The organism is uncultured Caulobacter sp. (genome assembly GCF_947036865.1).
Classification (GTDB): domain Bacteria; phylum Pseudomonadota; class Alphaproteobacteria; order Caulobacterales; family Caulobacteraceae; genus Caulobacter.
The window spans coordinates 1-55531 of the sequence record NZ_CAMQSF010000022.1; the positions used below are offsets into that span (position 1 = coordinate 1).

Annotated in this window: 51 protein-coding genes, 1 tRNA gene and 2 pseudogenes (1 of these 54 cut by a window edge); 30 read left to right on the forward strand and 24 right to left on the reverse strand. The window is 69.0% G+C overall.

All coding sequences use genetic code 11. From position 1 onward, the window contains the following. The first annotated feature begins 641 nt into the window (after positions 1 to 641). A complete protein-coding gene (locus Q0V34_RS12870) occupies positions 642 to 1073 on the forward strand; it encodes an Rrf2 family transcriptional regulator (RefSeq protein ID WP_297512503.1) in 432 nt (143 codons plus the stop codon). An 11-nt stretch (positions 1074 to 1084) separates the two neighbouring features. Here Q0V34_RS12870 and Q0V34_RS12875 read toward each other — a convergent pair whose 3' ends face one another. Together Q0V34_RS12875 and Q0V34_RS12880 are read right to left on the reverse strand one after the other, a co-directional pair. After that, entirely contained in the window at positions 1085 to 1516 is a 432-nt protein-coding gene (locus Q0V34_RS12875) for a CBS domain-containing protein (protein ID WP_297512505.1), read from the reverse strand. A gap of 54 nt (positions 1517 to 1570) precedes the next feature. Then, positions 1571 to 2215 carry a rhomboid family intramembrane serine protease gene (locus Q0V34_RS12880; RefSeq protein ID WP_297512507.1) on the reverse strand — a complete coding sequence of 215 codons (645 nt, stop codon included), beginning with the start codon at positions 2213 to 2215 and terminating at the stop codon, positions 1571 to 1573. A gap of 148 nt (positions 2216 to 2363) precedes the next feature. On the opposite strand from Q0V34_RS12880, the gene hfaA reads away from it, so the two are divergent. The 13 genes from hfaA to Q0V34_RS12945 all read left to right on the forward strand — a co-directional run bounded on the left by hfaA (position 2364) and on the right by Q0V34_RS12945 (position 19005). Beyond that, positions 2364 to 2807 carry a holdfast anchoring protein HfaA gene (gene hfaA / locus Q0V34_RS12885; protein ID WP_297512509.1) on the forward strand — a complete coding sequence of 148 codons (444 nt, stop codon included), beginning with the start codon at positions 2364 to 2366 and terminating at the stop codon, positions 2805 to 2807. Beyond that, positions 2804 to 3817: a holdfast anchoring protein HfaB gene (gene hfaB / locus Q0V34_RS12890; protein WP_297512511.1), complete on the forward strand. Its 1014-nt coding sequence runs from the start codon at positions 2804 to 2806 to the stop codon at positions 3815 to 3817. Before hfaA ends, hfaB begins: the two co-directional genes overlap by 4 nt. Further along, positions 3735 to 4997, forward strand: a complete 1263-nt coding sequence (gene hfaD / locus Q0V34_RS12895) for a holdfast anchor protein HfaD (protein ID WP_297512512.1) — start codon at positions 3735 to 3737, stop codon at positions 4995 to 4997. The genes hfaB and hfaD overlap by 83 nt, the downstream gene beginning before the upstream one ends. A gap of 99 nt (positions 4998 to 5096) precedes the next feature. Then, a complete protein-coding gene (locus tag Q0V34_RS12900; RefSeq protein ID WP_297512514.1) occupies positions 5097 to 6932 on the forward strand; it encodes an ABC-F family ATP-binding cassette domain-containing protein in 1836 nt (611 codons plus the stop codon). A gap of 87 nt (positions 6933 to 7019) precedes the next feature. Further along, the gene (locus Q0V34_RS12905) at positions 7020 to 9104 is read left to right on the forward strand and encodes an ATP-binding protein (protein WP_297512516.1); all 2085 of its coding nucleotides are present in this window, start codon (positions 7020 to 7022) and stop codon (positions 9102 to 9104) included. A 161-nt stretch (positions 9105 to 9265) separates the two neighbouring features. Then, a complete protein-coding gene (locus Q0V34_RS12910; RefSeq protein WP_297512518.1) occupies positions 9266 to 11347 on the forward strand; it encodes an MASE1 domain-containing protein in 2082 nt (693 codons plus the stop codon). A gap of 85 nt (positions 11348 to 11432) precedes the next feature. Continuing rightward, entirely contained in the window at positions 11433 to 12434 is a 1002-nt protein-coding gene (locus Q0V34_RS12915) for an ABC transporter substrate-binding protein (RefSeq protein WP_297512520.1), read from the forward strand. An 8-nt stretch (positions 12435 to 12442) separates the two neighbouring features. Further along, positions 12443 to 12670: a hypothetical protein gene (locus tag Q0V34_RS12920; protein ID WP_297512521.1), complete on the forward strand. Its 228-nt coding sequence runs from the start codon at positions 12443 to 12445 to the stop codon at positions 12668 to 12670. Continuing rightward, positions 12667 to 13416, forward strand: coding sequence for an ABC transporter ATP-binding protein (locus Q0V34_RS12925; protein ID WP_297512523.1), 750 nt, complete (start codon positions 12667 to 12669; stop codon positions 13414 to 13416). Before Q0V34_RS12920 ends, Q0V34_RS12925 begins: the two co-directional genes overlap by 4 nt. After that, on the forward strand, positions 13413 to 14171 hold the full coding sequence (locus Q0V34_RS12930) for an ABC transporter permease (protein ID WP_297512525.1): 759 nt from the start codon (positions 13413 to 13415) through the stop codon (positions 14169 to 14171). The genes Q0V34_RS12925 and Q0V34_RS12930 overlap by 4 nt, the downstream gene beginning before the upstream one ends. A gap of 59 nt (positions 14172 to 14230) precedes the next feature. Further along, on the forward strand, positions 14231 to 14842 hold the full coding sequence (locus tag Q0V34_RS12935) for a hypothetical protein (protein WP_297512527.1): 612 nt from the start codon (positions 14231 to 14233) through the stop codon (positions 14840 to 14842). Continuing rightward, the gene (locus Q0V34_RS12940) at positions 14842 to 15927 is read left to right on the forward strand and encodes a DUF2336 domain-containing protein (protein ID WP_297512529.1); all 1086 of its coding nucleotides are present in this window, start codon (positions 14842 to 14844) and stop codon (positions 15925 to 15927) included. Before Q0V34_RS12935 ends, Q0V34_RS12940 begins: the two co-directional genes overlap by 1 nt. Before the next feature lie 120 nt (positions 15928 to 16047). Continuing rightward, positions 16048 to 19005 carry a pitrilysin family protein gene (locus Q0V34_RS12945; RefSeq protein ID WP_297512531.1) on the forward strand — a complete coding sequence of 986 codons (2958 nt, stop codon included), beginning with the start codon at positions 16048 to 16050 and terminating at the stop codon, positions 19003 to 19005. Between the two features lie 189 nt (positions 19006 to 19194). Here the strand turns inward: Q0V34_RS12945 and Q0V34_RS12950 are convergent, their stop codons facing one another. Then, complete coding sequence (locus Q0V34_RS12950; RefSeq protein WP_297512534.1) at positions 19195 to 20139, reverse strand: hypothetical protein; 945 nt, start codon at positions 20137 to 20139, stop codon at positions 19195 to 19197. 176 nt (positions 20140 to 20315) lie between these two features. Between Q0V34_RS12950 and Q0V34_RS12955 the strand changes: the two genes are divergently transcribed. Next, positions 20316 to 20861 (forward strand): PAS domain-containing protein, encoded by a 546-nt coding sequence (locus tag Q0V34_RS12955; protein ID WP_297512536.1) that lies wholly within the window; start codon positions 20316 to 20318, stop codon positions 20859 to 20861. 3 nt (positions 20862 to 20864) lie between these two features. Here the strand turns inward: Q0V34_RS12955 and Q0V34_RS12960 are convergent, their stop codons facing one another. After that, on the reverse strand, positions 20865 to 22532 hold the full coding sequence (locus tag Q0V34_RS12960; protein ID WP_297512538.1) for a choline dehydrogenase: 1668 nt from the start codon (positions 22530 to 22532) through the stop codon (positions 20865 to 20867). 323 nt (positions 22533 to 22855) lie between these two features. Next, complete coding sequence (locus Q0V34_RS12965; protein WP_297512540.1) at positions 22856 to 23389, reverse strand: gamma carbonic anhydrase family protein; 534 nt, start codon at positions 23387 to 23389, stop codon at positions 22856 to 22858. Between the two features lie 324 nt (positions 23390 to 23713). Between Q0V34_RS12965 and Q0V34_RS12970 the strand changes: the two genes are divergently transcribed. The 3 genes from Q0V34_RS12970 to Q0V34_RS12980 all read left to right on the forward strand — a co-directional run bounded on the left by Q0V34_RS12970 (position 23714) and on the right by Q0V34_RS12980 (position 27106). After that, positions 23714 to 24502, forward strand: coding sequence for a PhoH family protein (locus Q0V34_RS12970; RefSeq protein ID WP_297512542.1), 789 nt, complete (start codon positions 23714 to 23716; stop codon positions 24500 to 24502). Positions 24503 to 24594: 92 nt separating this feature from the next. Continuing rightward, complete coding sequence (locus tag Q0V34_RS12975) at positions 24595 to 26583, forward strand: OPT family oligopeptide transporter (RefSeq protein ID WP_297512544.1); 1989 nt, start codon at positions 24595 to 24597, stop codon at positions 26581 to 26583. 7 nt (positions 26584 to 26590) lie between these two features. Next, positions 26591 to 27106, forward strand: coding sequence for a hypothetical protein (locus tag Q0V34_RS12980; RefSeq protein ID WP_297512546.1), 516 nt, complete (start codon positions 26591 to 26593; stop codon positions 27104 to 27106). Here the strand turns inward: Q0V34_RS12980 and Q0V34_RS12985 are convergent. From Q0V34_RS12985 to Q0V34_RS12995, 3 genes are read right to left on the reverse strand one after another with little or no spacing between them, the layout of a single operon-like run. After that, positions 27103 to 27789 carry a GNAT family N-acetyltransferase gene (locus Q0V34_RS12985; RefSeq protein WP_297512548.1) on the reverse strand — a complete coding sequence of 229 codons (687 nt, stop codon included), beginning with the start codon at positions 27787 to 27789 and terminating at the stop codon, positions 27103 to 27105. The two genes, Q0V34_RS12980 and Q0V34_RS12985, sit on opposite strands and share 4 nt — an antisense overlap. A gap of 32 nt (positions 27790 to 27821) precedes the next feature. Then, on the reverse strand, positions 27822 to 28028 hold the full coding sequence (locus tag Q0V34_RS12990) for a DUF3126 family protein (RefSeq protein ID WP_168076258.1): 207 nt from the start codon (positions 28026 to 28028) through the stop codon (positions 27822 to 27824). A gap of 50 nt (positions 28029 to 28078) precedes the next feature. After that, positions 28079 to 29011 carry a LysR substrate-binding domain-containing protein gene (locus Q0V34_RS12995; RefSeq protein WP_297512552.1) on the reverse strand — a complete coding sequence of 311 codons (933 nt, stop codon included), beginning with the start codon at positions 29009 to 29011 and terminating at the stop codon, positions 28079 to 28081. Between the two features lie 72 nt (positions 29012 to 29083). Here Q0V34_RS12995 and Q0V34_RS13000 point away from each other — a divergent pair, with 72 nt between their 5' ends. Beyond that, positions 29084 to 29257 carry a hypothetical protein gene (locus Q0V34_RS13000; RefSeq protein WP_297512553.1) on the forward strand — a complete coding sequence of 58 codons (174 nt, stop codon included), beginning with the start codon at positions 29084 to 29086 and terminating at the stop codon, positions 29255 to 29257. Positions 29258 to 29381: 124 nt separating this feature from the next. Here the strand turns inward: Q0V34_RS13000 and Q0V34_RS13005 are convergent, their stop codons facing one another. The 3 genes and pseudogenes from Q0V34_RS13005 to Q0V34_RS13015 form a co-directional block, all read right to left on the reverse strand. After that, a complete protein-coding gene (locus Q0V34_RS13005) occupies positions 29382 to 30164 on the reverse strand; it encodes a glutaminyl-peptide cyclotransferase (RefSeq protein ID WP_297512554.1) in 783 nt (260 codons plus the stop codon). Then, the gene (cysE, locus tag Q0V34_RS13010) at positions 30165 to 30995 is read right to left on the reverse strand and encodes a serine O-acetyltransferase (RefSeq protein ID WP_297512555.1); all 831 of its coding nucleotides are present in this window, start codon (positions 30993 to 30995) and stop codon (positions 30165 to 30167) included. It abuts the gene before it with no gap. Between the two features lie 78 nt (positions 30996 to 31073). Next, positions 31074 to 31797 (reverse strand): annotated as a pseudogene (locus Q0V34_RS13015) (NUDIX domain-containing protein). Between Q0V34_RS13015 and Q0V34_RS13020 the strand changes: the two are divergent. Next, positions 31757 to 32374 (forward strand): nitroreductase, encoded by a 618-nt coding sequence (locus Q0V34_RS13020; RefSeq protein ID WP_297512557.1) that lies wholly within the window; start codon positions 31757 to 31759, stop codon positions 32372 to 32374. The pseudogene Q0V34_RS13015 and the gene Q0V34_RS13020 overlap by 41 nt on opposite strands. 35 nt (positions 32375 to 32409) lie before the next feature. After that, positions 32410 to 32700: a hypothetical protein gene (locus Q0V34_RS13025; protein ID WP_297512559.1), complete on the forward strand. Its 291-nt coding sequence runs from the start codon at positions 32410 to 32412 to the stop codon at positions 32698 to 32700. Between the two features lie 108 nt (positions 32701 to 32808). Here Q0V34_RS13025 and queF read toward each other — a convergent pair whose 3' ends face one another. After that, a complete protein-coding gene (queF, locus tag Q0V34_RS13030) occupies positions 32809 to 33264 on the reverse strand; it encodes a preQ(1) synthase (protein ID WP_297512561.1) in 456 nt (151 codons plus the stop codon). A gap of 87 nt (positions 33265 to 33351) precedes the next feature. On the opposite strand from queF, the gene Q0V34_RS13035 reads away from it, so the two are divergent. Together Q0V34_RS13035 and Q0V34_RS13040 are read left to right on the forward strand one after the other, a co-directional pair. Beyond that, a complete protein-coding gene (locus Q0V34_RS13035; protein WP_297512563.1) occupies positions 33352 to 34152 on the forward strand; it encodes an SDR family NAD(P)-dependent oxidoreductase in 801 nt (266 codons plus the stop codon). A 257-nt stretch (positions 34153 to 34409) separates the two neighbouring features. After that, positions 34410 to 35102, forward strand: coding sequence for a TorF family putative porin (locus Q0V34_RS13040; RefSeq protein WP_297512565.1), 693 nt, complete (start codon positions 34410 to 34412; stop codon positions 35100 to 35102). A gap of 96 nt (positions 35103 to 35198) precedes the next feature. Here the strand turns inward: Q0V34_RS13040 and Q0V34_RS13045 are convergent, their stop codons facing one another. Further along, entirely contained in the window at positions 35199 to 36464 is a 1266-nt protein-coding gene (locus Q0V34_RS13045; RefSeq protein WP_297512567.1) for a CynX/NimT family MFS transporter, read from the reverse strand. Positions 36465 to 36507: 43 nt separating this feature from the next. Next, on the reverse strand, positions 36508 to 38910 hold the full coding sequence (locus tag Q0V34_RS13050; RefSeq protein ID WP_297512569.1) for a TonB-dependent siderophore receptor: 2403 nt from the start codon (positions 38908 to 38910) through the stop codon (positions 36508 to 36510). Between the two features lie 227 nt (positions 38911 to 39137). Here Q0V34_RS13050 and Q0V34_RS13055 point away from each other — a divergent pair, with 227 nt between their 5' ends. Then, positions 39138 to 41540: a membrane-bound PQQ-dependent dehydrogenase, glucose/quinate/shikimate family gene (locus tag Q0V34_RS13055; RefSeq protein WP_297512571.1), complete on the forward strand. Its 2403-nt coding sequence runs from the start codon at positions 39138 to 39140 to the stop codon at positions 41538 to 41540. Between the two features lie 203 nt (positions 41541 to 41743). Here Q0V34_RS13055 and Q0V34_RS13060 read toward each other — a convergent pair whose 3' ends face one another. The 3 genes and pseudogenes from Q0V34_RS13060 to Q0V34_RS13070 form a co-directional block, all read right to left on the reverse strand. Then, positions 41744 to 42454 carry a GntR family transcriptional regulator gene (locus Q0V34_RS13060; protein WP_297512573.1) on the reverse strand — a complete coding sequence of 237 codons (711 nt, stop codon included), beginning with the start codon at positions 42452 to 42454 and terminating at the stop codon, positions 41744 to 41746. 57 nt (positions 42455 to 42511) lie between these two features. Further along, positions 42512 to 43327: a MetQ/NlpA family ABC transporter substrate-binding protein gene (locus Q0V34_RS13065; protein WP_297512575.1), complete on the reverse strand. Its 816-nt coding sequence runs from the start codon at positions 43325 to 43327 to the stop codon at positions 42512 to 42514. A 76-nt stretch (positions 43328 to 43403) separates the two neighbouring features. Continuing rightward, positions 43404 to 43551 (reverse strand): annotated as a pseudogene (locus tag Q0V34_RS13070) (hypothetical protein); the annotation flags it as partial. Positions 43552 to 43659: 108 nt separating this feature from the next. Here Q0V34_RS13070 and Q0V34_RS13075 point away from each other — a divergent pair. Next, entirely contained in the window at positions 43660 to 43854 is a 195-nt protein-coding gene (locus Q0V34_RS13075) for a hypothetical protein (protein WP_297512577.1), read from the forward strand. On the opposite strand, the gene Q0V34_RS13080 is transcribed toward Q0V34_RS13075, so the two are convergent. The 6 genes from Q0V34_RS13080 to Q0V34_RS13105 all read right to left on the reverse strand — a co-directional run bounded on the left by Q0V34_RS13080 (position 43845) and on the right by Q0V34_RS13105 (position 52220). Beyond that, positions 43845 to 44498 (reverse strand): methionine ABC transporter permease, encoded by a 654-nt coding sequence (locus Q0V34_RS13080; RefSeq protein ID WP_297512579.1) that lies wholly within the window; start codon positions 44496 to 44498, stop codon positions 43845 to 43847. The genes Q0V34_RS13075 and Q0V34_RS13080 overlap by 10 nt on opposite strands. After that, a complete protein-coding gene (locus Q0V34_RS13085) occupies positions 44498 to 45502 on the reverse strand; it encodes a methionine ABC transporter ATP-binding protein (protein WP_297512580.1) in 1005 nt (334 codons plus the stop codon). Before Q0V34_RS13085 ends, Q0V34_RS13080 begins: the two co-directional genes overlap by 1 nt. A 93-nt stretch (positions 45503 to 45595) precedes the next feature. Next, positions 45596 to 47689, reverse strand: a complete 2094-nt coding sequence (locus Q0V34_RS13090) for an ATP-binding protein (RefSeq protein WP_297512582.1) — start codon at positions 47687 to 47689, stop codon at positions 45596 to 45598. Positions 47690 to 47858: 169 nt separating this feature from the next. Continuing rightward, positions 47859 to 50309 carry a prolyl oligopeptidase family serine peptidase gene (locus Q0V34_RS13095; protein ID WP_297512584.1) on the reverse strand — a complete coding sequence of 817 codons (2451 nt, stop codon included), beginning with the start codon at positions 50307 to 50309 and terminating at the stop codon, positions 47859 to 47861. Positions 50310 to 50556: 247 nt separating this feature from the next. After that, positions 50557 to 51810 carry a hypothetical protein gene (locus tag Q0V34_RS13100; protein ID WP_297512586.1) on the reverse strand — a complete coding sequence of 418 codons (1254 nt, stop codon included), beginning with the start codon at positions 51808 to 51810 and terminating at the stop codon, positions 50557 to 50559. A gap of 104 nt (positions 51811 to 51914) precedes the next feature. Continuing rightward, the gene (locus Q0V34_RS13105; RefSeq protein WP_297512587.1) at positions 51915 to 52220 is read right to left on the reverse strand and encodes a hypothetical protein; all 306 of its coding nucleotides are present in this window, start codon (positions 52218 to 52220) and stop codon (positions 51915 to 51917) included. A gap of 163 nt (positions 52221 to 52383) precedes the next feature. Between Q0V34_RS13105 and Q0V34_RS13110 the strand changes: the two genes are divergently transcribed. Then, positions 52384 to 52468, forward strand: a tRNA-Leu gene (locus Q0V34_RS13110). Positions 52469 to 52751: 283 nt separating this feature from the next. After that, the gene (locus tag Q0V34_RS13115) at positions 52752 to 53150 is read left to right on the forward strand and encodes a helix-turn-helix domain-containing protein (RefSeq protein ID WP_297512589.1); all 399 of its coding nucleotides are present in this window, start codon (positions 52752 to 52754) and stop codon (positions 53148 to 53150) included. Positions 53151 to 53156: 6 nt separating this feature from the next. Here Q0V34_RS13115 and Q0V34_RS13120 read toward each other — a convergent pair whose 3' ends face one another. Further along, positions 53157 to 53921, reverse strand: a complete 765-nt coding sequence (locus tag Q0V34_RS13120; RefSeq protein WP_297512591.1) for a competence/damage-inducible protein A — start codon at positions 53919 to 53921, stop codon at positions 53157 to 53159. 99 nt (positions 53922 to 54020) lie between these two features. On the opposite strand from Q0V34_RS13120, the gene Q0V34_RS13125 reads away from it, so the two are divergent. The 3 genes in view from Q0V34_RS13125 to Q0V34_RS13135 are tightly spaced (at most 8 nt apart) and all read left to right on the forward strand, a layout consistent with a single transcriptional unit that may run on beyond the window. Beyond that, positions 54021 to 54563, forward strand: coding sequence for a hypothetical protein (locus Q0V34_RS13125; protein ID WP_297512593.1), 543 nt, complete (start codon positions 54021 to 54023; stop codon positions 54561 to 54563). Between the two features lie 5 nt (positions 54564 to 54568). Further along, positions 54569 to 55321, forward strand: coding sequence for a DNA/RNA nuclease SfsA (gene sfsA / locus Q0V34_RS13130; RefSeq protein ID WP_297512594.1), 753 nt, complete (start codon positions 54569 to 54571; stop codon positions 55319 to 55321). A gap of 8 nt (positions 55322 to 55329) precedes the next feature. Beyond that, positions 55330 to 55531: the 5' portion of a hypothetical protein gene (locus tag Q0V34_RS13135; RefSeq protein WP_297512595.1), read on the forward strand. The gene runs 89 nt beyond the window's last position; 202 of the gene's 291 nt are visible here — the first part of the coding sequence; the start codon lies at positions 55330 to 55332; the stop codon falls past the right edge of the window.

Below are 55531 nucleotides of genomic sequence, written 5' to 3' on the forward strand. Positions count from 1 at the left end.
GGCTATCTAGCGAACCACCATCACCATGTCAAATCGTTTTTTCAAACTTTTTGACAAGGTCTCCGAAGGCAACTTTGAAAGCCAACCCGCGGAGCCGGCAGCTTCTAGAGAAGCCAGCGAACCCAGTCAAGTCAATATTTCCAAGGAAACATCAACTCTTTCCGGGCCGAAATACTTGGAAGCTCTTGAGAACCACTTCGTATCTCGAGGAGGGCGGCTTCTATCGAAGCCAAACCTCCAGGTCAACCGCCCTTTTTACTTTTCCGTTCACAGCGGCCTAGGCCACATCAGAGCGCAAAAATCGACCGAAGCGCGCCGAGTTCGGAGCGCAGCAAGTCCGAAGGGATTCGATTGAGGCTGCGGAACTTAGCGACCCGATTTCGAAAACGCAAGCCCTTAGAGCTCAAGGTTTCGTCGGCGGGTCGCGGCCCCGAAGCGAGGGGCGGCTTCTAGACCCGGCCCCGCCCGCCGGACAAGCGGGGAATCGCCATTTCATCCCCAGTCCCCCGTCTTATCTGTGAACGAACGCCGTCGCGCGGGCTTGCGTCGCGACCAAGCCTCGCTCAGAAGGCGGGCCACTGATGATGGTCGCGCGCTCGCGGGCAAGAACGGGCGCTCTTTCTATAAGGTCACCGGCGTCGATGTTGTCCCAGAAGGCCCGCTACGCCCTACGCGCCATGATCGAACTGGCCCGCGCGGACGGCCAAGTCACGGCGGGCGAGTTGGCCGAGCGGGCTGACGCGCCGCGCAAGTTCCTGGAATCCATCCTTCTGTCCTTGGCGCGAGAGGGCCTGGTCGTCAGCCGGCGCGGCAAGTTCGGCGGCTACATCCTGGGCCGGCCGCCCGAAGCGATCAGCTTCGCCGAGATCATCCGGCTGGTCGACGGCCCCCTGGCCCTGGCGCCCTGCGTCAGCCGCACCGCGTTCCGCCGCTGCGAGGACTGCCGCGACCTGGCGACCTGCGCCCTGCGCGAGGCGCTGCTGCGCGCGCGCGACGCCACCGCCGCCGTGCTGGAAGGCTACAGCCTGGCGACCGCGGCCGACGGGGTCGGCGCGGAGCTGATCGGCGGTTAGGAGCCCCGGCCTCAGCCGGCCGCGATATAGGCCTTCAGACCGTCGGCCTCGGCCTGGGCCTCGTGAATCTTGTACTTCACCAGGTCGCCGATCGAGATGATCCCGGCCAGGCGGTCGCCCCGCACCACCGGCAGGTGGCGGATGCGGCGATCGGTCATCCGCTCGAGCAGGGCGTCGATCGTCTCGTCCGGCTGAGCGAAGATCACCTTGGCGCTCATGCAGCCGCTGATCGGCTTGGTCAGGGCCATGGCCCCTTCCTTGGCGATGGCCCGAACGATGTCGCGCTCGGACAGGATGCCGACCACGGACTCGTTGGCGTCGACCACCACCATGGCCCCGACGCGCCGGGTGTGAAGAAGCGCCGCCGCGGCGCCGATGGTCTCGTGCGGCGAGGCCGTGAAGACGAGATCGCCCTTATCTTTCAGAATCTGGGAAACCAGCACTGCGTTCTCTCCCTTGTTCTTATGGAACGAGGGTCTCGCAAAGCGGTCGCCGGATCAATGGGGATCGAAAGCTTGGCCGCCGGCCCAGCGGGCGAACACGCCGATCATGAGGACCCCGGCGACGAAGCCGACCAGATGGGCTTCCCAGGCGATGGCGCCGGTTCCGAGCGTCAGGATCCCGCCGGTGATCGCCATCAGGAGATTGACGATCAGCCAGCCCAGGCCCAGCGAGATCACGCGCGGTCCCAGGATCGGTCCCACCCGCCCCGGCGTGTCCATCGTCCGCGCCGCCGCGCCCATCAGGCCCGAGATCGCGCCGGACGCGCCCACCACCGGATCCAGGGACTCCGGATGGATCGCGGCGAAGCCGAGCCCCGAGATCACGCCGCACGCCAGATAGAAGAGGAAGAAGATTCCCCCTCCCCGGCCATTTAGTCCCAGCAGGCGCGCGACGGGCGCGCCAAAGGCCAGGGCGAAGGCGGCGTTGGTCAGGGCGTGAATCCAGCCGCCGTGAACGAACAGCATCGTCACGACGCCCGTCCAGTCGCCGCGCCAGAAGGCCTTGGGCTCCAAGGCCAGGGCGTAGACCGCCTCGGGTCCGGCGCCCAGCAGCAGGACATGGGGGACGAGGATCGAGGCCGCCGCGACCAGCGCGGGCCAGGGCGCGTTGAAGATGGGCTCGGGGCGCGGGTCGCTCATGCTTTCTATCTAGGGCCTCGCGCCTTGATTCGAACCCTGGCGGCGCCCTTAACCATTTTTTCTCGACCTGGGGTCTAGAGCTGCAAGCTGTATCTTTTTGGCACGGGTGTTGCTTGCCGCTCCGTGTCGACAGTTCGCGGAGCCGCTTATGGCCTGGCATCGGAAAGAGCATTGGCGCGGCGCGGCGATGGCCGTCGTCGTGGCGCTCGGCGTCGGCGGCGTGGCCGCGGCGCAGTCGATGACCACCAACTCGGCCTCGTTCAACGCCGGCTATGGCCGCACGGCGGGCCAGGAAAACCGGATGGTCGAGTATTCGACCCGCGACGCCAACGGCAACCGGGTCGTCGTCGACGGCGTGATGCTGACCGGTTCGGACCAGAGCGTGTTCTCGTCCAGCCGCTCGTCCGGGTCGCTGGACGCCTATTCGGGCGTGGGCGCGGTCGGCGGCTCGGCCGGCTCGACCGCGATCGGCAACAACCTGACCGTCATCACCCAGGGCAGCAACAACACGGTGATCGTCAACTCGACCCAGACCAACACCGGCGCGGTCACCGCCGGGTCCAAGGTCGTGAAAGGCGGAACCCCGCAATGACGATCAAGCGCGCCGGCCTCGTCCTGGCCTTGTTGAGCACGGCGGCGCTGGCCGGCTGCGGCAGCACGCCCGTGGCCTCGACCGCCGGCAACTACGCCAAGCCGATCGGCGACGCGCCGGTCACGGCCAATCCCACCGACTATTCGCCGGCGCTGGTCTGTCTGAACCAGTACGCCCGGGCCAATCACGTGGCCGCGCCGCGCATCGCGATCGGCCGCATCGCCGACTACACCGGCAAGGAAGAAAGCGACGGCTCGGGCCGCAAGATCACGCAAGGCGCCTCGCTGATGGCGACCTCGGCCTTCGCCAAGGCCGGCATGCCGATGGTCGAGCGCTTCGACACCTCGGTGTCGGAGTTCGAGCTGAAATACGCCAACAACAAGCTGATCTCGGACAATCCCAACAATCGCCCGGACGTCCCGGCCGAGTACCGCAAGATCCTGGCCGGCCAGGTGCCGGGCTCGGACTTCTACGTCGTCGGCGGCATCACCGAGCTGAACTACAACATCCGCTCGGCGGGGATCGACGCCTATGCCGGCGACAAGGACACCAACGGGCTGAAGGGCAATTTCAAGCGCCGCGTCTTCATCATGAACGTCGCGCTGGACCTGCGGCTGGTGAACACCCGCACGCTCGAGGTGGTCGACGTCATCTCGTATCAGAAGCAGGTGGTCGGCCGCGAAATCAGCGCAGGCATCTTCGACTTCCTCAATGGCAATCTCTTCGACATCTCGGCCGGTCGCGGCGCGCTGGAGCCGATGCAACTGGCGGTGCGCGCGCTGATCGAGCGGGCCGTGGTCGAGATGAGCGCCAACCTCTACGGCATGCCCGGCCCGCAAAGCTGCCTGCGATACGACCCGTTCGGCGACGCGACGGTCGGCCAGACCGGCGCCTTCGTGCCGGCCTACAACAACCTGGGAACCAACAATGCGCAGACCCGCGATGACCCGTCTCGCTGGAACGCTAAGCGCGATCCCGATATTCGCGACGCTAAGCGCGGTCGCTACTAGCGCGCCGGCCTTCGCTCAGGCCACGAGCCCGAGCCAGGTCCTCAACAGCCAGGTCAATCTCGGCGAGATCTTCTCCGAGCAGACGCTCAACGTGCAGACCGCGTCCGACGGAGTCACCGCCAGCACGACGGCCCAGGCCAACGGCGTCTCGGTCGGGGTGACCAACGCCGACGGCGCCGCGACCTCGAACCAGACGAACCAGGGCGCGGTTTACGCGCATGGGGTCGTGGACATCGGCGCGAACGCGGGCGCGGCCACCGCGCTGCGCACCACCGCCGTCGGCAATTCCGCCGCTCTCTCCGCCGCCAACGGCACGATCTCGGCCTTCGGCGTCCAGACCAACGCGACGGGCGTCACGGCGCGCGGCCAGATCGAGGCGGCCGACGCCGAGGGCCGCGACGTGACCGTCTCGACCCTAGCGATGGGCAATTCCACGGGCCTGACCCTCGACAACGGCTCGGCGGGCGCGCGGATCAGCCAGTCGACCACCGCCAACGTGCTGGCCGACGGCGGCGCGATCGTCGGCTCGGTCACCGGGACGGCGGCGGTCACCGCCACGACGGCCGGCAACAACATCGCCATGAGCGGCGCCAACCAGTCCGCGGCGCGCCTGATCACCGACCAGGCCAATACGGCGGACGTGACCCAGGCCAGCAAGTTCACGGCCTATGGCTCCAGCTACCTGTCGGCGACGACGGCGACCGTCACCGGCAACACGCTCTCGGCCCAGAACGAAGGGCCGCTGCTGGACGTCACGTCCAACCAGTGGAACACCTCCTACGTCCGGGGCCAGGCCGAGGGATCGTCGTACCTGTTCGGCGCGGCCCAGACCCAGGCCTACGCGGCCGGCAACTCTTCGCAGGTCAACACCGTCGGCCCGGAGCTGGCGCTGGACAACCTGCAGACCAACACCGGCGGCGGCGTCGAGGCCACGGCCAGCTTCACCGGCCAGGACGGGTACGACAGCGTGACCACGGCCACGGCCATGGGCAACGCGGTCACGGGCTATGCCTGCGCCCGGTGCAACGGCCGGATGAGCGTGACCAACACCCAGACCAACGGCGCGGATGTCGGCGCGAGCTCCAGCACGACGATCGCGGCCGGCGGGCGGCAGGTGACGGGCGTCTCCACGGCGATCGGCAACAACGCCAGCTTCACGGTCAGTTCGCCCGGGAACTGACGGGCCGGCTCGCGGCGATTTTTGGCGTTTCCTCGACGCCCGCCCTGCTATACGCCGCAGGGCTCCGCGGCCGTCCGCCGCCTCAGTATCTCGAAGACCATGGCCTCCCCGACCCGCGCGCCCGTTCTCGCCCTCAAGGACGTCCGTCTCGCCGACGGCGCCAAGCCCTTGTTCGACGGCGTCGACCTGGCGCTGGAGCCGCGCGTGCGCGCCTGCCTCGTCGGCCGCAACGGCGCGGGCAAGTCGACCTTGCTCAAGATCCTGGCCGCCCAGGGCGTCGAGGCCGACAGCGGCGAGCGCGCCGTCCAGCCCGGCGCCAGGATCGTCTATGTCAGCCAGGAGCCGCTGATCACCGGCGAGACCCTGCTGGACTACGCCACCGCCGGCGGCGCCCAGGACTACGAGGCCCAGGCCGCGCTGGCCGACTTCGGCCTGGACCCGAACAAGAGCGCCAAGGGCCTGTCCGGCGGCGAGACCCGCCGCGCCGCCCTGGCCCGCGCCTTCGCCGAACAGCCCGACGTGCTGCTGCTGGACGAGCCGACCAACCACCTCGACATCTTCGCGATCCAGACGCTGGAAGACGAGTTGGCCGCCTCCAAGTGCGCCGCCCTGATCGTCAGCCACGACCGCGCCTTCCTGAACCGCGTCACCGAGCGCTGCTTCTGGCTGGAGCACCGCAAGATCCGCCGCCTGGACAAGGGCTTTGCCGAGTTCGAGGCCTGGGCCGACTCGATCATCGCCGCCGACGCCGAGGAGGCGCGCCGCCTCGACAAGGTGCTGGAGCGCGAGAACGCCTGGCTGGCGCGCGGCGTCCAGGGCCGCCGGGCCCGTAACGAAGGCCGCCGCCGCGCCCTGCTGGCCCTGCGGGCCGAGAAGAAGGACCGCCAGAGCGAGGTCCGCGGGACCATGACCATGGCCGTGGAGTCCGCGGGAACCTCGGGCAAGCGGGTGGTCGAGGCCAAGGGCGTCACCAAGCGCTTCGGCGACCGGACCATCGTCGAGAACTTCTCGACCCGCATCCTGCGCGGCGACCGCGTGGCCCTGGTGGGTCCCAACGGCGCGGGCAAGACCACTCTGGTGAAGCTGCTGCTGGGCGAGCTGGCGCTGGACGCCGGCTCGGTGCAGCTCGGCACCAATCTTGAGGTCTCCTACATCGACCAGGGCCGGATGGCGCTGTCGGACAAGATCACCCTGTGGGATTTCCTCACCCCCGGCGGCGGCGACTCGATCCTCGTGCGCGGCCAGGCCAAGCACGTGGCCGGCTACGCCAAGGAGTTCCTGTTCACCGAGGCCCAGCTGCGCCAGCCGGTCACCAGCCTGTCCGGCGGCGAGCGCAACCGCCTGCTGCTGGCGAGGGCTCTGGCCAATCCCACCAATCTGATGGTGCTGGACGAGCCGACCAACGACCTCGACATGGACACGCTGGACCTGCTGGAGGACTTGCTGGCCGACTTCGACGGCACGCTGATCCTGGTCAGCCACGACCGCGACTTCATCGACCGCCTCGCCAGCTCGACCATCGCCCTGGACGGTCGCGGCGGGGTCGTCGAGACGCCCGGCGGCTGGACCGACCTGATGGACCAGAACCCCGGCTTCTTCAAAGCCGCCAAGAGCGGCGCGAGCTTCGCGCCGGTATCGAAGTCCGCCGCGAAATCCGATCAGGGGGCCGCGCCGCCTCCGCCCGCCAAGAAGAGCGTCAAGCTCTCCTACAAGGACCAGCGCCGTCTGGAGGAGTGCGAGGCCCTGATCGCCAAGAGCCCGGCGATCATCGCCAAGCTCGAGGAAACCCTGGCCGATCCGACCCTCTACAGCCGCGATCCGGCGACCTTCGACAAGACGATGAAGGCCTTGGACAAGGCCCGCGCGGACCTCGAACAGGCCGAGATGGAATGGTTGGAGCTGGAGGAAAAGAAGGAAGGCCTGGCGGCCGGCTGAGGCGCGACGAAACGTCGCGCACGAACTCCCGGTTTGCATCTTGGCCGTGGGGTGCGACGCTGTCCGACTCTGGCAGGTGGAGGGGACATGTCCGACAGCAACGTTGACGATCGGCGCCAAATCCGCCCGACGGCGCTGCTGTTCGCCGCCTATGTCGGCTGTCTCGCCTTCTATGATCTCGCCACGCGCGGCCCCAATGGCATGCCGGCCCTTTGGCCGTGCAACGCGGTCCTCGCAGCGGGTCTGATGTATGTCTCGGGATGGCGCCGGCCGGCGCTGATCGCGGCCTGCGCGCTGTCGGCTCTCGTGATCCATCGCCTGGCCGGAGATCGCTGGTCGATCGTCATCATCTGCACCGTCTGCGACCTGGTCGAGTCGTGCCTGATCGCCTGGCTCGTTCCCCGCTTGCTCAAGCGAAAGCCGAAGGTGCGAAGCTTGCGCGAGGCCGTGCTGGTGGTGCTGAGCGCCTTGCCCGTGTCGGCGATCATGGCCTTGATCAGCTCGGTTCTCTGCGCGCTGGCGGACCACGGTCACGTCGGCGACTATCTGGGCGACTGGTTCTTCTCGACGGCGCTCGGGGCGGCCGTCGCCCTGCCCGCCACGCTCGTGATCCTCCAGCCCGAGGATGAGGCGGCGTTTCGGAAGGCGCCGTGGACCCAGGCCCTGCTCTATGGCTTGACCAGCGCGGTCACCTGGATCGCCTTCAGCGGCCAGGGCAACCCCATGCCGTTCCTGGTCTTTCCGGCCACCATGCTGGCGGCGTTCCAGCTGGGTCCCCGCAGCGCGGCGTGGAGCGCGGTGATCGTCGCGGCGATCTCCGGATCGCTGACCGCGTCGGGACACGGACCGACCTTGCTCAATCCCGTGTGGGACGACGTCGCGCGCTTCCGCATGATCCAGGCCTACGTCATCACCCTGTTCTTCACCTGCCTGGCGGCCGGCCTGGCGGTGTCGAAGCTGCAGCGGCTCAAGCGGCTGCTGACCCGCCGGCAGAACGTCGCGCGCGCCGCTCGCGCCCGGGCGCAGGCGGCCAACCGGGCCAAGAGCGACTTCCTGGCGACCATGAGCCATGAAATCCGCACGCCCCTGAACAGCATCCTCGGCTTCGCGAGCCTGCTGGGCGCGACCGAACAGCTGTCGGCCGACGGCCGGCGCAGGATCGACCTGATCGCCGGGGCCGGCGACAGCCTGGTCACCCTGGTCAACGACATTCTCGACTTCTCGCGGATGGAGGCCGGCCGCGTCGAGCTGGACCCCGGCCCGGTGTCGCCCGGCCGGCTCCTTCGGCAGGTGGTCGCCATCGTCGCCCCGGACGCGCAGGCCAAGGGCTTGACCCTGACCATGGAAACGGACGTCGAGGACGGCGTGCTGTACGCCCTGGACGAGAGCCGCCTGCGCCAGGTCCTGATGAACCTCCTGAACAACGCGGTGAAGTTCACCGCCAGCGGCGCGGTGACCGCGCGCCTGGCGGCCGACGACCAGACCCTGCGTTTCGAAATCGTCGACACCGGCATCGGCGTCACGCCCGAGCAGCAGGCGCGCCTGTTCCAGCGGTTCTCCCAGGCGGACGGCTCGATCCGTCGCACCTTCGGCGGCGCGGGCCTGGGCCTGGCCATCTGCAAGGCGCTGGTCGAGCTGATGGGCGGCGAGATCGGCCTCGTTAGCGAGCCCGGGCGCGGCTCGACCTTCTGGGTGTCCCTGCCCTGCGCGCGGGCCGATGTGGCGCCGGCCATGGCCGCGGACGACGGCGCGGTCGGCGCGGCGCGCGTCCTGCTCGTCGACGACCATCCGATGAACCGGGAGCTCGGCTCGGCGATGCTGACCCTGGCGGGCTGCGCGGTCGAGGTCGCCGAGGACGGCGACGAGGCCGTCCGGATCGCCGCCGAGCGCGACTTCGATCTGATCCTGATGGACGTTCACATGCCGCGCATGGACGGCTTGGCGGCGGCCGCGGCGATCCGGGCGCTCGGCGGCCCCCGCGCCGAGACGCCGATCGTGGCGCTGACGGCGGACGTCATGCCTTCGCAGATCGAGCGCTATCGCCAGGCCGGCATGGTCGATCACGTCGCCAAGCCGATCGATCGGGAGGCGCTTTACCGGACCGTCCGCCACTGGCTCGATCGAGAGTCTTCGGCGACGGCCTCTGCGACGAAACGACACAGGTCGCAATAACTGGTCACCGTCGCCGCCCGGCGGCGTATTGATGAAGGGGTCGGCTCGGGTCTGGGGAGGCACGCGATCGACGCACGACGGGCGCGGTCAACCGAGGTCTATCGGCCGCCAGCGCCTAACCGATGCGGCTCCCGCGGCCGGATTTTGGGGACGACGACGGCATGCCGAACAGGCTGGCCCAACAGGAACATCGGCGCCAGGTCGCCACCCTGCTCAGCCTGTCCGCGGCCCTGATCGCGAGCCTCGCCTTCAGCGAATATCTGACCCGTTCGTCGCTGGGCGTCGCGGCCTTCTGGCCGGCCAACGCCCTCCTGGCCGCCGGCCTCATCACCCTTGGCGGTTCCAAGCGCGTGGCGCTGGGGGCCGTCTTTGTCGCCGCCCACCTGACGGTCGACCTGATGGTGGGCGACGGCCTCGCCCGCGCCGCGCTCTACACGACCGTCGATACGCTGGAGGCCGTGGCGATCTGGGGCCTCTGCCGGCGGTTCTGGGGCGGACCGCCCCGCATCCGCACCTTGCGGTCCCTGGCGCTGCTGCCCGCCTTCACCACCCCCGTCGCCGCGATCGCGGCCCTGCTCTGCGCCGGCGTGCTGACCCTTTCGTCGGGCGAGCCGTTCCTGCGCAATCTGCTCGACTGGTGCCTGCGCGGGGCGCTGGGCCAGGCCGTCGCCCTGCCCGCCACGCTCGTGCTCCTGGACGCCGAGCATCGCCGCTCGTTCCAGCGATCCTGGCGCGAGCAGCTGTCGATGATGTTCGGCGTCGGCGCGATCACCCTGCTGTGCGCGCATCCGGCCTCCGGAGCGCCTCCGTTCCTGATCTTTCCGATGGCGCTGCTGGCCGCCTATCGGCTGGGCGCGCGCGGCGCGGCTCTGGCGTCGCTGATCGTGGCGGCGATCGCCCTGCCCGTCGCCATGTCCGGCGCCTCGCCGCGCTTCAACGCCATTCTGGGCCCGACCGCCCAGGCGCGGACCATCCAGATCTTCATCCTGGTGCTGTTCTACACCTGCCTCGCCGCGGGCCTGGCGCTGGCCCAGCAGGACCGGCTGAAGCGCCTGCTTCTGCGTCGCGAACAGCTGACCCGGGCGGCGCGCGCCCGCGCCCTGGCGGCCACGGACGCCAAGACCGAGTTCCTGGCCACCATGAGCCACGAGATCCGCACGCCGCTGAACAGCGTGCTCGGCTTCGCCCAACTCCTGGCGGCGCGCGACGACCTGCCGCCCGACGCGCGGCGCCAGATCAACCTGATCGACAGCGCCGGCGCGGCCTTGCTGACCGTGGTCGACGACATTCTCGACTTCTCGCGGGTCGAAGCCGGCCTGATCGAGCTCCTGCCCCAGCCGACCTCGGCCGCCGCGCTGTTGCGCGACACCGTCGCCATCATGGCGCCCGAGGCCCGCGCCAAGGGACTTGCCCTGAAGCTCGATATCATCGACCCCGTCGAGGCCCTGCACGACCTCGACGCCGACCGCCTGCGCCAGGTGCTGATCAACCTGCTGAACAACGCCGTGAAGTTCACCGACGAGGGCCGCATCGACGCGCGCCTGATCGTCGAGGCCGGCGACGTCGAGGATCGCCTCCGGTTCGAGATCATCGACACCGGGGTGGGCATCGAGCTCGACAAGCAGGCCCTGCTGTTCCAACGCTTCGCGCGGGCCGACAGTTCGATGAGCCGGCTGCACGGCGGCGCCGGCCTGGGCCTGGCCATCTGCCGGGCGCTGGTCGACGTGATGGGCGGCCGGATCGGCGTCGACAGCGTGCCGGGCCGCGGCTCCTGCTTCTGGATCGAGCTCACCGCGCCCACGGTCGAGCCGCTCGTCGTGGCAGAACGGCCGAAGGCCGCGACACCGGGCGCGGCCAGGATCCTGATCGTCGACGACCACCCGATCAATCTGGAGATCGGCGTCGCGCTGCTGACCCTGGTGGGCTGCGAGGTCGACGTCGCCGAGAACGGCCAGCAGGCCGTCGATAAGGCCGCCGCCGGCGACTACGACATGATCCTGATGGACATCCACATGCCCCGGATGGACGGCCTCCAGGCCACCCGGGCGATCAAGGCCTTGGTCGGGCCGTCGAGCCGCACCCCGATCATCGCCATGAGCGCCGACGCCCTGCCGCGCCAGGTCGAGCGCTGCTACGCCGCCGGCATGGTCGACCACATCGCCAAGCCGGTGCAGCGCGAGGTGCTCTACGCCAAGGTCGAACGCTGGCTGAACCCGCCTCCCCAGGCCGACGCCCGGGACTGAGCCGCGCGAGATATTGGGTCGGTTATCGCTTGGAACTCTCTTCGCGCGCCCCTAACTTGGCCGCGAGAAGAGGGGGAGCCCAGCCATGCGTCGCCGCGCCTTTACCGCCCTGGGAGCCGCCCTGGGCCTGACCGCGATGCTGGCCGCCTGCTCGCCCGCGCCGAAGACGGACGCGCCGCCCGCCGGCGTCACCCGGCTGAAACTGGCCACCGATTGGCGCGCCGAGGCCGAGCTGGGCGGCTACTACCAGGCCCTGGCGACCGGCGAGTACAAGAAGCGCGGCCTGGACGTGACCCTGATCCAGGGCGGCCCGGCGGTGAACGTGCCCCAGCTGCTGGCCACCGGCGCGGTCGATGTGGGCGTCGGCTCCAACAGCTTCATCGTCATGAACCTGGCCAAGGAGAACGCCCCGGTCAAAGCCGTGGCGGCCTTCATGCAGAAGGACCCTCAGGTTCTGATCGCCCACGCCGGCCAGGGGGTGAATTCGATCGCCGACATGAAGGGCCGGCCGATCCTGCTGGCCGACGCCTCGATCACGGCCTTCTGGGTCTGGCTGAAGGCCAAGTACGGCTTCACCGACGACCAGGTGCGCAAGTACAACTATTCCTCGGCCCCGTTCCTGGCCGACAAGCGCGTGATCCAGCAGGGCTACGCCACCAGCGAGCCCTATCTGATCGAGAAGGAAGGCAGGGAAAAGCCGGCGGTCTTCCTGCTGGCCGACAGCGGCTATCCCGCCTACGCCTCGATGGCCCTGGTCCCCGACAGCCTGATCGCCAAGAACCCGGCGGCCGTGAAGGCCTTCGTCGAAGCCACGGCGGCGGGCTGGAAGTCCTATCTCTACGGCGATCCCAAGCCGGGCGACGCGGCGATCCTGAAGGACAATCCGGAGATGACCCAGGACGTCCTCGACCAGGCCCGCGAGAAGATGCGGACCTACGGCATCGTCGGCAAGGACGGCGAGATCGGCCAGATGAGCGACGCGCGCTGGGCCGAGTTCTTCAAGGTGGCTTCGGACCAGGGCGTCTATCCCAAGGACATGGACGTCAAGAAGGCCTACACGCTGCAGTTCCTGCCCAAGGGGCAGTGAGGCCTACGATGCATCTCTCCTCCAAGCTCCAGTCCGGCCTGTTCGATTTGGCGATGGTTGGCGTATTCGGCGGTTGGTTCGCGGCGTCGTTGAAGATGCGGAAGGTCTATCTCGGACGCTTGGGATGGCTAAGCTGGGTCGACAGCCCGCGGATCTTCTGGGGACTGTGCGCGGGACTATCGGCCCTCGCCGCCCTGTTCGCGTGGTTTCTTTTCCGGCTGATCGCGCAAGGATGACGCCCTCCATCGCCAGCCTCTCCGGCGTCGAGGTCGACTACGATCGCGGCCGCGCCCTTGGCCCTGTCGACTTGGCCCTCGCGCCGGGCGAGATCGTCGCCCTGGTCGGTCCGTCCGGCTGCGGCAAGTCCACGGCCTTGCGCCTGCTGGCGGGCCTTGAACAGCCCACGCGCGGGACCGTGGTCCGCGCCGCCGGCAAGGGCGAGACCTCGGTCGTGTTCCAGGCCCCGACCCTGGCCCCTTGGCTGTCGGCGCGGGACAATGTCGCCCTGCCGCTGGAGCTGTCGGGCCTCGCCAAGAAGGACGCCCTGGCGGCCGCCGACGAGGCGTTGCGCAAGGTCGGCCTCGGCGCCGCCCTCGCCGCCCGTCCCGCCCAGCTGTCCGGCGGCATGGCCATGCGCGCGTCCTTGGCCAGAGCGCTCGTCACCCGCCCGCGCCTGCTGCTGCTGGACGAACCCTTCGCCGCGCTGGACGAGATCACCCGCCGCGCCCTGGCCGACGACGTCCTGGCCCTCGCCGACGAGCTCAAGCCCGCCATCGTCTTCGTCACGCACAATGTCGAGGAAGCGGTCTATATGGCCGGCCGCGTGGTGGTCATGACCCCAGGACCGGGACGGATCGCCGGCGAGATCGCGATCCCCGGTCCGATCGTCCGCCCCCCGGGCTTCCGCACCACCGAGGCCTTCCGGGCCGCCGCCGAGGCGGTCTCGAACCTGCTCGCCCGGGCGACGGAGCGGGCGGCATGAAGCGCCTCCTTGCCCCGCTGATCCTGATCGCGGTCCTGCTGGGCGGCTGGGAGCTGGCCTGCCGCGCCCTCTCGGTTCCGCCCTATCTGCTGCCGCCCCCCAGCGCGATCGCGGCGGCCTTCGTCCAGTCCTGGCCGCTGCTGCTGGCCTCGGCCTGGGCGACGCTGTCGACGGCGCTGCTGGCCCTGGTCATCGCTAGCGTCTGCGCCTGCGCCCTGGCGCTGGCGGTCAGCCTCAACAGCTTGCTGGAGGACGCGGTCCGCCCGATCGCCGTGACCCTTCAGGTGACCCCGCTCGTGGCCATCGCGCCGCTGGTGACGATCTGGGCCGGCATCGATCATCCCGAGCGCGCGGTGATCGGCCTGGCCGCCGTCGTCGCCTTCTTCCCGATCTTCTCGGGCGCGCTGACGGGCCTGAAGGCCGTCGATCCCGACCTGGCGCGCCTGTTCGATCTTTATGGCGCGACCCCGCTCCAGCGCCTCGTCCGCCTGCGCCTGCCCTCGGCGGTTCCGGCGCTTCTGGAGGGGCATAAGGTCGCGACGGGCCTGGCGGTCATCGGGGCCGTGGTCGCCGAGTTCGTGGCCGGCTCCGGCGGCGCCCAAGGCCTGGCTTGGCGGATCCTCGAAGCCTACAACCGTCTGCAGACCGCCAAGGTGTTCGCCGCCCTGGTGACCCTGGCCGTGCTGGGCGTCGTGCTCCACGCGCTGATGGAACGGATCGAGCGTCGGCTGCTGGACTCTTGGAAAGGTCGTTAGCCGAAGATTAAGCCGCGCGCCCCTATCCTTGGGTAGACTTCCTCCGCCTCGGACGGTCCATGCGCGCAGCCGCTCTCATCGCCGCCCTCGCCTTCGCCGCCTTGAGCGGCGCGGGTTCGGCGCGCGCTCAAAGCGACCGCGAGAGCCGCTACGGGCCCGCGCCTGAAAAGCCGCCGGTCGCCGCCGGCGCGCGGGCCTCGGGCTTCACCGGCGTCGGCTATGGCGGTCGCGCCCTGGCCTGGAGCGGCAAGCGCGAGATCGCCGCGCCCGAGCCCCAGGCCCAGGCCCAGGCCCAGGCGCCGCAACCCTGGTGGGCGCGCTCCGCCCCCTCGGCCCCGGTCCCGCCGTCGCCCCCGCAGGCCGTCCGTCCGCGAGCCGACGCGCCACAGGCGCCCGCCGCCTTGCCGCAAAGCCTCTATGACGAACCGCCGGCCACGAGCGCTTCCGTCGCCCAGACCCAGCCGCGTTTCCAACCCGGCCAGGTGGGCGCGCGCACCTATTCGGTCGGCCGCGAGTTCGGCATGACCCCCGACCCCATCCCCGCCGCCGGCCCATCGCGGATGGTGCTGATCGCGCCCCCGCCAGCGACGCAGCCCGCCGATCCGGACAAGGCGAGCGACGCGGCGGGCGGCGAGTGGTCGGCCAAGCCCGAAAAGGACAGCGGTCAATAATGCAGTCGCGCCTCCACGACCTGATCGCCCTGGCCAACGAGCCATCCAGCGCCAAGCGCCGCGAATTGCTGCGCGGCGTCACCGACATGTTCTTCCAAGGCGGCCATAACGCCGTCGAAATGGGCCTGTTCGACGAGGTCATGAGCCAGTTGGCCGGCGAGATGGAAGAGGCCGTCAAGGTCGAGCTCGCCCAACGCCTGAGCGACGCGCCGACCCCGCCGCGCGGCCTGTCGCGCACCCTGGCCTCGGACTCGATCACCGTCGCCGCGCCGATCCTGCGCAGCTCGAACGCGCTGACCGAGGAGGACCTGCTGCACGTGGCCCGCACCCAGGGCCAGGACCATCTGCGGGCCATCTCGCAACGGACCAGCGTGTCCAGCGCCGTTTCCGACGCCATCGTCGCGCGCGGCGACGATCACACGCTGGGCGTCCTGCTTCGCAACGAGGGCGCGGTGCTGTCGCGGGCGGCGCACGAGGCCGTCGTCGACCGCGCCGCCGCCAACCCGGCGCTGCACGAGGCGGTGATCGACCGCCACAGCCTGCCGGTCGATCTGCTGAACGAGATGTACTTCATGGTCGAGGCGCGGCTGCGCGATCGCATCATGGAGCGGAACGCCGGCGTCGATCCCGCCATGCTGGAGGCGGCTCTTTCGGCCGGCCGCAAGCGCGTCGCCGCCCAGGACGGCGCCCTGCCGCCCGACTTCGCCGAGGCCGAGAAGGAATTCCGCGCTCTGCGCGCCAAGGTGCAGATCTCGCCGCAGATGCTGGCCAATATGCTGCGCAACAAGAAGACCACCCTGTTCCTGGTCGCCCTGTCGGACTTGGCCGATGTCGACTTCCACACGGCCCGCAAGATTCTGGAGCGGCGCGAGATGGACGCCCTGGCGGTCATCTGCAAGGCGGCCGATTTCGACCGTTCGCTGTTCCTGACCTTCGCCCTGCTGATCCTCGAGCCCACCGAGGACGTGATGGTCCGCGCCAAGGCCTATGGCGAGCTCTATGTCGCCCTGCCGCGCGAGTCGGCCCTTCGGACGATCCGCTTCTGGCGCCTGCGCCGCACGACCGGCGACGTCGCGGCGGCCTGAAGGGCGGGGTTTCGTCTCCCCCCTAAGCGCTAAGGCCAAAAGCCGCCTACCTCGCGCCTTGCGTGCGCCATGCGAGACGGCCAAGGTGCCGGCCTTGTTCTCTCCTGCCCTGGATTCTCGATGATCAGCGCTTCGCGCTTGGCGCTCGTCGCCGCCGCCGGCCTTTCGGTCGCCGCCTGCTCGCACCTTCCCCAGTCCTCCATGCCCTTCATGAAGAAGAAGGGCGAAGCCGCCGCCTCGGCGCCCGCGCCCGCCGGCAAGCCCGGTCCGGCGCCGAAGATCGCCGAGGCCCCGGCCCTCGCCGGCCCGAAGGTCACCGACCTGAAGCCCGGCCAGTGGGCGCAGGAACTGTCGGATGTCGCCCCCGATCCGGCCTGGCGCTTCGGCGTGCTGTCCAACGGCATGCGCTACGCCATCCGCAAGAACGCCACCCCGCCCGGCCAGGCCTCGGTGCGCCTGTGGTTCGACGCCGGCTCGCTGATGGAGGCCGACGATCAGCAGGGCCTGGCCCACTTCCTCGAGCACATGGCCTTCAACGGCTCCAAGAACGTGCCCGAGGGCGAGATGATCAAGATCCTGGAGCGCCACGGCCTGGCCTTCGGGGCCGACACCAACGCCTCGACCAGCTGGGACGAGACGATCTACCAGCTCGACCTGCCCAAGACCGACGACGACACCGTCGACACCTCGCTGATGCTGCTGCGCGAAGCCGCCGGCGAGCTGACCATCGCCCAGGACGCCGTCGACCGCGAGCGCGGCGTGGTCTTGTCGGAGGAGCGCACCCGCGACACCCCCGGCTATCGCGTCGCCATCAAGACCCTGTCGGCGCAGATGCAAGGCCAGCTGCCGCCCAAGCGCGTCCCGATCGGCAAGACCGAGATCCTGAAGACCGCGCCCGCCCAGCGGATCCGCGACTTCTACGAGGCCTATTACCGGCCCGAGCGCGCCGTGCTGGTGGCGGTCGGCGACTTCGACGTCGACGCGATGGAAGCCAAGATCAAGGGCAAGTTCGGAAACTGGGTCGGCAAGGGTCCGGCCGGCAAGGATCCGGACGTCGGTCCCGTGGCCAAGCGCGGTCCGACCGCCAATCTGATCGTCGAGGCCGGCGCGCCCTGGTCGGTGCAGATGACCTGGCTGCGCAAGCCCGGCGGCCTGATCGAGACCAAGGCCCTCGACGAGCGCGACACGCTGGAGAATCTGGCCTTCGCCGTGCTGAACCGCCGGATGCAGGCGATCGGCCGCTCGGCCGAGCCGCCGTTCATCGCCGGCGGGGCCTTCAAGGGCGACCAGTTCGGCGCGGTGCGCGCCACCACCTTCGGCGCCACCGCCCAGCCGGGCCGCTGGCGCGAGGCGATGACCGCCCTGGACACCGAACAGCGGCGCGCCGTGCAGTACGGCGTGCGCCAGGACGAACTGGATCGGGAGATCGCCAGCATGCGCGCGGGCCTGGCCGCCGCCGCCGCGGGCGAGGCTACCCAGCGCACGCCCAGCCTGGCCAACCAGCTGGTCGGGACCCTGGGCGACGGCGAGGTCGTCACCTCGCCCAGCCAGAACCTGGCGGCCTTCGATGCCCAGACCAAGGGGCTGACGGCGGATCGGGTCAACGCCGTGCTGAAGAGCGCCTTCGCCGGCTCGGGCCCGCTGATCACCATCGCCGCGCCGGAGACGGTCGAGGGCGGCGAGCCGGCGATCCTGAAGGCCTACGAGACGCTGAAGGCCCAGCCCGTCACGCCGCCGACCGCGCCGGGCGTGACCGTGTGGCCCTATGCCAGCTTCGGTCCCGCCGGCAAGATCGCCGAGCGCAAGGAGGTCAGCGATCTGGACGCCGTGTTCGTGCGGTTCGAGAACGGCGTGCGCCTGACCGTCAAGCCGACCAAGTTCCGCAACGACCAGGTCGTGGTGAAGGTCCGCGCCGGCCACGGCCTGCTGGACATGCCGTCCGACAAGCAGAGCCCGCTGTGGTCCGGCTCGGCCTTCATCGAAGGGGGCCTCAAGCAGATCACCGCCCAGGACATGGAGCGGGTGCTGACCGGCAAGATCTGGAACGCCCAGCTGGGCGTCGAGGACGACGCCTTCACCCTGAACGGCCGCACCCGGCCCGAGGATCTGTCGACCGAGCTGCAGGTGCTGGCCGCCTTCGCCACCGAACCGGGCTGGCGGCCCGAGGCCTTCAACCGGGTCAAGACCAGCTACGGCACGCTGCACGACCAGCTGCAGAGCACCACCGGCGGCGTGCTGGGTCGTGATCTGGGCGGTCTGATGCACGGCGGCGACCAGCGCTGGACCTTCCCCTCGCGCGAGCAGATCGCCGCCGCCTCGCTGGACCAGCTGAAGACCACGGTCGCCAACCCGCTCTCCAAGGGCGAGCTGGAGGTGGTGGTCGTCGGCGACACCACGGTCGACAAGGCCATCGCCGCCGTCGCCGAGACCTTCGGCGCCCTCCCCGCGCGGCCCGGCGACACGCCGCTGCCCGGCGCGGAGAAGGCGCCGTTCCCCGCCCCCTCGGCCGAGCCCGTGCTGCGCACCCACAAGGGCCGCGCGGACCAGGCCGCGCTGTTCATGGCCTGGCGCACGGACGACCTGTTCTCGAACCTGCAACGCTCGCGCGACGTCTCGATCCTGGGCCAGGTCGTGCAGCTGCGGCTGATCGACGAACTGCGCGAGAAGCAGGGCGCGACCTATTCGCCCAACGCCGCCTCGACGGCCAGCGTCGCGTTCAAGAACTGGGGCTATCTGGCCGTCAGCCTGGAGGTCCCGCCCGAGAAGCTGGACGGCGTGGTCGCCTCGATCCGCAAGATCGCCGCCGACCTGCGCGACAAGCCGGTCTCCGAGGACGAGCTGGAGCGGGCCAAGAAGCCGCGCATCGACGCCATCGAGAAGGCCCGGGCGACCAACGAGTACTGGGTCGGCGCGCTGTCGGGCGCCCAGACCGATCCGCGCCTGCTGGACGCGACGCGCTCGGTGCTGGCGGGCCTGACCCGCGTCACCCCGGCCGACGTCCAGAAGGCGGCCCGCACCTATCTGGCCGACGACAAGTCGTGGCTGCTGCTGGTGAAGCCGGAAGCGGCGGCGAAGTAGCCGCCCAGCAAAAAGGCCCTCCCGACCGGGAGGGCCTTTTCTCATTCCATCCGATCTCCCCCGGCGAACGCCGGGGCCCAGATGGAAAAGCGCTGGCGGGGGCTCTATGCGCGCCGTGTTCTTCCCGTCATCCCCAGCGCCATGAGGCTGGGTCCCGGCGTTCGCCGGGAAAACGGGCCGGGTTGGGCTCTAGTAAACCACCCCGCCCACGCCGCCATCCAGGCTGAAGCTGGTGGTCAGGCTCTGGCGTTCCTGCACCACCTCGTCGCGATAGGCGGTGTAGGTCTCGGTGGTGATGATGGTCAGGATCTTCACCCCCGCCCCGAAGCGGCGCAGCAGCGACCGCTCGTTGCAGTCGCGGGCCGGGCGCTGCGGGCGGCAGGCCAGCGTGGCTTGGCCCGGACCCTGGCCGCGCATGTGATAGAGCGCCTCGTTCTTCTGGCAGATGAAGGTCTGGCCCGCGCCGCCGGTCGAGATGTCGATCTGGCCGGCGTATTCGGCCACGACGTACTGCATGCGCGAGCCGGCGATGCAGCGATAGAGCTCGCCGTCATAGGCCTCGTCGATGTCGCGGTCCGGGGTGACCTGCGAGGCCGGGTGCGGCACGTCGCGATCGTCCAGGCACACGGCGCGGACGATGACCCGGCGGGTCTTGGTGCGGGTGGCGAGATACGACTCGCGCCGGCGGGTCTCGCCGCCCTCGACGTTGAGGCCCTGGATGTAGCCGCTGGCCATCGGGCCGGAATAGTAGCCGCCGTGGCCGCCGCCGCCGAAATAGTTTGTCACGCCCCCCGCCGAGCCGGCCAGAGAGCCGCCGCTGGCGTTCGCGCTGGAGCTCGCGCCCGAATTGGCCACGGCCGAGACGTTCGAATTGGCGTTCACGATCACGGTGGCGCCGATGTTCACATTGACGCCGGGGATGTTCACGTTGTGACCGCCGCCACCGCCGCCGCCGCAGCAGCCGGTCGGCGGCGCCGGAGGCTTGGGCGGAGGCGGAGGGGGCTGGCAGCACACCGGGGGCGTCGGCGGGCAGCCGCTGGTGCAGGCCATGGCCACGCCGCCGACCACCAGGCCGCCGACGAGCGCGCCAACGGCGATCAGCAGCGCGCGCATGTTCAGTTTCGGCGCCTTCATCCGGCGGTTCCCTTCAGCTCGGGTCGTTCCGCTTCGCGTTAAGCAAGAATCGGGCCGCGCCGGCCGCTCCGCCCTGGTTTTGCGCCAGAATGGGACGACGAGGCCTCTGGCCCGGTTCTCCCAGCAAGGCCCGTGCGGTCGAAAACAGCCGCGACAGGACCCGCCAGGGGACGACGATGTTCCATCCAAGCACGGAACGGTTGATAGACTATTGGCGCGACAAGAAGGGTGAATCGGCCCTGCCGCGCCGGGCCGACATCGATCCGAGCCAGTTCCTGGAGCTCTTGCCGCAGGTGTTCATCCTGGGGCGTGACGGCGGCAAGCTGCCCTTCCGGCTGGCCGGCGGCTTCGTCACCGACCTGCACGCCCGCGACCTGCGCGGCCACGACGCCCTGTCGCTGTGGGCCCTGTCGCACCGCCTGGAGCTGAAGAGCGCCCTGGATGTCGCCCGCAAGCGCCGCACGCCGGTGGTGGTCACCGCCGATATCCGCGCGCACGGCGTGCCGTCGGTAGGCATGGAGGTGCTGTTCGCCCCGCTGCGCGGCGCCTCGGGCGAGACCGATCGCTTCCTGGGCCTCTACCAGCCCACCGCGATGATGGCGCGCCTGATGGGCCGTCCCGCCTACGAGCTGGGCCTGCGCGAGATCAAGCCGCTCGGCGACGACAACCGCGACATGCCCCGCCTGCGGCTGGCCACGCTGGACGGGCGGCGGATCGCTTAGCTCCTACTCCGCCGCCACCGCGTGCTCGTCGCCGAACACCGGGACGTCCAGCGGCGCCAGGGTCGCCTTGCCGCGGATCAGGTCCGACGCGCGTTCGGCGATCATGATGGTCGGGGCGTTGGTGTTGCCGCCCACCAGGGTCGGCATCACCGAGGCGTCGATCACGCGCAGGCCCGAGAGTCCCTGCACGCGCAGCTGGTCGTCGACCACCGCCAGCGGGTCGCCGGCCACGCCCATCCGGCAGGTGCCGACCGGGTGATAGATCGTCTCGGCCTTGGCGCGGATCCAGGCGTCGAGGTCGGCGTCGCTGCGAACGTCGGCGCCCGGCGCGTATTCGGCGTCGCGATAGGGATCGAAGGCCGCCTGGGCCACGGTCTCGCGGGCGATGCGCACGCCCTCGCGGATCGCGCGGCGGTCCTCGTCCGTCGACAGATAGTTGGCCAGGATGGTCGGATCGTCGAACGGATCGGCCGAGCGCAGCCCGACCTTGCCGCGGCTTTCCGGCCGCAGCTGGCAGACGTGCAGGGTGAAGCCGTCCTTCTCGACCACGACCTTGCCGTGGTCCTGCATGATCGCCAGCACGCCGTGGATCTGCAGGTCGGGACGGTCGAGGTCGGGGCGCGACTTCAGGAACGCGCCGCTCTCCAGGAACTGCTGCCGGCCCAGGCCCTTGCCGAACAGCATGTAGTTGAGGCCGACGCCCAGCTTGTTGAGCCCCTTGTTGGCCGAGTAGGCGGTCTTCAGGTTCTTGCTGGTCCACGAGACGCAGACGTCCAGGTGGTCCTGAAGATTGGCCCCAACGCCCTTGGACTCGTGGACCACCGCGATCCCCTGGGCCCGCAGGTCCTCCGGCGCGCCGATGCCCGACAGCTGCAGGATGTGCGGCGACTGCACCGCCCCGGCGCTCAGCAGCACCTCGGCGTCGGCGTGGGCGACCATCTTCTCCGCGCCCTTGCCGACCACGTATTCCACGCTGACCGCCCGGCCTTTCTCGACGAGGATGCGGGTGGTCCGCGCCTCGGTCACGCAGGTCAGGTTCGGACGCGACAGGGCCGCCGTCAGATAGGCCATGGCCGCGCTCCAGCGCTTGCCGTCGCGGATGGTCAGGTCGTAGGGCCCGAAGCCCTCCTGCTGGAAGCCATTGAAATCGCGCGTAGTCTTGTGACCCGCCTGGCGGCCGGCCTCGATCAGCGTGCGATAGAAGGGGTTATCGCTCTCGCCCTTGGAGACGTGCAGCGGCCCCTTGTCGCCGTGATAGGCGTCGCCGCCGCCGTGGTGTGTTTCCGAGCGTTTGAAGTACGGCAGCACCTCGGCATAGGACCAGCCCGACAGGCCCATCTGCCGCCACTGGTCGTAGTCGCGCGCGTGGCCGCGGATATAGATCATGCCGTTGATCGCCGAGCTGCCGCCCAGGCCCTTGCCGCGCGGCCACCAGAGCTTGCGATTGTCGAGGTTCGGCTCGGCCTCGGTCCAGAAGCCCCAGTTCTGCTCGCCCTTGGCCTTGATCAGCTCGCCGACGCCGGCGGGCATCCTGACCAGCACCGAGCTGTTCTTGCCGCCGGCTTCCAGCAGCAGGACCTTGATGTTCGGATCCTCGGTCAGACGAGCCGCCAGCACGCAGCCGGCCGAACCCGCGCCGATGACGACGTAATCATAGCGTTCGCTGGCCATGGCCTGACGCCCTCCCTCGAAGGTTATCATTGTTAAGGCAGAGAGTGATCCGCCTTTCGCGCTTTCGCAAGGCCGGCGTGGGCGCGCGCGGCCAAAGTGACCGCCGGCGCGAACCAGCGGGTTTTCACCCTTCCCGATTTCGTTTAAGTACGACTATAGGATGAAAATTGGCTTCACTCGCCTTTTCTCATCTCGCCGCGGGCCATGCGCCGCGCGGCGGATGCTCCTCGCGCCGACGTGCCCCGCGCGAGGGGCGGGAGCGCCGCCTTGCATCCCCCCAAGCAGGCGGGCGGCGCTCCCTGACCCTTGGGCGGTGCGCCCAGCTACGCCGCCACCGGCCGCAGGTCCCGCGCGTAGCGTTTCCAGTTCTCGACATAGTGGAGGGCCGAGGCTTGCAGGATCATGGCGTGCTGCTCGCCGATCTCGCGGACCACCTTGCCGGGCGCGCCCATCACCATCGAATTGTCGGGGATCTCCTTGCCCTCGGTGATCAGGGCGCCGGCGCCGATCAGGCAGTTCCTTCCGATCCGCGCGCCGTTCAACACGATCGCGCCGATGCCGATCAGCGAACCGTCGCCGATCGTGCAGCCATGCAGCATCACCATGTGACCAACGGTCACATTCATCCCGATCGTCAAAGGCGCGCCAAGATCAGTGTGGAGCACCGATCCGTCCTGGATGTTGCTGTTTTCTCCGATCGTGATCGGATCGTTGTCGCCACGCGCGACGGCGCCCCACCAAATACTGGCGTTGTTCTTGAGAATCACATTGCCCATCACGCTGGCCGTGGGCGCGATCCAGTATTCGCCTTGCGGGGGCAACGTCGGCGTCACGGCGCCCAGGGAATAGACAGTCATCCGTATGCCTCGTTTTCTTATGCGCGATTTTCCGGTTAACCACCTGGAAAGCACGTTCCGGCATTGTAGTCAGGCGATTCGAGAGGGAACATTCCTTCAGCGGGAATCATTCTTCTCTCGTTCGGGCCGGGGGCGACCTCAAGCCAACGGCTCACCCGCTGACGAAGACGAGGTGTCGCACTTGGCGTTTCGGCGTACCGCATCTCCCGGACCTTCCCCTCGCGGAAGCGATCCCGAGCCGCCTCGCCGCGCATCCGACTTCGTTTTTATCCCGCTCCCCGATCAGGACGACGCCTTTTGGCCTCGTCCTTTTTTATTGCCCTCATGGAGGCTTTAATGACCAAGCGAGCCCTGAAGCGGATGGCGCGTGAAGGCGCCTACGAGACGACCTACGACGACGCCAAGGTGCGCCGCCTGCCGGTCGATCACCGCGGCGGCTGGTCGCCCCTCGGCGACGACGATGGGGCCAGGGGCGAGAGTCGGGATCAGAGCTATCTGAAGACCATAAAACCGAAATCGCCGGGCCAGGCTCAGTTGATGGAAGCCATCGACGAAAAGAACCTGGTCATGGCCCTGGGTCCGGCCGGCACCGGCAAGACCTACATCGCCATCTCCAAGGCCGTGGAGGCGCTGGAGGCCGGCCGCGTCAGCCGCATCGTCCTGTCCCGCCCCGCCGTCGAGGCCGGCGAGTCGATCGGCTATCTGCCGGGCGACATGGAAGACAAGCTGGCCCCCTATCTGCGCCCGCTCTACGACGCCCTGACCGATCGCCTGTCGGTCAAGCGCATGCGGGCTCTGATGGCCGAGGGCGCGATCGAGATCGCCCCGGTCGGGTTCATGCGCGGCCGCACCCTGAACAACGCCTTCGTGGTGATCGACGAGGCCCAGAACTGCACCTACATGCAACTGAAGATGCTGCTGACGCGCCTGGGCTGGCACTCGACCATGGTGGTCACGGGCGACCCGAACCAGTCGGACCTGCTGCCGGGCATCTCGGGCCTGGCCGACGTCGCCGCCCGCTTCGAGGACGTGGCCAACATCGCCGTCGTCCGCCTGGCCGACCGCGACATCGTCCGCCACCCGCTGGTCGCGGAGATGCTGGGCGTTCTCTGAGCGTTTTCGCCGGAGCGCTCGCACTGAAGACTTGAGTTAGGGGCGGTCGGACGTGCAAGGTCCGGCCGCCTTAACTTTTTTCGGACACCTTCATGGCCGACTCGACCGCGCCGCGCACGGAATTGACCCTTCGAGGGGTCATCCTCGGCGTTCTGATCACCCTCGTCTTCACGGCGGCCCAGGTCTATCTGGGCCTTAAGGTCGGCCTGACCTTCGCCACCTCGATCCCCGCCGCCGTCATCTCGATGGCCCTGCTGCGGGCGTTCAAGTCGGCGACCATCCAGGAAAACAATATCGTCCAGACGATCGCCTCGGCGGCGGGCACGCTGTCGTCGGTGATCTTCGTGCTGCCCGGTCTTCTGATGATCGGCTGGTGGGCGCACGTTCCGTTCCTGCCCACCTTCGGCGCCTGCGCCGTCGGCGGCATCCTGGGCGTGATGTACACGATCCCGCTGCGCCGGGCGCTGGTGACCAATTCCGACCTGCCCTATCCCGAGGGCGTCGCCGCCGCCGAGGTGCTGAAGGTCGGCACGGGCTCGCGCGAGGGCGCGGCCGAGGGCAAGGCCGGCCTGGTCGCCGTCAGCCTGGGCACGATCGCCTCGGCCCTGTTCGGCGCCCTGGGCGCGGCCAAGCTGTTCGCGGCCGAGGTCGCCGGCTACTTCAAGTTCAAGGCCGGCGCGGGCGCCACGGGCCTGGGCGCCTCCAGCTCGCTGGCCCTGATGGGCGCGGGCCACCTGATGGGCATCACCGTCGGGGTGGCGATGTTCGCGGGCCTGTTCATCGCCTGGGCGATCCTGGTGCCGATCCTGACCGTCGCCACGCCCATGCCGGCCGCCGACGCCGCCACCCACGCCCTGACCGTCTGGAAGACCCAGGTCCGCTTCCTGGGCGCGGGCGTCATCGGCGCGGCCGCCATCTGGACCCTCGCCAAGCTGATCGGCCCGATCATCGCCGGCCTGAAGTCGGCGCTGGAAGCCGCCAAGGCCCGCAAGAGCGGCGCGGGCGACATTCCGCGCGTCGAGCAGGACCTGCCGATCGGCATCGTCGGCCTCGTCTCGCTGCTGCTGCTGGCCCCGGCCGGCTGGTTCCTGGCCCACTTCCTGGCCGGCGGTCCGATCACCAGCCTCGCGGCCCCGCTGGTCGCCATCGGCATCGGCTACCTGATCGTGGCGGGCCTCCTGGCCGCCGCCGTCTGCGGCTACATGGCCGGCCTGATCGGCTCGTCCAACAGCCCGGTCTCGGGCATCGCCATCCTGACCGTGCTGGGCGCATCCCTGATGGTCGGCGTCGTCGGGCGCGGCATGATCGGTCCCGACGTGACCAAGGCGCTGATCGCCTTCGCCCTCTATGTCACTACCTGCGTCCTGGCCGTGGCCGTGGTCGCCAACGACAACCTGCAAGACCTGAAGACCGGCCAGCTGGTCGACGCCACCCCGTGGAAGCAGCAGGTCGGCCTGATCATCGGCGTCATCTCGGGCGCCGTGGTGATCCCGTTCGTGCTGGAGCTGCTGAACCGCTCGAACGGCTTCGCCGGCGCCCCGAACCTGCAGGCGATCTCGGACCAGCCGCTGGCCGCCCCGCAGGCGACCCTGATATCGACCCTGGCCAAGGGCGTGCTGGGCGGGGATCTGAACTGGAGCCTGCTGGGCTACGGCGCCCTGATCGGCCTGGCTTTGGTCGCGGTCGACGCGATCCTGCGCAAGACGAGCAACGAGCGCCTCAGCCTGCCGCCCCTGGGCGTGGGCCTGGCCATCTACCTGCCCAGCGGCGTCACCGCCCCGGTCGTGGTCGGCGCCGTCGCCGGCTGGCTGTTCGAGAAGATCGTCGCCAAGGACCGCGCCGCCGAGCCGGCCAAGCGCCTGGGCGTGCTGATCGCCTCGGGCTTCATCGTCGGCGAGAGCCTGTTCAACGTCGCCCTGGCGCTGATGATCGTCTCGACCGGCAAGGGCGAGCCCCTGGCCGTCCCGTTCGCGCCGTCCGAGCACGTCGGCATGATCCTGTCGCTGATCGCGGCCGCGGTCGTGGTGATCGGTCTCTACCGCTGGGCCCGCAAGGCCGGCGCGAAGGCGCTGGAGGCGTAGGGCTTCCATGACTGACTGGGCCGCCAACTATGCGCCTCTGATCGGCTCGACCGTCGAGGTGCTAAAGTGGCGGCCCCTTACCTGCGATACACCGTCAGTTATCCAGGACTTTCGGGCCGCCAGTTTCTGGTTCACAGGCGCGGCTCAGGTGATCTTTTCCTCCGATCGAGAGCTGTTCCTTACTTGGACGCAGAGTGGTCCGAACATGGTTCTTGAGGCGACCGACGAAAGTCGCTGGGGGCCACACGCCCTCGATAGCTTGATCGCCTATGCCGACGAACCTTGGAGCGCGATCCTGGGCAGCACGCTGACGGGAGCTAGCTTCTTCACGCTTCCAGAAATCGAAGGCGAGCATGTGGTTGTGGTTCGCCACGATCTGCTGGTGGACGACAAGCAGCATCGACTGTGGATCGGCGTCGGCTGGGAGAATGGGATCAGCGACACCGACGATCTTTGGGTCAGCGTCGGCGTCGATCCGCCGAACGTCGACGACCTGATCAAAATCGGCAGCGTCGGCTCCTAAACCGCCGGCTTCACCACCGTAAACACCACCTCGCGCCGCCCCCGATAGCCCAGAGATTCATAGAGCCCGATCGCGGTGGCGTTGTGGGCGTAGCTGTGCAGGAAGGCCTTCTCGCCGCGCGCCAGGATCCTGGCCGTGACCTCGCGCAGAAGGCGGGCGGCGTAGCCCTTGCCGCGGTGGTCGGGATGGACGCAGACGCCGCTGGCCTCGGTATAGCCATCGGGCCGCGTCCGCTCGCCGGCCATGGCGACCAGCTGGCCGTCCACCCGCACGCCGATGAAGGCGCCCAGCTCATGGGTGCGGGCGAAGAACGGGCCGGGCTTGGTCAGGGTCGCCAGGGCCAGCATCTCGGCGGCGTCGGGGTCGCCCAGATCGAGCATGTCGAAGGCCACGTCCCAGGCCGGCGCGACCGCCGTCGCCTCCATCTGCAGGCAGAGGGCGCTGGAGACGACCTGCGTCCCCGGCGCGGGCGGCGGCGCGGCGGGCTCGATCAGGCCGACGGTCCCGTGCGCGCGCACCAACTCGGCCAGGGCCGCCAAGCTCTCCGGGCTCGCATCGTCGACGCCGGCGAACAGGCCGAACTCAGGCCTCATCCGCACCGCGCCACCGTGGCGGATGGCCAGATGGCTCTGGCGGCCGGTCAGGGCCGAATAGGCGGGACGGTCGAGGACGTGCGGGCTCATGCGCCCCCTAAGGCGAGGCTTGGCTCGGTCGGCTACTCCAGGTCCTCGCCCAGGATGGCCATCTCGAACATGAACGAGCCGTCCTCGTCCTCGTCCTGGAAGACGACGCCGATGAATTCGCCGGCCACCTCGACCTCGGCGGAGTCCTTCTGCTTCGGGCGCGGCTTCACCTGGATGTGCGGGTTGCCGAAGGTGCGCTTCAGGTGCTTTTCGATCTTGGCGACGGTCGTGGCGTCCACGGGGGCCTCTTTTTCAGCTGAGCGCCCGGGAGCGCGGTGTCGGGGCGAAACTAGCGCCCGGCGCGAGAGTCGCAAGCCGCTTCCGGCGGAAGAGGTGTGGACGCGCCCTCCGCCAGCAGCCAATCGCGGAACAGCACGGCCGCCGGAGCGGCGGCGCCGCGCGGGGTCAGGGCCATGATCCGGGTCTCGCTCGCGGCGAACCCGAGCGGGGCGACCAGCCGGCCGCTGGCCAGGTCGCGCTGCACGAAGGCCCACGGACCGACCGCGACGCCCAGGCCGGCGGCGGCGGCTTCCAGCATGTAGAAATAGTGGTCGAACTCCTGCTCGCTGGCCGCCGGCGGCAGGCGCTGGGCGCCCCAGTCCTGGACCCACTCGGACCAGCCTTGCGCATAGGTGCGGGTCAGGAGACGCGGCAGGGCGCAGATCCGCTCGAAGGTCGCCGGACCGGCCGCCGCGACTTCCGGCGCCATGACCGGTCCGTGGAAGTGGCGCAGGAACGGGTGGGCGTCCGAGTCCGGAAAGTCGGGCTCGCCGGCGCGGCGCATGCGGATCGCCAGGTCGACGCCGTCGGCCTTGAAGTCGAAGGGTCCGTTCGACTCGGCCACCCGCACGGGGATATCGGGATGCGCCGCCAGGAAGCCGGGCAGGCGGGGGATCAGCCACTTCATGGCGAAGGTCGGCAGGCAGGACACGACGAGCGGCTTGGGTCCGGCCTCGGTCGGTCGCGGCACGGCCGCCTCGATCTGGTCGAAGGCTGGCGACAGGGCCTGGGCCAGCTTCAGCCCCGCCTCGGTCATCCGCAGGCGCGAGCGCGGCCCCTCGGTCAGGGGTACGCCGAGGAACTCTTCGAGGGCGCGGATCTGACGGCTGACCGCGCCGTGGGTCACGCACAGCTCGTCCGCCGCCAGCGTCATGCGGCCGTGACGACCGAACGCCTCGAAGGCGCGCAGGGCGTTCAGCGGCGGCAGGTCGCGGCGAGCCATGTGAAGAAACCTCACAGAGCTCCGACGGATAAGTCGTTATCGCGCGCGGCGCAATCGGGGGATAAGTCGGACATGCCGTCCGCCCCGCCCTCCCGCATCACCCTGGCCCAGGTGCTGGCGCTGCTGGCCATCTGGGCCGCCGCTCTGCACGGCCTGGCGCGGCCGACGCCCAGCCGCGACGCGCGGGCCGTCGCGGCCAAGGGCCCGCCCTCGGCGCCGTGCGCCAGGGCCTTCCGGCAGGGCTGACCCCGGAAAAGGATGAGCCCCGGCGCGTCGTACGCGGCCGGGGCTCGGGTCCGCCCACTAGGTCGGGGGGGCGTAGAGGGGCGGACGCGATATTAACGCCAGCCCCCGAACCGGGTTCCGCCCCCTACTTCGCGGGCGTCAATTTTATCTCGAAGACCTTGGGCCACAGCTTGCCGGTGACGAACAGGCGATCGCCGGCCGCGTCGTAGGCGATGCCGTTCAGGACGTCGTCCTGGGTTCCGGTGACGCCCGCCTCCTTCAGCAGGCCCGCCAGTTCGATCCAGGCGATCACATGGCCGGTCTTGACGTCGATGCGGGCGATGCGCGTGGTCTGCCAGACATTGGCCAGCAGTTCGCCCTTCACCCATTCCAGCTCGTTGAGATTGCGCACCGGCACGCCATGGTCCGTGACCTCGATGCGGCCGGTCTCCTTCAGGGTGTCGGGGTCGAGGAAGCGGATGAACGACGTGCCGTCGCTCATCATCAGCCGCTTGTCATCGCGGGTCAGGGCCCAGCCCTCGCCCGGATAGCTGAACTCGCCGATCTTCTCGAAGCTGTCGATGTCGTAGATGAAGCCGACCTCGTCGGTCCAGGTCAGCTCGTAGAGCCGGTTCTTCCAGTCGACGATGCCCTCGCCGAAATAGCGGCTGTCCAGCAGGCGCTCCTGCTCCGAGGCGCCGGTCTCCAGCTTCCATTTGCGGATGAACGAGCGGTCCTTCAGGCCCGTGCTCTCGAACAGGAAGCCGTCGCGATAGAACAGGCCCTCGGTGAAGGCGCCGGTGTCGTGCGGCCAGGCCTTGACCACCGTATAGCCGCCGACCGGCGCGGTGGCGGCGCAGGCGGGGGCGCCGACCAGCAGCGCCGCGGCGAGGATCAGGCCGTTCAGGCCAAGCCGGAACGCGCGCACTCAGATCTCGTACGAATAGACGGTCTCGGCCAGGGTGTGGTCCATGGTCCGGGCGGGCTCCTCGCAGGTCGGGCAGTTGACCAGCCGCGCCGGCACGCCGGCGGCCGTGCAGTGAGCCGGCACGGGACGCAGCACCACCGAGCCCGAGGCGATCTTGGCGTAGTCGCCGATGGCGATGTTGCCCAGGACCTTGGCCCCCGCGCCCAGCAGCACGCCCTTGCCGATCTTGGGGTGGCGGTCGCCGCGCTCGGCGCCGGTGCCGCCCAGGGTCACGCCGTGCAGCATCGAGACGTCGTCGCCGACCACCGCCGTCTCGCCGATGACGATGCCGGTGCCGTGGTCGATGAACACGCCCTTGCCGATCTTGGCCGCCGGATTGATGTCGACTTGGAACACCTCGCTGGCCCGGCTCTGCAGATAGAAGGCCAGGGTCTCGCGGCCCTCGTTCCACAGCCAGTGCGACACGCGATGGGTCTGCAGGGCCAGGAAGCCCTTGAAGAACAGGAACGGCTGGACATAGCCCTTGCAGGCCGGGTCGCGCTCGAACACGGCCTTCAGGTCGGCCTCGGCCGCCTCGACGATCGACGGGTCGCTCTCGAAGGCGTCGGCGGCGAACTCGCGCGCCGTCATCGCCCGCATCTCCTGGTCGCCCAGCTTGCGCGCCAGCTGGAAGGTCAGGGCGTCGGCCAGGTTGTCGTGGCTCAGGATCACCGCGTTCAGCAGCGAGGCCAGGGCCGGCTCGGCCTTGGCCGCGTGTTCGGCCTGGTTGCGCAGCGCGACCCAGACGGGGATGTCCGTCTCCGGCGTCAGCACCTCGAGATGTTTGGCCATCGGGCTCTCCCTTCCCTGGCTTACGCGATACTTGGAGCATTCTTACAGGAAATGCTCGAACCCGGCGACGGGCGCCGGCTAATCGAGGATCAAGGCGGCCAGGTCGGCCGGCAGTTCGCCCCGGACCGCCATATGGTGCGTCCGCAGCAATAACGCCACCGTAATCGCGTCGGGCATGTGGCCGGCGGTCGCCGCGTCCAGCGCCTCGCGGAACGGCACGCGCGTGACGGCGAAGTCTTCCGTCTCGTCGGGCTCGCCCTCCGTGGGCGACAGATCCATGGCCAGGAAGCCGTAGGCGACCTCGTCGGTCACCGAGTTCGAAAGCTCCATCCGCAGGATCAGCCGCCAGTCGGCGGCTTGCAGCCCGACCTCCTCGGCCAGTTCGCGCTTGGCGCCCTCCAGAGGGTCCTCGCCCATCGGCGCGCCGCCCTCGGGCAGCTCCCAGCTGTAATTGGCCAGGGCGAAGCGGTTCTGGCCGACCAGGGTCACCGTGCCGTCGGCGTGCAGCGGCACGACCCCGATCGCCTGGTTCTTGAATCCGACCTTGCCGTACAGCGCCGGCCGCCCCGTCGGCGCGATCGCCTGGTATTCGGTCACCGTGATCCACGGATTGTCGTAGGCGACCCGGCTGGACGAGACGCCCCAGGGCTTTCCGTGCGGCTTCAGCCAGGCTGGCTTTTGCGTCATGGCCTCTCACGCGGCTTGTGGCGGCTGGGCTCCAGCCATAGGTGTGCGGCTTACAACGCTTCGGAGATGTCGTCTTGGCCGGTTCCGTTCCCCCCGCCCCCGAATTTGGCGACACCCTGCCGGTCGAGGCCTCGCCCGAGGTGGTCGCCTTCCTGGCGCGCCGCCGCTCGGCCAGCGCCATGACCCTGACCGCGCCGGGGCCGGACGACGCCCAGCTGGCCGACCTGCTGCGCCTGGCCGCCCGCGTGCCCGACCACGGCAAGCTGGCCCCCTGGCGCTTCGTGATCCTGAAGGGCGCGGCCAAGGACGCCTTCGCCGAGCGGATCGCCGCCCTGGCCGACAGCCAGGCCAATCCGACCAAGGCCAAGGCGGCGCTGCGCAAGCTGACCAACCCGCCGGTCTGCGTCGCCGTCATCTCGCGCGTCGTGCCGGGCGAGATTCCCGAGTGGGAGCAGCGCCAGAGCGCCGCGGCCGTCTGCCACCAGATGCTGCTGGCCGCCGCCGCCCTGGGCTGGGGGGCCAACTGGATCACCGACTGGTACAGCTACGACCCGCGCGCCACGGCGATCCTGGGCCTGGCCGAGGGCGAACAGGTGGCCGGCTTCCTCTATATCGGGACCGCGACCGAGCAGCCGCAGGAGCGCGTGCGCCCCGATGTCGCCGCCCTGACCAGGCTGTGGAGCCCGACCTAGGCGCTAGGCGTTCGTTGGACGACGAGGAGACCGACATGAGCCGACGCAAGGACCCCTGGGCCAGCCTGGCCTTCGACACCTGGTCGCTGGGGCTGGAGGCCTCGTCGGTGATCGGCCTGCGCCTGATGAAGCTGGCCGCCGGCGGCGCGGCGGCCCAGGCCGAGGCTCAGCTGATGGTCGGCGAGAAGCTCGCCGCCGGCATGACCCTGCCGATGCTGGCCATGACCGGCCAGCTGGGCGCCACGCACGCGGCGATCGCCTCGGGTTCGGTGGCGCATCTGCGCCGCAAGGTCAGGGCCAACCGCCGGCGTCTGTCGAAGCTTTAGAGCCTGTCTGTTTCGAATGGACCCATTCGAAACAGATAAACAGGCTCGCTTTCTGATATTTAGAGCGTGCTAGCCACCGAAACCGCTCACACTTTCGGCTAGCACGCTCTAGCCGCGACCGCGATAGGGCTGAACGCCCTGGTCGGGAACCCACAGGCCTTCCGGCGCCGGGCCCGTCTGCCAGAACACGTCGATCGGAATGCCCCCACGCGGATACCAGTAGCCGCCGATGCGCAGCCAGCGCGGCTGCGCGATCTCGACGATCTTGCGCGCCACCTTGACCGTGCAGTCCTCGTGGAACGATCCGTGATTGCGGAAGCTGGTCAGATAGAGCTTCAGCGACTTGCTTTCGATCAGCCAGTCGCCCGGCGCGTAGTCGATCACCAGATGGGCGAAGTCCGGCTGGCCGGTGACCGGGCATAGCGAGGTGAATTCCGGCGCGACGAAGCGGGCCAGATACAACACGTCGCTCTGCGGGTTGGGCACGCGCTCGAGGACGGCGGCTTCGGGGCTGTCGGGCGCGTCGACGACGCGGCCCAGCTGGGTGACGTTCAGATCGGTCATCGGCGCGATTTAGGCCTCCGCGCCCGACGAGACAAGGCGCGCGCCCCTCGCTACAACGTCACGAACAACTGTTTGAGGGAGAGCGGCATGTCGGGACGGGACTTCGAGGGCTTCACGGTGGTGGTGACGGGCGCCTCCACGGGCCTGGGCCGGGCGATCGCGGTCGAGACGGCGCGACGCGGCGCGGCCCTAGTGGTCGTCAACTTCGCCCGCAGCGGCGAGGAGGCCGAAGAAACCGCCCGCCTGGTCGAGGCCCAGGGCGCCAAGGCGGCCTTGGTGCGAGGCGACGTCGCGCTCGACGCCGACTGCCGGAAGATCGCGGCGGCCGCCGAGGCGAGCGGCCGGATCGACGCCCTGTTCAACAACGCCGGGATCACCAAGTTCGCGCCGAACCACGCCGACCTGGACGCGGTCAACGCCGAGGACTTCCTGCGGCTCTATTCGGTCAACGTCGTCGGAGCCTTCCAGATGACCCGCGCCGCCCGCTCGCTGCTGGAAGCGGCCCCCGCGCCGGGCGCGGTGGTCAACACCAGCTCGATCGCCGCCGTGCAGGGCATCGGCTCGTCGGTGCCTTATGCCGCCTCGAAGGGGGCGATGACCACCATGACCCTGTCCTTGGCGCGAGCGCTGGCGCCGCGCATCCGCGTCAACGCCGTCTGCCCCGGCTTCATCGACACGCCCTGGTTCAAGGACATGCCCGCCGACTCGATGGAGCGTCTGCGATCCGGCGCCGCGAACGCCACGCCTTTGAAGGTCGCCTCCAGCGCCGAGGACATCGCCGGCGCCGCCGTGTTCTTCGCCTCGCCCGCCGCGCGCCACGTCACGGGCGAAACCCTGCTGGTCGACGCCGGTCTGCATCTGGGCGGAGCGAGTCTGTCGATGCGCTGAGGCGTTCAAGTCACGGACAAAGGCGAAGCGTCCGATTTTTACCTTGTGGCCGAATAGCAGCGATTCCGCAGCAAAATCGTCACACTGCGCCCAAACTTTGGGCGTCGGGCGCCCTTGTGACTAGCGTCGCCGCGCGGCCGGTTGCAACTAGCGTCGGCGCCCCGACTAATTCGAGCGGGGACGCAAATGCGGTTGCAGACGCCGTCGGAGCTCGGGAACCAACCTGGGGGACGACGAAAACAAAGGGGATAGATCCAATGAAAGCCATGAAGATCGCGCTGGCCGCGGCCGCCGCCACGGTTGCCCTGTCGGGCGCAGCGATGGCCGACGAGTTGAAGCTGGCGTACAACATCGGCGTCACCAGCGACTATGTGTTCCGCGGTGTCAGCCAGACCCAAGAAGATCCGGCCGTCCAAGGCGGCATCGACGCCACCTACGGCCTTGGCTATGCCGGCGTGTGGGCCTCGAACGTCGACTTCGGCAGCAAGAACCCGAGCACCGAGGTCGACTTCTACGCGGGCGTGAAGCCGGTCGTCGGCGACACCAACCTCGACCTCGGCGTGATCTATTACAGCTATTCCAAGGACAAGGGCCTGACGCCGGGCGCCTACAGCTATGTCGAACTGAAGGCCGCCGCCTCGCGCGCCATCGGTCCGGCCACGGCCGGCGTGGCGGTGTATTACTCGCCGCAGTTCCCGGGCAAGACCGGCGACGCGACCTATGTCGAGGCCAACCTGTCCGTGCCGGTCTCCCCGAAGATGAGCCTCAGCGGCGCGGTCGGTCACCAGTCGATCCAGAAGGCCGGCGACTACACCACCTGGAACGTCGGCGTGGGCTACGCCCTGACCAGCAAGCTGTCGGCCGACCTGCGCTACTACGACACCGACGAGCACAGCTTCGGCTCGATCTACGACCGCCGCGTGGCCCTGACGCTGAAGGCCGCGTTCTAAGCCCGACGGTCAATCCGAAGAACGAAGCCGCTCCGGTTCGCCGGGGCGGCTTTTTTCATGCCGGTTCCACGCCGGCGCGGATGGCGTCATCTCAAGCTAAGGGGCCTTAGGCGGCCGCATCGCCAGGACGGCCACGAACACCACCGCCGCCACCGCCGCGAACAGCTGGAAGGTCGGCGAGAAGCTTCCCAGCCGATCGCGCATGGCCCCGGCGACGAACGGCCCGCCCGCCGAGACCGCGCCGACCAGACAGGTCAGGGAAAAGAGCTCCAGGTTCGACCGGCGGCCGTAATAGTTCAGCAACAGCACCGTCACGGCCAGGACCGTCAGGCCGAAGCCGACGCCCGTGCCGATCGCGTAGAGCACCATCAGCGGCGGCGTCGTCGCTCGGCCCAGCGCCAGCAGGCCCACGACCAGCATCCCCTGCGCGAAGGCCAGCAGCCAGCGCGGATCGACCCGGTCGCCCAGCGCCCCGCCGCCCAGCCGCGCCAGGGTCTGCATCAGAGACTCCAGGCTCAGCATCTTGGCCGCCAGGGCGCCGGCCGTGACGGCGGAGACGCCCGCGGCGACGCCCAGCTCGGTCAGGTGGCTGACCGACACGCTGGCCACGGTCACGCCCACCAGCAGATGGCTGAAATAGGCGGCGACCAGAATGTAGAACTGCGGCGTCCGCAGCGCCTCGGCCACCGTCCACTCGCGGGCGGTGCGGTAGACACGCGCGTTGGCGGGCGCCGCGCGCGCGGCCTCCTCGACCTCCAGATCGACCTCGTGCGCGGCCGCCGCCAGCCACCGCGAGCCGCCCACCATCAAGGCGCACAGCAAGCCCACGGCCGCCGCCAGCGCCGCCTGGACGATCCAGTAGAGCCGCCAGTCATCGTGGCTGGCGCCCATCAGCGTCAGGGCCATCCACGGCCCCGCCGCGCCGCCCAGCGACCCGAAGGTGAAATAGAGGCCGAACGGCAGGGCGCGCTGGCGGAACAGCGACGACAGCACGTGCGTGCCGGGGATCAGCGCCGCCATCTGGAACCCGACCCCGCACGCCGCGGCGCCCGCGTAGTAGCTGAACAGGCTCTCGGCGTTGGCCATGCCCAGGAAGCCGGCGGCCAGAACCGCTCCGCCCGACACCAAGGTCCCGCGCACGCCGATCCGCCGGATCAGCAAGGCCGGCAGCCAGGACGACGCCCCGGTGAACACGCCCAGCACCGCGAACCCGGCGAAGGCCTCGGTGAAGCTCCATTTCAGGTCGCCGATCATCGCCGGCAGCACGACCCCCAGCGAGCCGTAGGTCGAGGCGGTGATCAGGAACAGCAGCAGGCTGAACGCCGCCAGCAGCAGCCAGGGGCGGAAGCGATCTTGGGTCATCGGGTCTCCTCCCCCGGGCCACGGGGGAGGATGCATTGGTCGATCATCGGAACGTCCGCTTCAAGGTCGCGCGCCACTCGCGCCCCCTGCCCGGCAGCACGCCGAGATTGGCGTAGGTGTCGGCGTCTGGCGTGAAATAGACCGTGTCGAACAGGTTATCGACATTGATCGACAGCGTGTAAGGCCCTCGGCTGACGAACGCCGACGCATTGACCAGGCTATAGGCCGGATAGCGAACCGCGCCCTGCACCGTGCCCGAGGTTTGACTGACATGGCTGACGCCCAGGGTCGCGCCGGCCTGGCCCCAGTCATAGCCCTTGCTGGTGTAGGTTCCATAGAGGCTGACCACCGATTTCGGGATCAGGGTGTAGGCATAGTCGCCGCTCCGCCCCGGCAGGCTGGCGAAGCTCCAGACGACATAGGAGCCGCCGTAGCCCCGAGCGCCCGGGACGCCCGCCGCATAGGCCGGGATGTACTGGAACGACGTGTCCGGCCCCTTGATCGTCGTGCGTTGGCTGTTGCCGGCGAAGGTGAAGGACAGGCGCTCGGAGGCCAGCCAGCGGACCTCCAGCTCGACGCCCTTGGCGCGCGTGCCCTGCACCACCGGCGGGGCGAGCGCGCCGGCGATCTGGGTGCGGTTCTGGTCGTAGGCCGCCAGCGACCCAACCAGGGTCCCGCGCAGCAGCTGGAACTTCACCCCGGCCTCGGTCAGGTCCGAGCTCGAAAGCCACGAGCCGTCGGCCACCAGGTTCGGGGCGACGTCGCCGGCCTGGCTCATCTCCAGCGCCGCGGCCTTGGCGTAGCTGACATAGGGCATCAGGCCGATCGGCAGCTTGTAGGTCAGGCTGGCGTTCCAGGTGGCCTTGTCGCGCCCGGCGGTCTGGCGGCCGGCCACGACATAGCTGAGGAAGCCGGTGTCCTGGCTCTGGACCGAATAGCGGTCCCAGCGCCCGCCCAGCACCAGGTTCCAGCGCCCGACATCGATGTCGGAGGTGACGAACACGCCCGTCTGCTTCCAGGTCGAGCGGTTGTCGTTCTCCCACTTCAGCCCGATGCCGCCGGGCTCGTCGTCGAACGGACTGTCGATGATGTCGGTCGGCGTCGCGCCGAAGCTGATGTCGCGGCGATCCAGGGCGATCAGGCCGCTGTTGAAGCTCTCCCGCCGCCGGCCGTCGAACCAGCGATGCGCGCCGCCGACCAGGGTGCGGGCGCTGACGGCGCCGAGATGGGTCGGGAAGGCGTAGGTCACCCGCGCCTCGCTGACCTTGGAGTCGGTCGTCGCCGGATAGCCGTAAGAGACGAACCGGCGGTTATGGAGCCGGTCGTGGAACAGCTGCAGCTTGATCGACCGATCGCCGCCCAGGTCCTTGGCGAGATCGAAATAGAGGGTCTGGGTGTTGGTCTTCGAGAAGTCGGCCGGGCTGATATAGACGGTCCGCCGGTCGAGCTTGGTCGTGCCCACCCCGACGTCCAGGGTGTGGGCCGCGTCGGTGGCCGGGAAACCGTAATAGGGAATGTAGAGCGCGCTGGCATAGGGGTAGAAGCCGACCTCGTTGGGGGTCAGCTTGCCGTTGCGGTCGGCGTCGACCAGGCTCGTGTCGCGGCCGGTCGTATAGATCCCTTGGTCGATCAGGGTCTGGGTCAGGCGGTTCCAACCCGGCGTCTGCACGTCGCCGTCCGAATGAAAGGCCATGCCGCCGAAGGCCGTGCTCCAGCCGTCGCCGAGATCCAGGTCCGACGAAACTTCCAGCGTCTGGTGACGCGGATAGATACCCTTGTAGAAGCTGTGGCTGTCCTCGGCCTCGCCATAGACGTAGAACCCGCCTTCGACCGGGCCCAGGCGGACAGGCGCCCCGACCTGGCCGGTGACGAGCTTCTTGTTGTAGCTGCCGAAGGTGGCGGTGACCTCGCCCTCGGGTCCGGCCAGGAAGCGGCCCTCGTCGCGGGCGGACTTCGGGATGAAGTTGACCAGCCCGCCGACCTTACCCGCGCCATAGACCGGCGTCGGCGGCCCGCGCAGGATCTCGATCCGGGCCGCCCCGCCGATCGGGGTCGAATAGGTCCCGCGGTTCTCGATCCGCTTGAAGCCCCGGAAGTAGTTCTCGGCCAGGGTGCCGCGAATGTTCAGCGAGCCGGGCACGCCATAGAAGCTGGCCGTGTGCGTCCCCGGCGCGACCTTGGTCGCGCCGTCCAGGGTCAGGACGCCGTAGCGCTCCAGGGTGAGATCGCTGACCAGGCTGGCCGAGCGCGGGGTCTCGATCAGCGGCTTGGCGATCCCGAACACGCTGTTGCTGGGCTGTTTCTCGATAAGACCGGCCTTGTCGCGGGCCAGGACGATCACGGTGTCCACCTGGTCGGCCACCTGATCCTCGGCATGGGCTGAAACGCTGGAAACGGTCACGAAGGCCAGGGCGCTGGCGGAAAGAAGAGCGAGTTTGAACGGCATCGACGGCGCCATCTTCAGCCGCGGAGCGGAATAGCCCGCGGTCACGCGCCGATATCTGGTGTGGCCTTGATCTTCGTCAAAATGCCTTCTGACATTTTAGTGCGCATTTTGAGTACCTGTGGCGCGAATGTCGCGATCACGACTTTGTGGGCGATGAGGCGTCGGTGGGCCTTTTTCGCGGCTCGCGCATTGAGCCCCTAGCGCGGTCGCGCGCCGGAGGGACCCTGATGCCGCTTTCGCAATCCGCCGCCACGCCCAGCGCCTGGCCCGCCCGGCTTCTGGGCGCCGTGCTCGTCGTGATCGGTCTTGTCCTCGGCGTCGGCGGCGCCTGGCTCGTGATGCTGGGGGGGTCTGCCTACTACGTCCTGGCCGGCGTCGGCCTCGTCATCAGCGGCGGACTCCTGGTCGCGCGCCGGATGACGGGCGTGTGGCTTTATGCCGCGATCTTCGCGGCCACCGTGTTCTGGGCGCTTTGGGAGTCCGGCCTCAATGGCTGGGCCCTCGTCCCCAGGCTGGTCGGTCCGTTCGTTCTGCTGTGGCTGGCCCTGGCCTGCGCGCCGCTGCTGACGCCCGAGCGCCGCGAGCGACGCGCCGCGCTGGCGACCTTCGGCGGCTCGGTCGCGCTGCTGGTCGTGGGCCTGATCGCCGTGACCCTCGCCAGCGGCATCAAGTCCGCCGCCCCCGACGGCGCCCAACTCGCGCTGAACCCCGCCGAGGCGGCGACGGCCGACTGGACCGCCTATGGCGGGACCTACGGCGCCCAGCGCTACTCGACCCTGGCGCAGATCACCCCTGACAATGTCGGCAAGCTGAAGCGCGCCTGGCTGATCCACACCGGCGACATGCCGGCCACGGCCGAGGCGCGCAAACAGTACGGCGCCGAGACCACGCCGCTGAAGGTCGGCTCGACCCTGTACCTCTGCACCCCGAAGAACATCATGATGGCGCTGGACGCGGCGACCGGCGCGACGCGCTGGCGCTTCGACCCGAAGGTCGCCGACGCCCACATCCCCTACACCGCCGCCTGCCGGGGGGTGTCCTACTACGCCGTCCCGAACGCCGCGCCCGGCCAGGCCTGCGCGACGCGGATCATCGAGGGCACGCTGGACGCGCGGCTGATCGCGGTCGACGCCAACACCGGCCAGCCCTGCGCGGGCTTCGGCTTCGGCGGCCAGGTCGACACCAATCAGGGCGTCGGACCGTCGGCGGCCGGCATGTTCTCGATCACCTCGGCCCCGACCATCGTGCGGGGCGTCATCGTCACCGGCCACCAGGTGCTGGACGGCCAGCGGCGCGACGCGCCGTCGGGCGTGATCCAGGGCTATGACGCCGTCACCGGCCAGTTGCGCTGGGCCTGGGACATGACCCGCCCCGACCTGACCGGCCCGCCCCCGCCCGGCCAGACCTATACGCGCGGCACGCCCAACATGTGGACCACGGCCAGCGGCGACGAAGCGCTGGGCCTCGTCTACCTGCCGCTGGGCAACAGCGCCGTCGACTATTGGAGCTCGTCGCGCTCGCCGCTCGAGAACGCCCACTCGACCTCGCTGGTGGCGCTGGACGTCACGACCGGCAAGAAGGCCTGGTCGTTCCAGGCCGTGCACAAGGACGTCTGGGACTACGACCTCGGCTCGCAGGCGACCCTGATCGAATACCCCAGCGCGGCGGGTCCGATCCCGGCCCTCGTCTTGCCCGGCAAGCAGGGCGACCTCTATGTGCTGGACCGCCGCACCGGCGCGCCGCTGACGGGCGTGGTCGAAAAGCCCGTGCCGCAGGGCGGCGTCGAGCCCCAGCAGCGGTCGCCGACCCAGCCGTTCTCGCTGTTCCACACCCTGCGCAAGGCCGACCTGACCGAGAAGACCATGTGGGGCATGTCGCCGATCGACCAGATGCTGTGCCGCATCCAGTTCCGCCGCGCGACCTACAAGGGCTTCTACACCCCGCCCGAGACCAAGGGCCACTATGTCGAATATCCCGGCTACAACGGCGGCTCGGACTGGGGCGGCATCGCCATCGACCCGACGCGCGGCGTGATCGTCGCCAACTACAACGACATGCCCAACTACAACCGCCTCGTCCCCCGGGCCGAGGCCGACAAGAAGGGCTGGGCGCCGCGCGGCTCCGAACGCGGCGGCAGCCTGAAGAAGGGCGCGGAAGGCGCCGGCGACCCGCAGTGGGGCGCGCCCTACGCCATCGACGTCAACGCCGGCTGGCGGATGCCGGGCACGGGCCTGCTGTGCAAGCAGCCCCCGTACGGCGGCCTGCGCGCCATCGACCTGCGCACCGGCAAGACCCTGTGGGACCGCCCGCTGGGCTCGGCCCGCACCAACGGCCCGTTCGGCATCCCCTCGCACCTGCCGCTCGAGATCGGCACGCCCAACAACGGCGGGGCGGTGGTCACGGCGGGCGGGGTGATCTTCATCGCCGCCACCACGGACAACCTGATCCGCGCGATCGACCTGAAGACCGGCAAGACGCTGTGGAGCGACGTGCTGCCGGCCGGCGGCCAGGCCACCCCGATGACCTACGAGGTCGGCGGGCGTCAGTACCTGGTGATCATGGCCGGCGGCCACCACTTCATGGAGACGCCGATCGGCGACGCGCTGGTGGCTTACGCGCTGCCGCGTTAGGGGGCGGGGTCGAAGCTTCGCACACCAACCACTGCCTTCCTGGGCCTCATGCCCAGGATCCATGCCGGACGAAAGTGCGGTGGCTAAGTGTTCGTGGCGGAGACACCGCGACAATGCCGGGCACGCAGCGGCGGCTGAACGATGGGTCCTGGGCACGAGGCCCAGGAAGGCAGGATTGGAAGAGCGACCGCAGGCGGCTCCCCTCAGCTCCGCGCCTCGGGCTGCACATTGAGGATCCGCAGCATCGCGTTGCGAGACCCCTCGACGTCGCGGCTGGCGATGACGCGGGCGACCTCGCGGTGTTCCTCGATCTCGTCCAGCAGCTCCTGCTCGGTGGCGGTGTCGAACGAGAACACCCAAAAGCGGGCGGCCTTGTGCTGCAGCGGGATCAGGATCCGGGCCAGGGCGAGGTTGCCCGAAGCCCGCGCCACCAGGGCGTGGAAGCGCAGGTCCATGGCCACCAGGGCCGGCAGGTCGCAGGTCCGGGCCGCCTCGTCCCCATCGGCGAAGACGTCGTACAGCGCCTGGGCCTCGGCCTTGGAGGCGTTCTTGGCCGCCAGGCCCGCGCAGTGCGGCTCGATCAGCACCCGCGCCTCGTAGCCCTGGCGCAGCTCGACCAGATCGAGCGGCGCGACCAGGGTGCCCGACCGCGCTCGGCGGATGATCAGCCCCTCCAGCGCCAGACGCCCCAGCGCGTCGCGCACGCCCGCCAGGCCCGTCTCGTAGTGCGCGGCCAGCGACTGCTCGTCCAGCCGCGCGCCAGCCGGCAGCTCGCCCAGGATCAGGTCCAGAAGAATGCGCTCATAGACCTTGGTCTTCTGCAGCTCCGGCGCCCAGTCCTCCAGCCCCGAGGAATTGGCGACGTCCAGCACCAGTCGGCGCGCGGGCAGCGAGTTCAGCGATGGCGAGGCCATGAGGGGTCCGTATGCGATACGCGCTGAGAGGTAAGCTGAAATGTCAGCCGGCGCCAGCTAGAACGCCGGCACCACCGCGCCAGCGTACTTCCGCTCCATGAACGCCTTGACCTCGGGCGTGGTCAGGGCGGCGGCCAGTTTCTTGACGCGCGGGTCGTCCTTGTTGTCCGGGCGGCCGACCAGATAGTTCACATAGGGACTGGTCTTGTCCTCGATGATCAGGGCGTCCTTGGACGGGTTCAGCTTGGCGTCGAGGGCGTAGTTGGTATTGATCACCGCCAGATCGACCTGGTTCAGAATCCGCGGCAGGGCCGGCGCCTCCAGTTCCTTGAACTTCAGGTTCTTGGGATTGCTGGTGATGTCCTTCAGCGTGGCCAGATCGCTGGTGGTCTTCAGGCCGACCAGACCGTTCTTGGCCAGCAGCAGCAGGGCGCGGGCCTCGGTGCTGGCGTCGTTGGGAATGGCCACCGTGGCGCCGTTCGGCGCCTCGGCGATCGTCTTCCACTTGCCCGAATAGGCGCCGATCGGCTCGACGTGGACGCCGACGATCGTGACCAGGTTCGTGCCCTTGTCGCGGTTGAAGTCCCGCAGATAGGGCAGGGTCTGGAAATAGTTCACGTCGATCCGCTTCTCGGCGACCTGGGTGTTGGGCTGGACGTAGTCGTTGAACACCTTGATCTCGAGGTTCAGGCCCTCGGCCGCCAGCTTCGGCTTGATGAACTCCAGCACCTCGGCGTGCGGCACGGCGGTGGCGGCCACGGTCAGGGTGTTCGGCGCGCTGGCCTTCGGTTCCTTTGGTCCGCAGGCGGCGAGCGCCAGGGCGGCGAGGCTCAGGGCGACGAAGGCGCGGCGGGCGACCATGAACGGCTCCATAAAACGATCGGATAGGTAGGCTTTTGCCGGGATACGGGTCGATCGGGAAATCAGATTTCCTGAGAGGGCGGCGGCGGAAACCTCGCCCTTCGACAGGCTCAGGGTGAGGTTTCGTGCAAGCCGCGCCAGCAGTCGTCCTCACCCTGAGCCTGTCGAAGGGCGAGGACGGCGCCTCAAGCCTCGTCGTCGTTCGCCGCTTCGGGCGTATCGGGATCGCCGTGGATGATCCAGCTGACCACGAAGTCCGGCGTCTCGCCCGAAAGCGTTGTCACCCCCGGCTCGGCGGCCTTGATCGCAGAGGTCTGGGGCGGCAGCGTGTAGGTGTCGCCGTCATGCTCGCCCAAGAGGTCCAGCACGATCCCCTCGTCCTCGGTGGCGTCGATGACCACGCCGAAGAACTGCTGGCGCTCGGAGACCTCGCCGTCGTCGTCGAGGAAGGTCAGGTTCGTCAGCAGGGTCTTGCCCAGCAGGGTCTTGGCGAAGTCGGCGTCCCAGTGCGGGACTTCGGTTTCGTCGGTCATTTGTGAGACACCTTCCGCACCACCGCGTCCCCGACCATCTGCAACGCCTGCACCAAGACCAGCAGCAGCACCACGGTGACGACCATCACGTCGGTCTGGAAGCGCTGATAGCCGAAGCGGATCGCGAGGTCCCCGAGACCACCCGCCCCCACCACGCCGGCCATGGCGGTGTAGGAGACCAGGGCCACGGCCGTCACCGTCGCGGCGGCGACTAGGCCAGGCAGGGCCTCGGGCAGCATCGCGCCCAGCACCACCTGCCGCCGCTTGGCGCCCATGGCGAAGCTGGCCTCGATCACGCCCTTGTCCACCTCGCGCAGGGCGGTCTCGACCAGCCGGGCGAAGAACGGCGCGGCGCCCATCACCAGCGGCGGGATCGCGCCGGCCACGCCCAGCGAGGTGCCGACCAGGGCCACGGTCAGCGGGATCATCACGATCAGCAGAATGACGAACGGCACCGAGCGCAGCACATTGACCAGCAGCGACAAGACGCCGTTGGCCAGCCGGTTCTGCAGCATCTGGCCCTTGCCGGTCAGGAACAGGATCACCCCCAGCGGCAGGCCCAGCGCGACGGTCAGGACCATCGAGCCGCCCAGCATGGCCAGGGTGTCCAGCGTGGCCTGGCCGATCTCGCTCCAATCGATATTGTCCATCACGCGGTCTCCGACAGGTCGTCCACCCGGACGCCGGCGTCCTGGAACCGGGCGATCGCCGCGGCGACATCGCCGCCGGTGAGGGCCAGGGTCAGCTGGCCATAGGGCGTCTCGCGCAGGCGGTGGATGCGGCCGCCCAGGATCGAATAATCGACGCCGGTGGCGCGGGCCACCTCGCCCAGCACCGGCTTGTAGGTCGCCTCGCCCTGGAAGGTCAGCCGCACCAGCCGCCCGCCGACGCCCGGCGCGGCCGAGACCTCGCCCCCAATCTCCCCTTCGCCCTCGCGCACGAACCGTCGGGCGGTGTCGCTGGCCGGATGCAGGAAGACGTCCTCGACCGCCCCCGCCTCGACCACGCGACCGGCCTCCAGCACCGCGACCCGGTCGCAGACCCGGCGGACCACGTCCATCTCGTGGGTGATCAGCACGATCGTCAGGCCCAGCTCGCGATTGAGGCCCGAGATCAGGTCCAGGATCTGCTCGGTGGTCTCGGGGTCGAGCGCGCTGGTCGCCTCGTCGCACAACAGGATCTTGGGACCCGTCGCCAGCGCCCGGGCGATGCCGACCCGCTGCTTCTGGCCGCCGGACAGCTGAGCCGGATACTTGCCGGCGTGAGCCGTCAGGCCGACCCGCTCCAAGAGCTCGGCCGTGCGCGCCTTGACCTCGCCGGGCGGCCGCCCGGCCAGCTTCAGCGGGAAGGCCACGTTCTGGGCGACCGTCTTGCCCGACAACAGGTTGAAGTGCTGGAAGATCATGCCGACCCGGCGGCGCAGCGCCCGCAGCCCCTCGACGCCCAGGGCCGCCACGTCGTCGCCATCGACGATCACCCGGCCGCCGGTCGGCGTCTCCAGGCCGTTGATCAGCCGGATCAGGGTCGACTTGCCCGCGCCCGAGGCGCCGATCACCCCGAACACCTCGCCGGCCTCCACCGACAGAGACACCTCGCGCAAGGCGACATGGCCGCCCTGGCCATAGGTCTTCGAAACGTCCTGGAAGGTGATCACGCGGCCAAGTCCAAACGGGGGTCTCGCGGCCCAGGGCCACAGGCCGCCCGATTTAGGCGCTCGGCCGCCAAAGGTGAAGGGAAACCCGCGTCGTCAGCCCGCGCGGCGCAGGTCCGGTCCCGTCACCTGGCCGATGCCATCGAGCAAGGCGGCCGCCGTGATCGGCTTGGCCACATGCAGGTCCGCCCCGGCCGCCAAGGCCTCCTGGCGGTGGTGGGCCATGGCGTTGGCGCTGAGCATGATGATCGGCGTACGCCGGCCGGACGGCTCGTTGGCGCGGACGGCCCGCGTCGCGGCCAGGCCGTCCATGACCGGCATCTGCATGTCCATCAGCACCACGTCGTAGGCCGCGGTCGACAGGGCCTCGACCGCCTGAGCGCCGTTCTCGACCACGGTCACCGCCGCGCCGCACGGCTCGAGGATCAACTGCACCACGCGCTGGTTGATCGGATGATCTTCCGCCAGCAGCACCCGCAGCCCCTGGACCCGCACATCGCCCATCACGGAATCGGTCGGGTCCGAGGCGACCTCGGCTCCCGTCCGCTCCAGCGGCAGGACCACCCGGAAGCGGCTGCCGACGCCCGGCTTGGACCAGGCGGTGATCTCGCCGCCCATCATCTCGACCAGGGTGCGGCTGATCGACAGACCAAGGCCAGAGCCGCCGAACCGGCGGGTGATGGTGCCGTCGGCCTGGCTGAAGCGGTGGAAGATGGTCTCCGCCTTGTCGGCGTCGAAGCCCACGCCGGTGTCCTCGACCTCCACGCAGAGGCGCGAGGCCTGGTCGTCGTCGGGATCGTCGACCTGGATCCTGACGATCACCTCGCCCTGGTCGGTGAACTTCACGGCGTTGGACAAGAGGTTGTTCAGCACCTGTCCGATCCGCACGCTGTCGCCGACGAAGGCGCCGCGCGCCGCCGGGCGGCGTTCGACGCGGATGTCGACGTTCTTCTCCTCGGCCCGCAGCCGCGCCACGTCGAGCAGGCTGTCCAGCATCGCGTCCAGGGCGAAGGCCTGGGGCTGGATCGTCATCTGGCCCGCCTCGATCTTGGCGACGTCGAGGATATCGGAAACCAGCCGATCCAGCGTCTCGCCGGAGCGTCGGATCAGGGCGACCATCTCGGCCTGCTGCGGGGTCAAAGGGGTCTGGCAGAGCGCGGCGGCGATGCCGATGACGCCGTTCAACGGGGTGCGGAGCTCGTGGCTCATATTGGCCAGGAAGTCGTTCTTGGCCCGGTTGGCGGCCTCGGCCGCGTCGCGCGCCTCGGCCATTTCCGCCTCGATGCGGCAACGCTCGGTGACGTCCCGGGCCACGCCGAACACCAGCTCGCCGCGTCGGCGGGCGCGCCATTCCAGCCGGCGATAGGACCCGTCCGCGCGGCGATAGCGATTGACGAAGCCGTTGACGTCGCCGTCGCTCTCGGCCCGGTTCATGTTCACGCGCGTGGCCGCGACGTCGTCGGGATGCAGCAGCGACAGCAGCGGCGCGCCCTGCAACGCCTCGACCGGATAGCCCAGCACGGCCTCCCAGGCCTTGTTCACCTTCACGAAGCGTCCGTCCATGTCGCGGATGCACATCAGGTCGGCCGACACGTCGAAGAAGCTCGACAGGTTCTGCGCCGTATCCAGGGCTTGCTGGGCCGACAGGCGCGCCCGCGCCTCGCTGGCCGCCAGCTCCGCCTCGGCGCGTCGGCGATCGATCGCCAGGGCCACCAGCTCGGCGGCCGCCTCGATGAAGGCGATGTCCTCCTCGTCGGGTCTGCTGACCTCTCGGTGGTAGATCGCGAAGGTGCCGACCACCGTCCCGTCCGGCGCCATGATCGGCTGCGACCAGCACGCCGCCAGTTCCGCCTTAGCGGCCAACCCCTTGAAGTCCGACCACAGCGGATCGGACTGGATGTCCTCGACGATCACGCGACGCCCGAAATAGGCCGCCGTGCCGCAAGATCCGACGGCGGGGCCGATCTCGATCCCCTCGATCTCGGCGTTGTAGAAATCCGGCAGGCTGGGCGCGGCGCCCAGCGTCAGGCGGCAGCGCTCGGCGTCGAGCAGCAGGATGCTGCACAGGATGGCGGGGTCCTCGGCCTCGACCGCCTGAACAATGGCCTCCAGCGCCATCGCCAGCGACTCGCCGCCCGCGATCAGGTTCATCGTTCGCCGAAAGGCGCGGTGAGCGGATGTCCGACTCATGACCGGCGCGTCTCTCCAAAGTCGCCCGATCCGACCTAGCACCGCACCCGTGGACGCGCGGTTATCAAGACGCCGAGCATCCGCGACATATGGAAGCAGACAAGCCCCGAGGCTCTTGCGAGCCTCGGGGCGCCGGCTGATCCGCGACGGGACGGGACCCGCGCGGGGTCTACTTGGCGCGCGGCGGCGCGTTCTTCACGTACTTGTCCATCCACTGGGCCATTTCCCAGAGGGTGTGCTTGGTCGACTCCAGCGCGCGGTAGCCGTGCGGCTCGTTGGGCAGGGTGACATAGCGCACCGTGGCCCCCGCGCCCTTCAGCGCGGCGTAGAAGCGCTCGCTCTGGATCGGGAAGGTGCCCTGGTTGTCGTCCGCCTCGCCGTGGATCAGCAGGATCGGATCCTTGACGTTCGGCGCGTAAGTGAACGGGCTCATCTTCGTATAGGTGTCGGTCGCCTGCCAGTAGGTGCGCTGCTCGGACTGGAAGCCGAACGGCGTCAAGGTGCGGTTATAGGCGCCCGAGCGGGCGATGCCGGCCCGGAACAGGCGCGTGTGGGCCAAGAGGTTGGCGGTCATGAACGCGCCGTAGCTGTGCCCACCCACGGCGATCCGATCCCGGTCGGCCACGCCCAGCGCCACCACCGCGTCGACCGCGGCCTGGGCGTTGGCGACCAGCTGCTCGACATAGGTGTCGTTCGGCTCGGCGCCGTCGCGGCCGATGATCGGGAACGACGGGTTGTCGAGGATCGCATAGCCCTGGGTCAGCAGGAACAGGTGGCTGATCCCGGCCGGGCGGGTGAAGCGGTTGCCCTCGTCCACCGTCTGGCTGGCCACCGCGGCGTCGGTGAACTCGGCCGGATAGGCCCACATCAGAAGCGGCAGCGGCCCGTCCTTGGCCTTGTCGTAGCCGGCCGGCAGATAGAGCACGCCCGACAGGGTCACGCCGTCGGCGCGCTTGTAGGTGATGGTCTGCTTGGTCACGCCGGCGAACTGCGGCGCCCGGTCGGGGAAGTTGGTCAGGGCGCGGGCCTTGGCCCCCTTGGCCGTGGCGTGGATGAAGTAGTTGGGCGCGTCCTTGGCGCTTTCGCGGCGGGTGATCACGGTCTTGCCGGCGTCGTCGGCCAGGGCGATCGGAGCCTCGTAATAGGGCGCGGCCGACTCCCACAGCTTGGTGACCTTGCCGTCGGCCAGCGACATGCGGCCGATGAACGGGAACTCGCCCTTGGCCGAGGCGCCGTCGCCGCGCACGAACACCGCCTTGCCGTCGGGCGTGAAGTGCATGACCTCCTGCCCTTGGGCGTTGCGGCGGCCGATCACCTGGCCAGGATCGTTGTACTTGTCCTGATAGTTGCGCTCCAGCATCACGCGGCCCGCGCCGGGCTTGGACGGATCGACGGCGATGCGCTTTTCCATCCGGGTCTGCCACCAGCGGCTGTTGACCACGGCGAAGTCGGACCGGCCCCAGGCGATGCCGCGATAGCGCTGATCCAGGTCGACCAGCTTGGTTGGCGGCGCGTCGAAGGGCGCGGCCGACAGGAACACGCTGTCGTGCACGGCCACCTTCTTGCGCGGGTCGCCGCCGTCCTGGGCCTCGGCCCAGACCAGGGTGGCGGGCGCGTCGGCGCGCCAGCTGATGCTGCGCGGCCCCGTGGTCTCGGCGTCATTGGCCGGCGGCAGGTTGTCGACCAGCGGCCTGTCGATGATGGTCTTGACCGGCTGGCCGTCGACCGTGGCGACGACGACCTCGGTCGGGAACAGGTTGGCCGGCACCAGATAGCTGTAGGGCCGCTTCAGGCGGTTGATCAGCAGGTACTTGCCGTCCGGCGAGACCGACACGTTCGAGATGATCCCCGGCTTGCCGACCGGGCTGGTCTTGCCGTCCAGCGACACGTGGGTCAGCTGCGAGGCGAAATAGTAGTCGAACAGCGCCTCGTCGTGGGCGTTGGCCAGCAGGTCCTGATAGGTGCGGATCGCGGCGCTTCGGCCCTTGGACTCCTGGATGGTCGGGCCGGTCGGCACGGCGCTCGCGACCGGCGGGGCGCCGCGGCCGGCGATGATGGTCTGGACGATCAGGCCCGAGCCGTCCGGCAGCCAGTCATAGCCGGCCCCGAACACGGCGTTGACGACCGGCTCCGTGACCTTGCGGGCCGCGGCGGTCTTGACGTCGGCGACCCACAGCTCGAGGCCGGTCTTGGCGTCCATCACGAAGGCCACCTTCGAGCCGTCCGGCGACCAGGTCGGGGCGAAGAACCGCGCGCCGGCCGGCAGGGCGACCGGGCGGACCTTGCCCGTGGCGACGTCCTCGAACGCCAGGCTGTTCATCCAGTTGGCGCGGGCCTCGATCGGGCCGTTGGCGCGGGGATTGATGCGGTAGCCGGCCAGCCGCAGGATCGGCTCGGAGACGGCGGCGATCGAGGGCAGGTTCTCGCGGCCGAACTGGGCCAGCACCTTGTGGTCGGGGCCGACGCTGACGGTGGGCGTCTGGGGCGCGTCGAGGATCTGGGCGATCGGGGCGGGCGGGGTCTGGTAGCCGTCGGCCGCCAGGGCGGCGCCGGAAAACGCCGCCAACGCCACGGAGGCGGCCAGCGCCAACGCGCGCCGCCGGAAGGAAGTCTGGAACATTGCTTGGGCCCCTCACTGGATCCGCGCCTTTCACCCGGCGCGTTAACGAAAGGCATGGTTATGCCGGGACGCGGCGAAAGGAAACCAATTTTAGTCGCAATTGACCGCTAAAGCCCGATATGGCGCACCATCTTTCGACGAAACGGGCGCAATTTGATTTCCCCATCGCAACATCGTGTCACCCGCGAAATCACGCCGGTCCGGCCGGATGGCGGTCGGTCCGCTCTGAAGCGGAGGCGCGAGGGGATTAGGTCCGGATCTCGCGGACCGACGAGTAACCGACCTTAACGGCGACGTTGTCGCCCGCGAAATAGAGGATCTCGTTCAGTCCGGTCTTGCCGATGAAGTCCATGACAAATGGACCGGCGCCGCTGATGCTCCGGGCGTTGCCGAGGCCGCTCGTCGTGCCGGCGTAGACGTCCAGCTTGCCACCGGAAAGCGCCTTGACCCCGACGGTGAAGCGATACTTCCGATTGTCGCCTTGAGGGCTGAATCCGGACGCCAGGGCGCCCTTCGAGCCGACCGCGCCGGACTTGACGCCCTGGCCGCCCACGATCTTCCACGCGGCTGGCCCCGTCCCGCTCCTCGTCCATCGGGCGGGGTCTTCCATGAAGCGATCGAGGACCAGCTCGTCCCCAAGATCGTCAATCACCGGGCGGGCGACGACCGGCCGAAGCTGCGCCAGCTCGGGCGGAGGGCGGTTGGCCTTGAGTTGTTCGAGGGTCAGCGTCGTGCCGTAAATCTTCTTGGGCTTCGTGGTCAGCGGCACAAGCTGACCCACCCAGGCGTCGCCCTGATATCTTCCGTCCTTGTAGTAGTCGAGGCCCGTTCCGGCGAGGATCGTGTTCTCCACGGGCCTGACGATGGCGACGCCCGGCTTTGGCGCGACCCAGGCCTCGAACGAGACGATCAGGCCGGCGATATCACTCTGCGTCACCTCGTAGAAACCGCCGGGCTGAAACAAGTGGATGAACCGGCCAGGCTCCAGCTGCGTCACGAACGGCTGGGAGCCGCTCGACCAGTGGGTCAAGGGGTACTCGGCGCCGCGCACCCCCACCGGATAATGAAAGCCGAGCCACGGACGCGCGGAGAAGTGGAAACGCGTCCAGAGCCCCGTGGATTTCGAGAGCATGTAGCCGCTGAGGTTCCGAAAACACACGAGCACGTCGGGATCCAGCGGCGCATCCTTGGCTCGAAAGGCTTGGAGCCAGGCCACGAGCTGGTTGAAGCTCGTCGGCGCGGTCGGATTAAGTCGGCCCTGAGCGTACCAGTTGTTCGAGGGAAGGGTCCCCTCGCCATCGGGCAGAGGGCTATTGGGTCCGATCGTATTGGTCACCATCAGCGCCAAGTTGGCGTTCGACGGCCTGCCGTCCCCCCTTCTTGGCGCGAAGGCGACCTTCGTGGGCGACAGCAGGCCCTGGCTCGCCGCCCCGCTGGACACCGTGGCCGCGCCGGCGGCGAGGATGACGCACCGCCGCGATACCTTGTCTGGCACCTTCATCGCCCTCGTTCCGCCTGAGACGCACTATAGCCAAGACGACGCCAAGGTCTCGGCGCCGCGAACGCCGGAGCGAGGACGCTGGCGCGGGGCTCGGGCGCCGCGTCTCAGTTCGGGATGACCGGCGTCGGCGCCTGCATCGTCTCCTGAGCGCGCTGGGCCATGCGGCGCTGGGCCTGACGGTCCTCGGGGGTGGTGCAGATCTTCACCGGAAACTGGCTGCCGGTGACCATCTCCTTGCGGCAGATCACGCCGTCCTTGGGCTTGGCGGCCTTGCCGGCGCTGGCGGCCGGCGGGGCGGCGGTCTGGTCGACAGGGGCCTGGGCGACCGTCGTCTGGGCGACGGCGGTCTGGGCGAGGGCGCCGCCCGCCACGATCAGACCAAACGCGGCGACGGACACGAAGAGACGCATGACATCCTCTGGTTTACCGAAAGGCGCGCCATAGGAGGAAGCCGGGGGCGCAAGGTCAAGTTACGATGCGTCCACGCACGGAACCGAACCTGAAATTGCATCGTCGGAAAGCGCTGGCCCGCCTCGACCCGGACGGAGCGATGGCTTAAGGGGTCTAGGTCACGGGGACGTGGCGGAATCGGTAGACGCGCCGGACTTAAAATCCGTTGGAGCAATCCGTGTGGGTTCGAGTCCCACCGTCCCTACCAGCGCCTCCGGCAAGATCGGAACCGCCGTTTTCGCGTCTCGGGGGAATAAGTCGAACGTCGGGTGATAGACGTATCTCCGCGCCTCGACTCTCGGCAGGATCGCAGAGGCTCCAGCGCGAGGAGACCATCGTGTCCCATCTCCGGTTCGGTCAGAGCTTCCTGGCGCGGTCGCCGAAGGTTCGGCGCCGCGCGGGCCCGGACCGCGGGCCTGTGAGCGCCGCCGCGCGGGCCAATCGCCACGCGACGACTTCTCTTCCTCCCCAAAGTATGCGCTGTGAGTGCCATGGCTGAAGACAAGACCCCCGACCCCGTAGACATCCACGTCGGCCGCCGGTTGCGGATGCGGCGCAAGGATCTCGGCTATTCCCAGCAGGCCCTGGCCGACGCGCTGGGCCTGACCTTCCAGCAGGTGCAGAAGTACGAGGGCGGGTCCAACCGGATCAGCGCCAGCAAGCTGCACGCCACCGCCATGTTCCTGAAGACCCCGATCGGCTTCTTCTTCGAGGGGCTGGACGATCCGGAAGGCGCCGACAGCACCGCCGCCGACCTGGCCAACGAGATGGCGGAGTTCTGGTCCACGCCCGGCGCGCCGGACCTGGCCCGCGCCTACGCCGCCATCCCCTCGACCGGCATGCGCAAGCACCTCTTGGAGCTGGCCAAGGCGATCGCGGGCGAGGAGTAGCCCGTCCTAGGCCGGATCGGCCACGCGCTCGATGTTTCGCGCGCCCGCCTCGGTGAGCGCCGCGACCAGTTCCTCCACCGCCGCGTCCAGCTCGGCGGCGTCGCGGCCGCGCAGCACCAGGTTCGCGCCGTAGACGTCGGGCGGGCTGAAGAACGGATAGCTGCCCAGCGACATCTCCGGGTGGGCCTTGGCCACGGCCTCCAGCGGCGCGGCGATCACGCCCTCGCCGGTGCCGGTCACGCGGACGGTCTTGGACAGCACCACCGCCCCGGTGCGCAGGCGCGGGCCGACGTCCTCCAGCATGCCGCGCATGATCGCCGGCACGCCGGCCAGCACGAAGACGTTCTCCTTCTGAAAGCCGGGCGGGCCCTGGACCGGGTTCTTCACCAGGCTGCCGCCTTCGGGCACGTGCGCCATGCGCCGGCGGGCGGCGTTGGGCTCGCCCCAGCGCTCGCGCAGCATGGCCATGATCTCGGGATGCTCCGGCGCCGTCACGCCGAACGCCTTGGCGATGGAGTCGGCGGTGATGTCGTCGTGGGTGGGGCCGATGCCGCCGGTGGTGATCACATAGTCGTACTTGGTCCGCAGGGCGTTGACCGCGTCGATGATCTCCTGCTCCACATCGGGCACCACGCGCGCCTCGCGCAGCTCGACGCCATAGGTCCCCAGGTACTTGGCGATGGCCGCCAGATTGGTGTCCTGGGTCCGGCCGGAGAGAATCTCGTCGCCGATGATCATGACGGCGGCGGTGACGCGTTCGCTGGTGGTCATCGGTGCGGTTCTCCCTTGCTCATGCGCACTTAAGCCCGCGCTTGGCCCAGGGCAACGACCTCCTGTAAGCAAATGCGGCGACTTCGATGGAGGAGCGCCATGACCATAGCCATCTCCTTCGAATTCACGGGCCTAGGTTGGGCGAGGTTCTGTTTGCGCGTCGGCGACAAGACCTATCAGAGCCCCTCCGTGAGCTATTGCACGGACGCCTTCGGTGATCTCGCTAGGATGGCGCTTTGCGGGGTCACAGGCGCATCTCGATCGGAAGCCAGCTTCGAGCTCGAACCAGGCGAACTCCGGTTCGTGCTCACCCGACAGCCGTTGGACGCCCCCGGCCTGCTTTCGATCCTGGAATTCCCCGATTTCCATCATCCCGTCGCGCCGGACGCGGAAGGCAAGCTGGCGTTTGGCGTCGAGGCCGATGCACGAGATTTCGGGCGCGCGATGCTCGCTGGCCTAGACGCGATCTGGAGCGAATACGGTCAGGAGGGGTTCAATTCGCATTGGCGCGGGCAAAGAGGCTTCCCGCTCGCGGCGACCGAAGCGCTCAGACGCGCTTTGGAGGTCGATGACCCAAGCCCGTACAACGAGGCTTTCGAGGACATGTGGTCGATGCTGATGGACGAGACAGCGGAGGACTAAGTCGCATGCTGCTCCCGCAACCGCTCGTTCACGGCCGTCTGGTCAGTCGCTACAAGCGGTTCTTCGCGGACCTGATACTGGACGACGGCCAAGAGATCACCGCCCACTGCCCCAATCCGGGGGCCATGCTGGGCCTGAAGGCGCCGGGCCTCGGCGCCTGGGCGTCCTGGTCGGACGATCCCAAGCGCAAGCTGGCCTACACCCTCCAGATGGTCGAACACGGGAACAGCCTGGTCGGGATCAACACCCTGCTGCCGAACAAGCTGGTCGCCGAGGCCCTGGCGGCGGACCGCATCCCCGAGCTCTCCGGCTATGCGACGATCAAGCCGGAGGTGAAGTACGCCGAAGCCAGCCGCGTCGACTTCCTGCTGACCCATCCGGACCGCCCGCCGTGCTGGCTGGAGGTCAACAATTGTCCACCTAATTACAACGTGCTCGAACGCCTTTGGCTCGAAGTGAAAAACTGCCACTTCTCAAGAACTAAGGGCTTGGCCGAATTCCCCGACTGCAAGGCCGAACGGTCGACGCGCCACCTCGGCGACCTCGCGGCGCAGGTCGCACAAGGGGATCGAGCGGCGGTGCTGTTTGTCGTCCAGCGCGAGGACTGCGATGAGTTCAGCGCGTGTCCGGACTTGGACCCGGCCTTCGCAAAGGCCCTCGGTCAGGCGGCGGACGCAGGTGTCGAGGTGCTGATCTATGCCTGCGAAATGAAGACCGATGCTGTAAAGCTCAGTCGGAAAATCGCTTGGAGGCGATAGACGGGGCCATGAAATCAACCGTAAACAGTGTTGGCCAGCCCTCGCGTGACGAAGTGCTCGCGAAACTTGGCGAATTGGTCGACGGCCGGATCGACCGAGGTCAGGCCTCGGCTTGGGCCAGCCAATGGCTCGCGGAGGATCGAATACCGGGCTCCAAGGTCACAGTCACCGACATCCCAGCTTGGAACACGCTCGTTTCGATCTCCGGAG

Excerpts from the sequence above, each read along its gene's own strand:
- Q0V34_RS12975 (WP_297512544.1), top strand. The coding sequence starts at position 24,595 with ATGGCCGACTCGACCGCGCCGCGCACGGAATTGACCCTTCGAGGGGTC.
- hfaA (WP_297512509.1), top strand. The coding sequence starts at position 2,364 with ATGGCCTGGCATCGGAAAGAGCATTGGCGCGGCGCGGCGATGGCCGTC.
- Q0V34_RS12920 (WP_297512521.1), top strand. The coding sequence starts at position 12,443 with ATGCATCTCTCCTCCAAGCTCCAGTCCGGCCTGTTCGATTTGGCGATG.
- Q0V34_RS12955 (WP_297512536.1), top strand. The coding sequence starts at position 20,316 with ATGTTCCATCCAAGCACGGAACGGTTGATAGACTATTGGCGCGACAAG.
- Q0V34_RS13080 (WP_297512579.1), bottom strand. The coding sequence starts at position 44,498 with ATGGACAATATCGATTGGAGCGAGATCGGCCAGGCCACGCTGGACACC.
- Q0V34_RS12965 (WP_297512540.1), bottom strand. The coding sequence starts at position 23,389 with ATGACTGTCTATTCCCTGGGCGCCGTGACGCCGACGTTGCCCCCGCAA.
- cysE (WP_297512555.1), bottom strand. The coding sequence starts at position 30,995 with ATGGCCAAACATCTCGAGGTGCTGACGCCGGAGACGGACATCCCCGTC.
- Q0V34_RS12915 (WP_297512520.1), top strand. The coding sequence starts at position 11,433 with ATGCGTCGCCGCGCCTTTACCGCCCTGGGAGCCGCCCTGGGCCTGACC.
- Q0V34_RS13120 (WP_297512591.1), bottom strand. The coding sequence starts at position 53,921 with ATGACCACCAGCGAACGCGTCACCGCCGCCGTCATGATCATCGGCGAC.
- Q0V34_RS13105 (WP_297512587.1), bottom strand. The coding sequence starts at position 52,220 with ATGCGTCTCTTCGTGTCCGTCGCCGCGTTTGGTCTGATCGTGGCGGGC.
- Q0V34_RS12925 (WP_297512523.1), top strand. The coding sequence starts at position 12,667 with ATGACGCCCTCCATCGCCAGCCTCTCCGGCGTCGAGGTCGACTACGAT.
- Q0V34_RS13090 (WP_297512582.1), bottom strand. The coding sequence starts at position 47,689 with ATGAGTCGGACATCCGCTCACCGCGCCTTTCGGCGAACGATGAACCTG.
- Q0V34_RS13115 (WP_297512589.1), top strand. The coding sequence starts at position 52,752 with ATGGCTGAAGACAAGACCCCCGACCCCGTAGACATCCACGTCGGCCGC.
- Q0V34_RS13125 (WP_297512593.1), top strand. The coding sequence starts at position 54,021 with ATGACCATAGCCATCTCCTTCGAATTCACGGGCCTAGGTTGGGCGAGG.
- Q0V34_RS12940 (WP_297512529.1), top strand. The coding sequence starts at position 14,842 with ATGCAGTCGCGCCTCCACGACCTGATCGCCCTGGCCAACGAGCCATCC.
- Q0V34_RS12905 (WP_297512516.1), top strand. The coding sequence starts at position 7,020 with ATGTCCGACAGCAACGTTGACGATCGGCGCCAAATCCGCCCGACGGCG.
- Q0V34_RS12945 (WP_297512531.1), top strand. The coding sequence starts at position 16,048 with ATGATCAGCGCTTCGCGCTTGGCGCTCGTCGCCGCCGCCGGCCTTTCG.
- queF (WP_297512561.1), bottom strand. The coding sequence starts at position 33,264 with ATGACCGATCTGAACGTCACCCAGCTGGGCCGCGTCGTCGACGCGCCC.
- Q0V34_RS13075 (WP_297512577.1), top strand. The coding sequence starts at position 43,660 with ATGCTCGCCCAAGAGGTCCAGCACGATCCCCTCGTCCTCGGTGGCGTC.
- Q0V34_RS13025 (WP_297512559.1), top strand. The coding sequence starts at position 32,410 with ATGAGCCGACGCAAGGACCCCTGGGCCAGCCTGGCCTTCGACACCTGG.
- hfaB (WP_297512511.1), top strand. The coding sequence starts at position 2,804 with ATGACGATCAAGCGCGCCGGCCTCGTCCTGGCCTTGTTGAGCACGGCG.
- Q0V34_RS13045 (WP_297512567.1), bottom strand. The coding sequence starts at position 36,464 with ATGACCCAAGATCGCTTCCGCCCCTGGCTGCTGCTGGCGGCGTTCAGC.
- Q0V34_RS12930 (WP_297512525.1), top strand. The coding sequence starts at position 13,413 with ATGAAGCGCCTCCTTGCCCCGCTGATCCTGATCGCGGTCCTGCTGGGC.
- hfaD (WP_297512512.1), top strand. The coding sequence starts at position 3,735 with ATGCGCAGACCCGCGATGACCCGTCTCGCTGGAACGCTAAGCGCGATC.
- Q0V34_RS12880 (WP_297512507.1), bottom strand. The coding sequence starts at position 2,215 with ATGAGCGACCCGCGCCCCGAGCCCATCTTCAACGCGCCCTGGCCCGCG.
- Q0V34_RS12935 (WP_297512527.1), top strand. The coding sequence starts at position 14,231 with ATGCGCGCAGCCGCTCTCATCGCCGCCCTCGCCTTCGCCGCCTTGAGC.
- Q0V34_RS12970 (WP_297512542.1), top strand. The coding sequence starts at position 23,714 with ATGGAGGCTTTAATGACCAAGCGAGCCCTGAAGCGGATGGCGCGTGAA.
- Q0V34_RS12960 (WP_297512538.1), bottom strand. The coding sequence starts at position 22,532 with ATGGCCAGCGAACGCTATGATTACGTCGTCATCGGCGCGGGTTCGGCC.
- Q0V34_RS12985 (WP_297512548.1), bottom strand. The coding sequence starts at position 27,789 with ATGAGCCCGCACGTCCTCGACCGTCCCGCCTATTCGGCCCTGACCGGC.
- Q0V34_RS12870 (WP_297512503.1), top strand. The coding sequence starts at position 642 with ATGTTGTCCCAGAAGGCCCGCTACGCCCTACGCGCCATGATCGAACTG.
- Q0V34_RS13060 (WP_297512573.1), bottom strand. The coding sequence starts at position 42,454 with ATGGCCTCGCCATCGCTGAACTCGCTGCCCGCGCGCCGACTGGTGCTG.
- Q0V34_RS13035 (WP_297512563.1), top strand. The coding sequence starts at position 33,352 with ATGTCGGGACGGGACTTCGAGGGCTTCACGGTGGTGGTGACGGGCGCC.
- Q0V34_RS12950 (WP_297512534.1), bottom strand. The coding sequence starts at position 20,139 with ATGAAGGCGCCGAAACTGAACATGCGCGCGCTGCTGATCGCCGTTGGC.
- Q0V34_RS12995 (WP_297512552.1), bottom strand. The coding sequence starts at position 29,011 with ATGGCTCGCCGCGACCTGCCGCCGCTGAACGCCCTGCGCGCCTTCGAG.
- Q0V34_RS13065 (WP_297512575.1), bottom strand. The coding sequence starts at position 43,327 with ATGGAGCCGTTCATGGTCGCCCGCCGCGCCTTCGTCGCCCTGAGCCTC.
- Q0V34_RS13055 (WP_297512571.1), top strand. The coding sequence starts at position 39,138 with ATGCCGCTTTCGCAATCCGCCGCCACGCCCAGCGCCTGGCCCGCCCGG.
- Q0V34_RS13050 (WP_297512569.1), bottom strand. The coding sequence starts at position 38,910 with ATGCCGTTCAAACTCGCTCTTCTTTCCGCCAGCGCCCTGGCCTTCGTG.
- Q0V34_RS13095 (WP_297512584.1), bottom strand. The coding sequence starts at position 50,309 with ATGTTCCAGACTTCCTTCCGGCGGCGCGCGTTGGCGCTGGCCGCCTCC.
- Q0V34_RS13100 (WP_297512586.1), bottom strand. The coding sequence starts at position 51,810 with ATGAAGGTGCCAGACAAGGTATCGCGGCGGTGCGTCATCCTCGCCGCC.
- Q0V34_RS12980 (WP_297512546.1), top strand. The coding sequence starts at position 26,591 with ATGACTGACTGGGCCGCCAACTATGCGCCTCTGATCGGCTCGACCGTC.
- sfsA (WP_297512594.1), top strand. The coding sequence starts at position 54,569 with ATGCTGCTCCCGCAACCGCTCGTTCACGGCCGTCTGGTCAGTCGCTAC.
- Q0V34_RS13000 (WP_297512553.1), top strand. The coding sequence starts at position 29,084 with ATGCCGTCCGCCCCGCCCTCCCGCATCACCCTGGCCCAGGTGCTGGCG.
- Q0V34_RS12910 (WP_297512518.1), top strand. The coding sequence starts at position 9,266 with ATGCCGAACAGGCTGGCCCAACAGGAACATCGGCGCCAGGTCGCCACC.
- Q0V34_RS12900 (WP_297512514.1), top strand. The coding sequence starts at position 5,097 with ATGGCCTCCCCGACCCGCGCGCCCGTTCTCGCCCTCAAGGACGTCCGT.
- Q0V34_RS13040 (WP_297512565.1), top strand. The coding sequence starts at position 34,410 with ATGAAAGCCATGAAGATCGCGCTGGCCGCGGCCGCCGCCACGGTTGCC.